Source organism: Pseudoneobacillus rhizosphaerae (assembly GCF_917563885.1).
In the GTDB taxonomy this organism is placed as follows: Bacteria; Bacillota; Bacilli; order Bacillales; family Cytobacillaceae; genus Pseudoneobacillus; species Pseudoneobacillus rhizosphaerae.
Genome location: NZ_CAKJTG010000031.1, coordinates 1 through 43,715 on the forward strand (window position 1 = coordinate 1; position 43,715 = coordinate 43,715).

At 36.8% G+C, this 43,715-nt stretch carries 45 protein-coding genes; 31 read left to right on the forward strand and 14 right to left on the reverse strand.

Annotated features, from left to right (window positions below; genetic code table 11):
• Positions 1 to 364: 364 nt before the first annotated feature.
• Positions 365 to 1,918 (reverse strand): ABC-F family ATP-binding cassette domain-containing protein, encoded by a 1,554-nt coding sequence (locus LRP83_RS19870; RefSeq protein WP_230498474.1) that lies wholly within the window; start codon positions 1,916 to 1,918, stop codon positions 365 to 367.
• Positions 1,919 to 2,402: 484 nt separating this feature from the next.
• Between LRP83_RS19870 and LRP83_RS19875 the strand changes: the two genes are divergently transcribed.
• From LRP83_RS19875 to LRP83_RS19915, 9 genes are all read left to right on the forward strand, one after another.
• Positions 2,403 to 3,365 (forward strand): tRNA dihydrouridine synthase, encoded by a 963-nt coding sequence (locus LRP83_RS19875; RefSeq protein ID WP_230498477.1) that lies wholly within the window; start codon positions 2,403 to 2,405, stop codon positions 3,363 to 3,365.
• A gap of 470 nt (positions 3,366 to 3,835) precedes the next feature.
• Positions 3,836 to 5,992: a M28 family peptidase gene (locus LRP83_RS19880; protein ID WP_230498478.1), complete on the forward strand. Its 2,157-nt coding sequence runs from the start codon at positions 3,836 to 3,838 to the stop codon at positions 5,990 to 5,992.
• A gap of 588 nt (positions 5,993 to 6,580) precedes the next feature.
• The gene (locus tag LRP83_RS19885) at positions 6,581 to 6,907 is read left to right on the forward strand and encodes a hypothetical protein (protein WP_230498479.1); all 327 of its coding nucleotides are present in this window, start codon (positions 6,581 to 6,583) and stop codon (positions 6,905 to 6,907) included.
• 252 nt (positions 6,908 to 7,159) lie between these two features.
• Complete coding sequence (locus LRP83_RS19890; protein ID WP_230498481.1) at positions 7,160 to 7,879, forward strand: response regulator transcription factor; 720 nt, start codon at positions 7,160 to 7,162, stop codon at positions 7,877 to 7,879.
• A gap of 10 nt (positions 7,880 to 7,889) precedes the next feature.
• The gene (locus LRP83_RS19895) at positions 7,890 to 9,119 is read left to right on the forward strand and encodes a sensor histidine kinase (protein WP_435531375.1); all 1,230 of its coding nucleotides are present in this window, start codon (positions 7,890 to 7,892) and stop codon (positions 9,117 to 9,119) included.
• A 203-nt stretch (positions 9,120 to 9,322) separates the two neighbouring features.
• A complete protein-coding gene (locus tag LRP83_RS19900) occupies positions 9,323 to 10,045 on the forward strand; it encodes an ABC transporter ATP-binding protein (RefSeq protein ID WP_230498484.1) in 723 nt (240 codons plus the stop codon).
• 15 nt (positions 10,046 to 10,060) lie between these two features.
• Positions 10,061 to 10,801 (forward strand): ABC transporter permease, encoded by a 741-nt coding sequence (locus LRP83_RS19905; RefSeq protein WP_230498485.1) that lies wholly within the window; start codon positions 10,061 to 10,063, stop codon positions 10,799 to 10,801.
• A gap of 58 nt (positions 10,802 to 10,859) precedes the next feature.
• The gene (locus tag LRP83_RS19910) at positions 10,860 to 11,024 is read left to right on the forward strand and encodes a hypothetical protein (protein ID WP_230498487.1); all 165 of its coding nucleotides are present in this window, start codon (positions 10,860 to 10,862) and stop codon (positions 11,022 to 11,024) included.
• 35 nt (positions 11,025 to 11,059) lie between these two features.
• Positions 11,060 to 12,115 carry a flavin-containing monooxygenase gene (locus LRP83_RS19915; RefSeq protein ID WP_230498488.1) on the forward strand — a complete coding sequence of 352 codons (1,056 nt, stop codon included), beginning with the start codon at positions 11,060 to 11,062 and terminating at the stop codon, positions 12,113 to 12,115.
• 127 nt (positions 12,116 to 12,242) lie between these two features.
• On the opposite strand, the gene LRP83_RS19920 is transcribed toward LRP83_RS19915, so the two are convergent.
• Complete coding sequence (locus tag LRP83_RS19920; RefSeq protein ID WP_230498490.1) at positions 12,243 to 12,983, reverse strand: SDR family NAD(P)-dependent oxidoreductase; 741 nt, start codon at positions 12,981 to 12,983, stop codon at positions 12,243 to 12,245.
• Positions 12,984 to 13,436: 453 nt separating this feature from the next.
• Here LRP83_RS19920 and LRP83_RS19925 point away from each other — a divergent pair, with 453 nt between their 5' ends.
• From LRP83_RS19925 to LRP83_RS19950, 6 genes are all read left to right on the forward strand, one after another.
• Complete coding sequence (locus LRP83_RS19925) at positions 13,437 to 13,961, forward strand: YehS family protein (protein WP_230498491.1); 525 nt, start codon at positions 13,437 to 13,439, stop codon at positions 13,959 to 13,961.
• A 35-nt stretch (positions 13,962 to 13,996) separates the two neighbouring features.
• Positions 13,997 to 14,266: an iron-sulfur cluster biosynthesis gene (locus tag LRP83_RS19930; RefSeq protein WP_230498492.1), complete on the forward strand. Its 270-nt coding sequence runs from the start codon at positions 13,997 to 13,999 to the stop codon at positions 14,264 to 14,266.
• Between the two features lie 256 nt (positions 14,267 to 14,522).
• Complete coding sequence (locus LRP83_RS19935) at positions 14,523 to 15,287, forward strand: IclR family transcriptional regulator (protein WP_230498494.1); 765 nt, start codon at positions 14,523 to 14,525, stop codon at positions 15,285 to 15,287.
• 55 nt (positions 15,288 to 15,342) lie between these two features.
• Positions 15,343 to 16,230 carry an acetaldehyde dehydrogenase (acetylating) gene (locus LRP83_RS19940; RefSeq protein ID WP_230498495.1) on the forward strand — a complete coding sequence of 296 codons (888 nt, stop codon included), beginning with the start codon at positions 15,343 to 15,345 and terminating at the stop codon, positions 16,228 to 16,230.
• A 24-nt stretch (positions 16,231 to 16,254) separates the two neighbouring features.
• Entirely contained in the window at positions 16,255 to 17,277 is a 1,023-nt protein-coding gene (gene dmpG / locus LRP83_RS19945; protein ID WP_230498496.1) for a 4-hydroxy-2-oxovalerate aldolase, read from the forward strand.
• Between the two features lie 162 nt (positions 17,278 to 17,439).
• Positions 17,440 to 18,846, forward strand: a complete 1,407-nt coding sequence (locus LRP83_RS19950; RefSeq protein WP_230498498.1) for a GntP family permease — start codon at positions 17,440 to 17,442, stop codon at positions 18,844 to 18,846.
• Between the two features lie 61 nt (positions 18,847 to 18,907).
• Here the strand turns inward: LRP83_RS19950 and LRP83_RS19955 are convergent, their stop codons facing one another.
• Positions 18,908 to 20,401: a peptide MFS transporter gene (locus tag LRP83_RS19955; RefSeq protein WP_230498499.1), complete on the reverse strand. Its 1,494-nt coding sequence runs from the start codon at positions 20,399 to 20,401 to the stop codon at positions 18,908 to 18,910.
• Between the two features lie 349 nt (positions 20,402 to 20,750).
• Between LRP83_RS19955 and LRP83_RS19960 the strand changes: the two genes are divergently transcribed.
• Complete coding sequence (locus LRP83_RS19960; RefSeq protein ID WP_230498501.1) at positions 20,751 to 21,767, forward strand: VanW family protein; 1,017 nt, start codon at positions 20,751 to 20,753, stop codon at positions 21,765 to 21,767.
• A 27-nt stretch (positions 21,768 to 21,794) separates the two neighbouring features.
• Here LRP83_RS19960 and LRP83_RS19965 read toward each other — a convergent pair whose 3' ends face one another.
• The 5 genes from LRP83_RS19965 to LRP83_RS19985 all read right to left on the reverse strand — a co-directional run bounded on the left by LRP83_RS19965 (position 21,795) and on the right by LRP83_RS19985 (position 26,373).
• Positions 21,795 to 22,136 carry a DoxX family protein gene (locus LRP83_RS19965; RefSeq protein WP_290369594.1) on the reverse strand — a complete coding sequence of 114 codons (342 nt, stop codon included), beginning with the start codon at positions 22,134 to 22,136 and terminating at the stop codon, positions 21,795 to 21,797.
• Positions 22,137 to 22,243: 107 nt separating this feature from the next.
• On the reverse strand, positions 22,244 to 22,654 hold the full coding sequence (locus tag LRP83_RS19970; protein ID WP_230498504.1) for a VWA-like domain-containing protein: 411 nt from the start codon (positions 22,652 to 22,654) through the stop codon (positions 22,244 to 22,246).
• A 99-nt stretch (positions 22,655 to 22,753) separates the two neighbouring features.
• The gene (locus LRP83_RS19975) at positions 22,754 to 23,839 is read right to left on the reverse strand and encodes a GIY-YIG nuclease family protein (protein ID WP_230498505.1); all 1,086 of its coding nucleotides are present in this window, start codon (positions 23,837 to 23,839) and stop codon (positions 22,754 to 22,756) included.
• Positions 23,839 to 25,035: an MFS transporter gene (locus LRP83_RS19980; RefSeq protein WP_230498509.1), complete on the reverse strand. Its 1,197-nt coding sequence runs from the start codon at positions 25,033 to 25,035 to the stop codon at positions 23,839 to 23,841. Before LRP83_RS19980 ends, LRP83_RS19975 begins: the two co-directional genes overlap by 1 nt.
• Before the next feature lie 138 nt (positions 25,036 to 25,173).
• Complete coding sequence (locus LRP83_RS19985) at positions 25,174 to 26,373, reverse strand: MFS transporter (RefSeq protein WP_230498510.1); 1,200 nt, start codon at positions 26,371 to 26,373, stop codon at positions 25,174 to 25,176.
• A gap of 164 nt (positions 26,374 to 26,537) precedes the next feature.
• On the opposite strand from LRP83_RS19985, the gene LRP83_RS19990 reads away from it, so the two are divergent.
• The 11 genes from LRP83_RS19990 to LRP83_RS20040 all read left to right on the forward strand — a co-directional run bounded on the left by LRP83_RS19990 (position 26,538) and on the right by LRP83_RS20040 (position 36,394).
• A complete protein-coding gene (locus LRP83_RS19990; RefSeq protein WP_230498511.1) occupies positions 26,538 to 27,161 on the forward strand; it encodes a GyrI-like domain-containing protein in 624 nt (207 codons plus the stop codon).
• 34 nt (positions 27,162 to 27,195) lie between these two features.
• Positions 27,196 to 27,426, forward strand: a complete 231-nt coding sequence (locus LRP83_RS19995) for an excisionase family DNA-binding protein (RefSeq protein WP_230498512.1) — start codon at positions 27,196 to 27,198, stop codon at positions 27,424 to 27,426.
• Between the two features lie 179 nt (positions 27,427 to 27,605).
• On the forward strand, positions 27,606 to 28,016 hold the full coding sequence (locus LRP83_RS20000) for a hypothetical protein (RefSeq protein WP_230498513.1): 411 nt from the start codon (positions 27,606 to 27,608) through the stop codon (positions 28,014 to 28,016).
• A 181-nt stretch (positions 28,017 to 28,197) separates the two neighbouring features.
• Positions 28,198 to 29,448 (forward strand): M20/M25/M40 family metallo-hydrolase, encoded by a 1,251-nt coding sequence (locus LRP83_RS20005; protein WP_230498514.1) that lies wholly within the window; start codon positions 28,198 to 28,200, stop codon positions 29,446 to 29,448.
• Between the two features lie 124 nt (positions 29,449 to 29,572).
• Positions 29,573 to 31,363: a S9 family peptidase gene (locus LRP83_RS20010; RefSeq protein ID WP_230498515.1), complete on the forward strand. Its 1,791-nt coding sequence runs from the start codon at positions 29,573 to 29,575 to the stop codon at positions 31,361 to 31,363.
• A 125-nt stretch (positions 31,364 to 31,488) separates the two neighbouring features.
• Positions 31,489 to 32,592, forward strand: coding sequence for an MFS transporter (locus LRP83_RS20015; protein ID WP_230498516.1), 1,104 nt, complete (start codon positions 31,489 to 31,491; stop codon positions 32,590 to 32,592).
• On the forward strand, positions 32,593 to 34,755 hold the full coding sequence (gene fdhF / locus LRP83_RS20020; protein ID WP_230498517.1) for a formate dehydrogenase subunit alpha: 2,163 nt from the start codon (positions 32,593 to 32,595) through the stop codon (positions 34,753 to 34,755).
• Positions 34,748 to 35,317 carry a 4Fe-4S dicluster domain-containing protein gene (locus LRP83_RS20025; protein WP_230498518.1) on the forward strand — a complete coding sequence of 190 codons (570 nt, stop codon included), beginning with the start codon at positions 34,748 to 34,750 and terminating at the stop codon, positions 35,315 to 35,317. The genes fdhF and LRP83_RS20025 overlap by 8 nt, the downstream gene beginning before the upstream one ends.
• Complete coding sequence (locus LRP83_RS20030; RefSeq protein ID WP_230498519.1) at positions 35,314 to 35,817, forward strand: QcrA and Rieske domain-containing protein; 504 nt, start codon at positions 35,314 to 35,316, stop codon at positions 35,815 to 35,817. The genes LRP83_RS20025 and LRP83_RS20030 overlap by 4 nt, the downstream gene beginning before the upstream one ends.
• A gap of 14 nt (positions 35,818 to 35,831) precedes the next feature.
• A complete protein-coding gene (locus LRP83_RS20035) occupies positions 35,832 to 36,026 on the forward strand; it encodes a hypothetical protein (protein WP_230498521.1) in 195 nt (64 codons plus the stop codon).
• 17 nt (positions 36,027 to 36,043) lie between these two features.
• On the forward strand, positions 36,044 to 36,394 hold the full coding sequence (locus tag LRP83_RS20040; RefSeq protein ID WP_230498522.1) for a group I truncated hemoglobin: 351 nt from the start codon (positions 36,044 to 36,046) through the stop codon (positions 36,392 to 36,394).
• A gap of 30 nt (positions 36,395 to 36,424) precedes the next feature.
• On the opposite strand, the gene LRP83_RS20045 is transcribed toward LRP83_RS20040, so the two are convergent.
• The 6 genes from LRP83_RS20045 to LRP83_RS20070 all read right to left on the reverse strand — a co-directional run bounded on the left by LRP83_RS20045 (position 36,425) and on the right by LRP83_RS20070 (position 39,339).
• Complete coding sequence (locus LRP83_RS20045) at positions 36,425 to 37,162, reverse strand: Mrp/NBP35 family ATP-binding protein (protein WP_230498523.1); 738 nt, start codon at positions 37,160 to 37,162, stop codon at positions 36,425 to 36,427.
• Positions 37,163 to 37,180: 18 nt separating this feature from the next.
• A complete protein-coding gene (locus tag LRP83_RS20050; RefSeq protein WP_230498524.1) occupies positions 37,181 to 37,501 on the reverse strand; it encodes a hypothetical protein in 321 nt (106 codons plus the stop codon).
• 147 nt (positions 37,502 to 37,648) lie between these two features.
• Positions 37,649 to 37,855 carry a hypothetical protein gene (locus LRP83_RS20055; RefSeq protein ID WP_230498526.1) on the reverse strand — a complete coding sequence of 69 codons (207 nt, stop codon included), beginning with the start codon at positions 37,853 to 37,855 and terminating at the stop codon, positions 37,649 to 37,651.
• Between the two features lie 17 nt (positions 37,856 to 37,872).
• Positions 37,873 to 38,739: a permease gene (locus tag LRP83_RS20060; RefSeq protein ID WP_230498527.1), complete on the reverse strand. Its 867-nt coding sequence runs from the start codon at positions 38,737 to 38,739 to the stop codon at positions 37,873 to 37,875.
• Positions 38,740 to 38,757: 18 nt separating this feature from the next.
• Positions 38,758 to 38,943, reverse strand: coding sequence for a hypothetical protein (locus tag LRP83_RS20065; protein ID WP_230498528.1), 186 nt, complete (start codon positions 38,941 to 38,943; stop codon positions 38,758 to 38,760).
• 69 nt (positions 38,944 to 39,012) lie between these two features.
• Positions 39,013 to 39,339 (reverse strand): ArsR/SmtB family transcription factor, encoded by a 327-nt coding sequence (locus LRP83_RS20070; protein WP_230498529.1) that lies wholly within the window; start codon positions 39,337 to 39,339, stop codon positions 39,013 to 39,015.
• 240 nt (positions 39,340 to 39,579) lie between these two features.
• Here LRP83_RS20070 and LRP83_RS20075 point away from each other — a divergent pair, with 240 nt between their 5' ends.
• The 4 genes from LRP83_RS20075 (at position 39,580) to LRP83_RS20090 (ending at position 43,551) form a co-directional block, all read left to right on the forward strand.
• Positions 39,580 to 41,703, forward strand: coding sequence for a heavy metal translocating P-type ATPase (locus LRP83_RS20075; protein ID WP_230498536.1), 2,124 nt, complete (start codon positions 39,580 to 39,582; stop codon positions 41,701 to 41,703).
• A gap of 149 nt (positions 41,704 to 41,852) precedes the next feature.
• Positions 41,853 to 42,203: a metal-sensitive transcriptional regulator gene (locus LRP83_RS20080; RefSeq protein ID WP_230498531.1), complete on the forward strand. Its 351-nt coding sequence runs from the start codon at positions 41,853 to 41,855 to the stop codon at positions 42,201 to 42,203.
• 13 nt (positions 42,204 to 42,216) lie between these two features.
• Positions 42,217 to 42,423 (forward strand): copper chaperone CopZ, encoded by a 207-nt coding sequence (gene copZ, locus LRP83_RS20085; protein WP_230498532.1) that lies wholly within the window; start codon positions 42,217 to 42,219, stop codon positions 42,421 to 42,423.
• 255 nt (positions 42,424 to 42,678) lie between these two features.
• Positions 42,679 to 43,551, forward strand: a complete 873-nt coding sequence (locus tag LRP83_RS20090; RefSeq protein WP_230498534.1) for a DUF8832 domain-containing protein — start codon at positions 42,679 to 42,681, stop codon at positions 43,549 to 43,551.
• Positions 43,552 to 43,715 lie beyond the last annotated feature (164 nt).

Below are 43,715 nucleotides of genomic sequence, written 5' to 3' on the forward strand. Positions count from 1 at the left end.
GATAAATAGACGGAAAAATTCCGCTTAATTAAAAGATAAAATCAAAAATAGCTAAAATAGACGGAGATATTCCGCCTATTGACTAGAAAAACGTTAAAAAAGGGGAATTTGCTTGACATAACCGGAAAATCTCCCCTTATTTAGCCCGAAAAGAGCTCTATTCGCAGTTTAACCGGAAAATCTCCGCTTATTGGAATCAATAGGGCCAGCTCCACTCGGTTATGGAGAGAATTATGGGTCATCTTGTCCGAATAAAAGGTGATTAGGTAAAACTCAAAAGAATTTATCTAAACATAACAACAATTATTGCAAAACAGCCATAATAAAGGGGTACCCAAGTATTGGATACCCCTTAAATCTTTATTTAAAACACTTTCGTAGTCCAATCCTCACAATTCCAAATATCGGTCGCAATTTCACGATAGAAATCAGGCTCGTGGGATACCATCAAGATACTTCCGCGATATGCCTTTAAAGCACGCTTCAATTCTTCTTTTGCATCCACATCCAAGTGATTGGTAGGCTCGTCTAGAATTAATAAATTCGTTTCTGTGTTTAAAATTTTACACAAACGAACTTTGGCTTTTTCTCCACCAGAAAGGACTTCGACCTTACTTTCAATATGCTTCGTCGTTAATCCACATTTTGCAAGAGCAGCACGGACCTCAGCCTGATTCATACCTGGGAACTCGCTCCAAATCTCTTCAATACAAGTGTTGTAGTTGGACTGTTTCACTTCCTGCTCGAAGTAACCAATGTATTGATATTCACCACGTTCCACTTTACCCTTCAGCGGATTAATCAACCCAAGAATACTTTTTAAAAGAGTAGACTTACCAATACCGTTTGCACCAACGAATGCAATTTTTTGTCCGCGTTCCATTTTTAAATTCAGAGGGCGAGAAAGTGGTTCATTGTAACCAATAACAAGATCTTCAGCCGTGAAAATCCAACGACTAGCTGTACGAGCTTCTTTGAAATTAAACTCTGGTTTCGGCTTTTCTTTCCCCAATTCAATAACTTCCATTTTATCGAGCTTCTTCTGACGAGACATCGCCATATTACGAGTCGCAACACTTGCCTTGTTACGAGCAACGAAATCTTTCAAACCAGCAATTTCTTGTTGTTGACGCTTGTAAGCCGATTCTAGCTGTTGCTTCTTCATTTCATAAATATTTAAGAAGTTATCATAGTCACCAACATAGCGATTCAACTCTTGGTTTTCCATGTGATAGATTAAGTTAACAACTTTGTTCAAGAATGGGATATCATGTGAAATCAAGATAAATGCGTTCTCATATTCCTGTAAATAGCGCTTCAACCATTCGATGTGCTGTTCATCTAAATAGTTCGTAGGCTCGTCCAGTAATAGGATTTCGGGCTTTTCTAGCAAAAGCTTAGCTAACAAAACTTTCGTACGTTGCCCGCCGCTAAGATCATCTACATCTCGATCGAGTCCAACGTCGTCTAACCCTAGACCACGAGCAACTTCCTCAACTTTTGAATTAATTTGATAGAAATCATTACTATCTAATGTTTCTTGTAGCTCTCCAACTTCAGCAAGCAGGGCATCAATATCAGCACCTTCATCACCCATTTTTGCATAAAGTTCATTGATCTCTGCTTCAGCATCAAATAGATATTGAAATGCAGTACTTAAAGCTTCACGCATCGTCGTACCTTTTTGAAGTACAGCATGCTGATCTAAATAACCAACACGAACCTTTCGTGACCATTCCACTTTCCCCTCGTCGGGTTGCAACTTCCCAGTCACAATATTCATGAATGTAGACTTACCCTCACCATTTGCCCCAACTAGTCCAACGTGTTCTCCTTTTAAAAGGCGAAAAGACACATTATTAAAAATCGCACGATCACCGAAACCGTGACTTAAATTTTGTACGTTTAATACGCTCATTTTTTTAACTCCTTCTCTAATGTCACATGTGGATATCTTACTAGATTTAGACTGCTTTTTCTATCTTGAAGTTATATTTATTAAAAAAAGTAATTCGATTTTTGGGCTAAATTAAAGTCTGCTGCTTTTTATTTAAATATTTTTGGAATAATATTTATTTGGACCTATTCCAATCGGTAAGAGTCTATTATACTACCGAATCAGGATGTAAGAAATGAGGTTTTCTTATGTGGGAATAGTTATACAAAAAATGAAAGAATTGGTTGTGTTCTAAACAAACTCCTTATTTTAAATTTAACAGTGAAATGCTGTTAATCAGGTGAATTTTAACAGGATAAATTTGGTTTTAAAGAGACAGTGATGTTAGTTTGATAAAATGTACTTAGACATGGTATAAGTGTAAAAGAAATAGGTGCATTTTTGCTTCTAGAATTTGGGATTACGGGTGGACATAGTAACCCTTATGAGAGGATTTGAATTTAAAATGATAGATAATTTTTGGCGTGATTTACCACGACCATTTTTTGTACTTGCTCCAATGGAAGATGTGACAGATTTAGTATTTCGTCACGTAGTAAGTGAAGCCGGACGGCCGGATGTATTTTTCACTGAGTTTACAAATTCGGATAGCTATTGTCATCCAGAGGGCATGAAAAGTGTGCGTGGCCGATTGACTTTTACAGAAGATGAGCAACCAATAGTGGCACATATTTGGGGGGATAATCCCGAATATTTTCGGCAAATGAGTATTGGCATGGCTGAGCTAGGATTTAAAGGTATCGATATTAATATGGGCTGCCCTGTTCCGAATGTAGCATCAAGAGGGAAAGGTAGTGGCCTTATTCTGCGTCCAGATGTTGCGGCCGAACTTATTCAAGCAGCAAAAGCCGGCGGACTGCCTGTTAGTGTGAAAACACGACTGGGCTTTAAGGAGGTTCAGGAGTGGGAGGAGTGGCTAACGCATATTTTAAAACAGGATATTGCGAACCTTTCTATCCATTTACGTACAAGAAAGGAAATGAGCGAAGTAGATGCACATTGGGAGTTAATTCCGGAAATCAAAAAATTACGTGACCGTATTGCACCCAATACGCTACTAACCATCAATGGTGACATTCCTGACCGTCAAACTGGGCTGCAGCTTGCTGAACAATATGGAATTGACGGCGTAATGATTGGAAGAGGTATTTTTAAAAATCCTTTTGCTTTTGAAAAAGAGCCTAAAGAGCATAGTAGTAAAGAATACCTTGATCTTTTAAGACTGCAGCTTGATCTTCAAGATCAATATGCGGAAGTACTGCCACGTTCAATCACAGGGCTTCATCGCTTTTTCAAAATTTATGTCAAAGGATTCCCTGGAGCTGCCGAATTAAGAAACCAATTGATGAACACGAAATCAACAAATGAAGTGCGTGCATTGCTTGATAACTTTGAAATAGAAAATTGATAGGACGGGACAGTAAAATGATGTAACTCTCAAAAAGTGAGAGAATTCCTTTACAGCCGGCAACTTTGATTTGATCAAGTCTGTTTTCTGAAAGAAAAAGGTCTTAAGAATATAATCAACCCACCACACTCAGTAAGAAGCTGTAAACTCACTTGAGCCTAGTCACTTAAATGGACTGGGCTCTTTTATTTGTGTGAATTTGTACTGGAAAAGACTTTTCGGGTCTTCACGGAAATCAAAGGGACAGTCTCCCAATGAATTAACGCTTTACTATATCGGAAGACAGACCCCAATTATATTAAATACCTCCGCAGTTTAGAAATTTGAAAGTGGATAAAATTTTTAATGTCTATTGTCGTAATCAGCTTTGGATTAGTTTAGTAGTATACTATAAAATTATATTGAAATAAAAAGGTAAACATTGTTTAATTAGACAAGTAATAACAATGGAGGGAAGGTTGACACGAAAAATGAAGATAAAATGGAGTTTTCTTTTATTAATGCTAGTTGTTTTAACAGTCTTGACAGCTTGTAAAGAAGAAGCAAGCGAGAAAGATCCGAAAAAAGCGCCTAGCGAAACAGCAACAAATGGCGTGTTTGATAAAGCAAGTAAAGACTATTTAGAAAAGGTAGATTTAGACTATTCATTCAACTTTGCAAAGAGTTTAGAAGAGTTCAAAACGAATAAAAAATTAGGCTATCGTACTGCTGGTTCGGAAGCAGAAATTAAAACAGGTAATAAAATTTACGAAGAAATGAAAAACATCGGGTTAACAGAAGTAACTCGAGATGAATTTACATTAGATACATGGGAATTTGAGAATGCCGACTTATCCTTTACAGATGTAAATGGTAAGAAATACGAAGCCGTGTTAGGTGGCTATCAAATCAATTTTGATTCACAAGGTGAAAAAGAATATGAGGTAGTCTATGCTGGAAGAGGTACAAAAAATGACCTTGCTGAATTAGATGTTAAAGACAAACTTGTTTTAATAGATATTAATCAACGCACAGAATGGTGGGTTACTTACCCGACGTACCAAGCCCACTTGAAAGGTGCAGCGGCTGTGATTGCTGTTCAAAACGGTGGCTATTCTGAAGTGAGTCCAGATGCCTTGAATGCACAAGATATTTGTGGTCCTGATGACGCGCCTGTATTTTCAATGTCACAAACAGACGCCAATGTATTAAAAGAAGCAATCAAAGCAAGTAAAACAGGTTCATATAAGGTGAACTTTGATGCGAAATCTGTTGTCAAGTTTGATGGCAAATCGTATAACTACTATGGGAAAATCATTGGAAAAGACCCAGAATCATATATTATTCTGTCAGCACACTATGATTCTTACTTTGCAGGATTCCAAGATGATAATGCCGCGATTGCACTAATGCTTGGAATTGCAAAAGGGTTAGTGGATAGTGGCTACCAACCAGAGAAAACAATTATTTTTAATGCACTTGCAGCGGAGGAGTGGGGAGTTTCCGATACTCGCTATGACTGGTCAACGGGTGCGTACAACCAAATCTTTAGAATCCATCCTGAATGGGTAGGAAAGGCAGTTGCGAATATCAACTTCGAACTTCCGGCGTATGAACATACAACAAGTGAAGAAATTCGCTCTATTTATGAGTTAAAACCATACTTAGAAACATTTGCAAAAACGGTTCCTGCAGTAGAAGGTGTTTATAAAGATGGAGTATCAGTCGTGTCACCATTACGCACTTGGTCAGACGATTTCTCTTACTCAATCGCAGGCGTTCCAGCATTACGTAATGATTTCCAAGATAGTGATTTTATGAGAACACATTATCATTCACAATTTGATACAGAAGAAACATATAATGAAAAAGCATTCTTATTCCACCATAATTTATACGGAATGCTGGCCATTTATTATGACCAAACAGCTGTCGTGCCATTAGATTTTACAGTACGGTTAAATGCTTTAAAAGATTCCATCAAGCAGGAAGTCTTTGAACAAGCTGGTGTAAAATCAGACGAGCTTGTGGTAAAAGTGGATGAAGCGATTGGTTTAGCAAACAAAGTAAATGAAGAAGTAAAGAGCGTAAATGATAGCTACCGAAAAGCTCTAGATGAAGACGACACAGAAGCAGCTCAAAAACTTTATGATGAAAGTAGAGCGCTTAATACAAAATTATTAGATGTTTACAAAGTAGCGCAAGATCAATTATTAAAATTAACATGGGAAGATGAGCTAATTTTCCCCCATCAACATGCCCAAAATAATATTGAAAACCTGTCTCTATCAATCGAAGCATTAAAGAATGGTGAAATTGGTACGGCACTTGATGAGTACTTATGGAAAATTGATAACAACTGGTACACTTATGATTGGGAACGAGAAGTATATGACTACTTCACGGACTATGTTTTAGATCAACCGGCAGACAGACTGATGTGGGGAGCTGGACGAGTTGTAGGACATGTGGATTTATTTGATCCAATTAATTCGCTAATAGCAAAACGTGACCAACCGAATGCTAACGTTGCAGAGGAAGTAAAAACGCTTGAACAAGCTTTAGAAAGCCAAAAACAACTTCTTGATACATTAGTCAAAGAAGAAGTAACCAGCATTCAAACGATTGGTGGAATGTTAAATAAATAAAGCAAACAAAAATGACCTCTATCTAAAAAAAGGATAGGGGTCATTTTTGTGTGATTGGCAGTACGCTTTGCTATAAGGTGGATTGGGCGTTTCATTTTTTGTTTTATCAAAATGTTCACAAAAATGTAGAAAACCGTTAGTGCAAAAAAAAAAATTATTAAATACGGTGTGCTATAATTTTACCGGAAGAGAGGTGAAAATTGTCAAAACAACGGTAAAAGTTAATTTTTGAAATTGAAGCCCCATTCTATTAAAACCGCAATCCTCCCCTTTTATTTTCATCATTTTAATCCTACTATTATTTCTTAACTTTCTGTTAAATGCTGAAGCGAGTAGATACATTTAATAACTAGTATAGCTGGGGATGTTGCCGATTCATTCGAAGTTATTAAAAGAGGAATGCTGTTATGCAAGCAGTTTTGAGTAAGATGGCATAAACGTAACGGTAGAGGATCAATAAAGTACCATTCTAAACCAATTAAATGCGCAATTCATGGTCATGAGGGAAATCGTAAAGGAAATTCTAGGTTACTGTTGGTCTCATGGTCTCTGATTTTCTTGGAATTTATTTTTAAAGGAGGTTTATCAATGGGTCATGATATATCAGGATTCAATAAAGAAGGGGAAGAAATTGCTTATGCTCGTTTTAGCATGGGGAATTATAATGCTACCATACTGTATCATTTACTTGATGCAAATAATTTCTATGCAGGAGTTAGTGGATCAGGCGACAGTTCTGCCTTCACCAAACAACAAATTGAAAAGGCTATAAATGCCTACAAAAAATTTTTTAATAGTGATTCACTATCAGAAAGTGTATCTTTAGATTGGGATCAAAAACAAATCCTGACTTTTATACTAAACTGTTTAGCAACCGCACAAAAAGAAGGTAGCGTAAGAGTGTGTTTTGCCTAATATTTTTAATTACTGATTTCTTCAATTTCGCTGCATTATTAATACTTCAATAATAGATTACCAGAAGCCGTTCGATTAAAAGCGATCGAAAAGGAAAAATTAAAAGTGTGAAACCAAGGAATAGATTTCCTTGGTTTTTTGATTTGGCGGGAAAAGGATTGTTCAGACTATTTACATTATTTTCTATTAAGTCCTATTATCACTTGTTATAATATAGGAAAAGTAATTTTTATAGATTAGGAGGGTTAGGTTGTGACTAGAACAATTTTAATCATAGATGACCAACCTGAAATTAGAGAACTAATCAGTCTTTATCTAGAAAAGGACGGTTATCATATTATAGAAGCGGAGAATGGTAATGAGGCGATTCGGGCTATTCACAATCATAAAATAGATTTAATTCTAGTTGATCTTATGATGCCTATTATTGATGGGTACCAATTGATTAAAAAGGTGCGAGAAACACATGCCATCCCTATTATTATCATATCTGCGAAAAATGAGGATCATGATAAAATTTTGGGTCTCGGGTTAGGAGCAGATGATTTTATCCAAAAACCATTTAATCCCTTAGAGGTTGTTGCAAGAGTTCAAGCTCTTTTAAGACGAAGTTATAATTATTCTAATGAAGATTCACAACAAACAAATATCCCAGATACTCGTAAAAAAACGGTCGGAAATCTTATTTTAGATGAAGATGCTTTTTCCATTATTCGAAATGGAGTGGTGATCCCATTAACGAAAATAGAATACAAAATTTTAGAACTATTAATGGATTCACCTGGGAGAGTTTTTACGAAACAACAGATTTTTGAGAGAGCTTGGAATGATTATTACATAGATGGAGATGGTGACAACACAATCAATGTCCACATTTCCAAAATTAGAGAAAAGATTGAAGAGAATCCTAAAAAACCAGCTTATCTAAAAACGGTGAGAGGATTAGGTTACAAATTAGAAAAAAAAATTTAAGGAATGGTTCATGTTGAGTTATCTTCTTAAGAAAATATTTCCACCTGAAGAAGGGTTTTTTCCATACATTTATCTAGGAAATATGATAATACCAATCTACTTTATGCTTCAGGAGCCACCCAATAAACTATACCCAGGGCTCTTGTTATTGATTGTTTTTGTTCTTGCATATAGGCATGCTTTTTGGAGCACTCGGATAACTAACTACTTAGTAGCTGCAGAAATGGTCATTACGGTTATGTTTGGCTATTTTTACAATCCGATGTACATCTATATCATTTTTGTCTTTGTGTTTCAGATTGCTCGTTTGCCATTGAAATGGATGTATTGGTTATGTGGGTTCTTTACTGTCATCAGTTTATATCTGATTTATAAAACGGTGTTTGTTCATCCATTTTATGTAGTATTAACAATGATACCGCCATTGTTTGGAGGAAGTATCCTCCCATTTATTATGAAGAGCTCCTTACGGTATAAGGAATTAAATGAAAATCTTACACGTGTGGCAAAAGAGTTAGAAAGGAAAAATGAAGAAAAGACGATTCTTGAGGAAAGTAAAAAAAGAATGCTGGCCGATCTCTCCCATGATCTCAAAACGCCCATGACTACGATACAAGGCTACTCGAAAGCCTTATACGAAGGAGTCATTGAAGATGAGGAACAGAAGAAAAAATACATGAAGTATATCTATGATAAGTCGATTAGAGTGACCACTTTGATCGATGAATTGTTTATGTTTTCAAAGTTAGATAGCCCTGATTTCCCCATTCAAAAGGCAGAAAGTGATATATGTGAGTTTTTTAGGGGAGTTATAGTGGAATACTATGAATTGTTTTTAGAAAAGGAAATGGAACTTGAAATTGATATCCCCAATACGAAGATGTTATATCTTTTTGATCAAAAACTTCTATATAGGGCTATATCAAACATTTTAGAAAATACGATAAAATATAACCCAAATAAAACGATGGTCTATATTCGTTTGAGAAAAACATTTAATTCAATAAAAATGGAGTTAGGTGATAATGGTGTAGGTATCAAAGAGGAAATTGCTGAAACACTATTTGACCCTTTTGTAAGAGGAGATAAAAGCAGGATGAATGATGGTGGTTCTGGTTTAGGGCTAGCCATTACAAAAAAAATACTGGAAAGACATGGTGGTAAGTTAACTTTAGATACAAGTCCAGAAAGAGGTAAGACGAACTTTATTATGGAACTACCAATAGAAATTGGAAACTAGAATGAGAAGTAAATCAGACTTAATAATTAGAAACCGCTGTTGATTTTCATATCAATAGCGGTTTTTTGCATTGGAAATCATTTTATTAGCCTAAAAGGAATGATTTTAATAGTAAAATATGGTTCAGTTAAGCTTAATTTAAGATTGCACTTGTAATATAAAGTTATGGAAATGAGGAACAAACATTGGAAAGGGTGTTATGAATGAAGGAAATCGTTATTGAACTTGAAAATATACGCAAAAGCTATGGAAATGTAAAGGCGGTTGATGGTATTTCGCTTAGAGTAAACAAAGGAGAAGTGCTTGGTATTATCGGTGCAAATGGAGCAGGGAAATCTACAACCCTAGAAATCATGATGGGATTACGTACACCTGAAAGTGGATCTGTAAAGGTTCTTGGATTAGATATAATGGATGGGTCTTATGAAATCAAGCAAAAAATTGGTATTCAACTTCAACAAACTGCTCTATACGATCGCATTAAAGTCAAAGAGGCACTTGAATTATTCAGTTCTTATTATGATAAAAAAAGAGATCTACAGGAGATCATTCAAGCTCTAGGACTTGAGCCTTATCTCAATAAATATGTGAAAAACCTTTCTGGTGGATGGCAGCAGCGTACTTCATTAGCTCTTGCACTAGTGAATGATCCTGAGATTATTTTTCTAGATGAACCAACTACAGGCTTGGATCCTCAAGCACGCCTAGAGTTGTGGAATTGTATTAACCGTTTTCGTGCAGAAGGTAAAACGATTATTCTTTCGACTCATTATATGGATGAAGCGCAGAGACATTGCGACCGTATCGCAATTATTAAAAAGGGCCATCTTGTTGCCTGTGATCAACCCAAAAATTTAATCAACTCTCTGCTAGATGGTGAAGGTTCGATGGAAGATGTTTATTTACAATATGCGGTAGGAGTATAAAAGGGAGGAATAACTATGCAAACAGTATTAGTTCATACCAAAATGGAAATGAAATTATTTTTTCGGGAGACATTAGCGTTATTATTTACATTTATTGTACCAGCCGTTAGCTTTGTTGTGTTCGGCATGATGTTTAAATCGGATTCCTACGATGGTCTGGATTATTTTCAAGCCTATATTCCAAGTATGATTGCGATTATTATTTTTACAACAGCTTTTTTCTCCATGGGACTCCAAGTGGTCATCGATAGAGAGAAAGGAGTTTATAAACGATTAAAAGGAACTCCCCTTAATCAAAAAGCTATCTTTACAGCAACTATAATAAAGGGATTTTTCGCGATTTATGTAGGTGCAATTGAAATATTATTGATTGCCAAATTTGGCTTTGGAGCAGGAATAACAGAGCATCCGTTACAGTTCTTTATTGCACTAACCTTCTGTTCCATCACGTTTTTTTCAATCGGATTTATTGTATCTAGCCTTGCCAAGCGTATGCAAACAGCTTTAGGGATTGCGATGATTGCCATGTATCCGATGATGTTTTTATCAGGAGCAACGATTCCTTTAGACGCCTTTCCGGAAATTTTGCAAAAATCTGCTGTGATCATACCTCTAACGTATGTAGTAAATGTATTAAGGGATGGTTGGAACGGCTCACTTTTTACTGCCGGTGCTTTAGTGGATTTAATTGTATTAGCAGGAATCCTTATTGTTTCGACGATTATTGGAACGAGATTTTTTCGATGGACTGATTAATTACCTGTACTATGAAAAGGTGAACAGCTTACAACAAAAAACTCAAGGAGTTTTTCTTTTGGAGAAGAATCATACGTTAAATCTATTATATTTGACTCCATCAACAGTACCTATGTTCCTATTAGGATATATCAATAAGAGTGTGACTTTAATGACTGCAGGAATAATTCTGTTGGCCATTTATATCATTATAGGATTAAAACAAATACGTAGTAAGATATAGTAAGGGATGATGTTTTCGAGGGGGAGCTAATTGAAATGGATAATTATGATGTAATCGTAGTTGGGGCCGGGCAAGCGGGCATTAGTATCGGATATTTCTTGAAAAATAAAGGACTATCGTTCGTCCTATTAGAATCAAATCATAGAATTGGAGAATCCTGGAGAAAAAGATATGAATCATTAGTATTATTTACTCCACGCCAATATAGCTCCTTACCTGGTATGCAAATGGAAGGTTCTGCAGATGAGTTTCCTTCAAAAGATGATATGGCTGACTATCTAGAAAAGTATGTGAACCACTTTAATTTACCAGTAAAATTAAATACATCGGTTTTAAAGATAAACAAAAACCAAGATGACTTTGAAGTTACAACCAATCAAGGCGTAATATATTCCAAGCAAATTGTAATTGCCTCAGGAGCTTTTCAAAAGCCATTTGTTCCTTCGTTCATGAGTAATCATACCGAGAAAAATTTATTTCAAATACATTCCTCCTCCTATCTTTCCCCCAATCAATTACGTAGCGGTTCAGTATTAGTTGTTGGTGGAGGAAATTCTGGTGCGCAAATTGCAGTAGAATTAGCAAAAGAGAGAAATGTAACGTTAGCCGTTAGTCATCCCTTTAAGTTTTTACCGCTTCGTTTGTTAGGGAGAAGCATCTTTAATTGGTTAGAAATGGTTGGATTATTGTACGCTGGGATTGATACTAGAAAAGGCAAATGGTTTCAAAGACAAAGTGACCCAATTTTCGGATCTGACCTAAAAAAATTAATTTCTGATAATCGGATTATGATTAAGCCAAGGGTAATAAAAGCTGATGGAAACGTAGTGATGTTTGAAGATAATGATACACAAGTTGTTGAGAATATTATTTGGTCAACAGGTTTTATTCCGTCTTATGAGTGGATTAACATAGATGGGGTCACGTCGCCTAATGGAAAACCAATCCATGAAAGAGGGGTAAGCCCAATTAAAGGATTATATTTTATCGGTCTTCCTTGGCAATATCAAAGAGGTTCCGCCTTAGTTTGTGGTGTGGGATTAGATGCAAAGTTTATTGTTACATCCATTCTAAAACTTAATGAATTATAAAATAGGGTAATTAGTCGATTACTAATAGACCTCAATATAGCAGTCTGTCTTGTCAGACTGCTATATCCTGTTTAGTTCTAGTGTTGTAAGAAGTTTCTTCAAATTATCATAGAATAGAAGTTAGAAATTATAGATCTGAAATCATACCGCCATCTACAACAAATTGGGAACCTGTTGAATAGCTTGAATCATCTGAAGCAAGGTAAATAACCAAGTTGGAAACTTCTTCTGTTTTTGCTCTTCTTCTTAACGGAATGTCTTGTTCTAATTTTTTAATAATTTCAGCTACATCACCTTGTTCAGCCATAGGAGACTCAATAACTCCAGGATGAACTGAATTCACTCTGATGTTGAATTGACCTAGTTCAGCGGCGGCACCCTTTGTCATACCAGTGACAGCATGTTTTGATGCACTATAAGCAATTGCTGTGGGCGCACTTACTAAACCGTCAACTGATGAGATGTTAACAATAGACCCACCATTTGCTTTTTTCATAGAAGGTACGACTGTCTTCATACCTAAAAATACGCCTAATTCATCGATTTCAAATGTTAATCTAAAGTCTTCTTCTGTTAGTTCTTCCAATGGTTTAAAAATGCCAATTCCTGCATTATTAACTAATACTGTGACTGGTCCAAATTTTTCCTCCGTTTTTTCTACAACTTCCTTCCAATTATCAGCCTTTGATACATTGAGTTTCAAAGCAATTGCATTTTGTCCTAATTCATCTGCTAACTTTTGAGCTGCTTCTAAATTAATATCGGTAATAACAACTTTTGCGCCTTCTTCAACAAATTTCCGAGCATGCATAGCACCCATTCCTTGTGCTGCCCCAGTGATGATCGCTACTTTATTTTGTAATTTCATGCTAAGTTCCTCCAATTTCTGAGTTTGGTATACTATATTATAGTTTCCGTATTAGAAAGTTTAATTCCGTTTCACTCCCCTGTAGAATCACCTTTCCGATATTAAATATTGATAATAATTTGATTCCTATTTCTCGAATTCGAGATATTAATGATAAAAGTGATAGTTGTTAACAACTAGTGAACATGGTTAATGTAAATACTATATAAATATATTGTCAATTAGAGAATCTCTAATTTGGGATAAATGTGTTTTTTTCATTCCTTATCAATAAAATATCATAATAAAGGTCAATTAAAATTATGATATGGTAAAGATAAGAAGTAAAATAAGAAAGTGGGAAGAGGTTCCTGAACTATTCCCTAATCAATATTTAAAACTCAAGTTCATGATTTTTGCATATAAGATGACAAAAAATATGAACTGTAAAAAAGGAGTTTAATGGAGGATAATATGGAAAATAATGATATTTTAATTCGCTTAAGGTATGCGCTAGATATAAAAAATAAAGATATGGTAGAAATCTTTAAGCTCGGTGGTATCGAAGTAACAAAAGACGAAGTGCTGAAGATACTAACAAAATCAAAAGATGATGACTATAATGAAACTGAATTTGGTGATGTTGAAGAAAATGAAGACCAAATAAAATGCAATGATAGCATGTTAGAATCCTTCTTAAATGGCTTTATAACCTTTAAAAGAGGGAAACAAGACCCAAAACCAGGACAAGCTCCAGAGACGGCACCTTCAATAAAGACTAAAGAAAGAGTTAATAATCTATTACTAAAAAAATTGAAGATAGCACTAGCATTAACTAGCGAGGATATGATTGATATTTTAGCAACTGCTGGAGTTAATATTACAAAAGGTGAATTAAGTGCTCTATTAAGAAAAGAAGGGCATAAAAATTACAAAGAGTGCGGTGATCGATACGCTAGAAATTTCTTAAAAGGACTGGCAATCAAATATCGAGGATAGGGATATAGATAGTAACAAAAAAGTGGGGGATTTTTGTGTTTATTGTAACTGAAGCAGCAAAAGCAGAACTACAAAACAGATTAAAGGATGCAAATAATAATCAATTAATCCGGTTACAAATGCGTAAAAGCTGTTTTATGAAACTGAAATTACGGCTAGAAGAGTCTATTCTGCCAAATGATGATGAAATGATAGTAGATGAGATGAGTTTTATCATCGACAAAGGTGAGTGCCACTATTTCAGAAATAAAACGTTAGATTTTATACCTGATAAAACGGGTTTTAAACAATTTGAGATAATATAAGCCAGATCCCTTAAGGGATTTGGCTCTTTTTTATAACAAAATCATCTTTAACAATCATTACTTATTATGGTATTAATTCCCACCATAACAAGAACGTGAGTAATAGCGAGTGTTCGAAGGATATTTCCCTATTTGTTAATACAGTTTGAATTCAAAGTATATTGACATAATAAAAAAAAAGAGTTAGCATAAACACATCGATTTGATTATATACGAACGCTATTCGATAATGTCGAACGACGAAAGAGGGATGATAATGTCTGAACGTTTAATTCAATCGATTGAAAGGGCAGCTGATATCCTCGAATTATTTATAAGTACAAGTCCAGAATTAAGTGTCAAAGAGATTAGTCAGCATTTAAATTTATCTAAAAGCACGGTTCACGGAATTATTAAGACCTTAGAACATAGAGGCTATCTTCAACAAAATCCAGATGATTTGAAGTACAAGTTAGGTATTAAACTTTTTGAACTTGGTAATTTTGTGGGCAAATATCTTGATATTAGAGGAATTGCAAGGCCAATTATTAGTAATTTGGTAGCAGAATTAAATGAAACCGTCCACTTAGTCACATTACAACGTGATGAACTGGTTTATGTTGAAAAAGTAGAAGGACCGAGTGCTCTTACAATTTATTCCCATATAGGAAAAAGAGCTCCATTTCATTGTACAGGCGTCGGGAAATCGATTCTTGCTTATTTAAGTGAAAAAGAGGTAGATAGAATTTTATCAACAGTCGTTTTGAAATCGTTTACAGAATTCACCATGACTGATATCCAAGAAATTAAAGAACATTTAATTTCTATACGGGAGCAAGGCTTCGCTACCGATGATGAAGAGATAGAGTTAGGCCTTAAATGTGTAGCAGCGCCTATATTTAATCATCAAGGGAATGTAATCGCTTCAATAAGCTGTGCTGCACCTAAAATGAGGCTGGATGAGGAACGACTCCCTAAGGTAATAGAAGGAATCAAAGCAGCAGCATTAGAAATTTCAAAAAACATAGGTTATAAAGGCTAATCATCTTTTAGGAAAAAGACATAAATAGATATCTATTTTTAGGAGGAGAAGAATCTTGTCAAAAGTAAAAGTTGCTATTCTTGGCTCAGGTAATATTGGTACGGATTTAATGATAAAGCTTGGACGTTCTAAAACTTTAGAGCTAACAGCTGTTATAGGAATTGACCCTCAATCAGACGGATTACGTCGTGCAAGAGAATTAGGGTATGCAGGAGTTCATACAGGGATTGATGGCTTTCTAGCAGATCCAGAATTAGAAGCTGATATTGTCTTTGATGCCACTTCAGCGAAAGCTCATCTTTATAATGCAAAAGTTTTAAAAGAGGCTGGAATTAAAGTAATTGATATGACTCCTGCAGCAGTAGGACCGCTAGTGTGTGCGGCTGTAAATATTGAAGATCATTTAGATAAAGATAATATCAATCTTATTACATGTGGTGGACAAGCAACTATTCCGATGGTACATGCAGTAAACCGTGTATCTTCAGTAGAATACGCAGAAATTGTTGCTACGATTGCTAGCCTAAGTGCTGGCCCTGGAACTCGTGCTAACATTGATGAATTTACCGAAACAACTTCTCGTGCGATTGCAGAAGTTGGAGGCGCGAAAAAAGGTAAGGCGATTATGATATTGAATCCTGCAGAGCCTCCTATTATGATGCGTGATACAGTTTATACACTAGTAGAAGATGGAACGATGAACGAAGAAGCAATAAGACAATCCATTGATGAAATGGTTAAAGTGGTTCAAACGTATGTGCCTGGCTATAGACTTCGTACAGAGCCTATTTTTGAAGGAAATAAAGTGACCATCTTCCTTGAAGTGGAAGGTGCAGGTGACTATTTACCTAAATACTCAGGAAATCTTGATATTATGACTTCAGCTGGTGTCAAAATTGCTGAAGCATTTGCTCAAAAATTAATAATGAAAGAAACAGTTTAAACTGTAGAAAGGGGAATTTTTCAAATGACAAATACAAGAGATATTCAAATCACAGAAGTTGCGTTGCGTGATGGAAGTCATGCTGTTGCGCATCAATATACCGTTGAACAAGTACTTAAAGTAGCAAAAGCATTAAATGATGCCAATGTCCCTTATATAGAAGTATCTCATGGAGATGGGTTAGCAGGTTCTTCCTTGCAATATGGCCTTTCACGTACAAATGAAATGGAATTAATTGAAGCAGCAGTTTCTGTTGCAGATAAGTCCAAGGTGGCTGTTTTGCTTTTACCAGGAATAGGTACTTTGCATGATTTAAAAGAGGCGGCAAATCTTGGAGCAAAAATGGCTCGTATAGCTACGCACGTAACGGAAGCCGATGTGGCTCCACAGCATATTGCTTATGCAAAGGAACTAGGAATGGAAACGGTAGGATTTTTAATGATGAATCATATGGCTCCCGTGGACAAACTAGTGGAACAAGCGAAGTTAATGGAGAGTTATGGTGCGGATACTGTTTATGTTGTGGATTCAGCGGGTTATTTATTACCTAACCAAGTTCGTGAACGTATTCATGCCCTTAAACAGTCAGTAGGAGTAAATATTGGTTTCCATGGCCATAACAATTTATCTTTAGCGATGGCTAATACACTAGTGGCAATCGAAGAAGGTGCTACTTATATCGATGGAAGTGTTCGTTGTTTAGGTGCGGGCGCTGGTAATACACAAACAGAAGTATTAGTAGCCGTTCTTGAACGTATGGGTGTAAAAACTGGGGTCGATTTATATAAAATGATGGACTTAGCAGAGGATATCATTGCACCGTTATTACCAGTCCCACAAGAGATCACAAAGGATAGCTTAACACTTGGTTATGCTGGTGTATACTCAAGCTTTGCTCTTCATGCTAAGCGTGCTGCTGAAAAATTCGGCGTTGATTCACGTGATATTTTAGTAGAATTAGGAAAACGTAAAGTTGTTGGCGGTCAAGAGGATATGATCGTTGAAGTAGCTGCAGAAATTGCAAAAAGTAAAATTGTATTAAGCTAATTTTAAAAGTAAGGAATTGTTAAAAAAGATAGATTAATAGAGAGTATATAAGGTTGATAGAGGTGAGATAATTGATTTCGCTTCTATCGGCTTACTAAAAGTGTTTCTTGAAAGCGTTCTTAGATTAGAAATCGATGGATTACGAATAGAGGGAGAAATAAAATGGAATTAGTAATTATTCTATTAGCACTCGGTATGCTAATGTTTATCGCCTATCGGGGATTTTCAGTTATTATATTTGCACCTATTTGTGCATTGTTTGCAGTACTATTAACAAATCCGGACTGGGTTTTTCCGTTCTTCACAAACGTATTTATGGGGAAAATGGTCGAATATATTAAATTGTATTTCCCAATTTTCTTATTAGGAGCAATTTTTGGGAAAGTAGTAGAAATGTCAGGATTAGCTCGTTCTATTGCTACAACTCTGATTCAATTAGTTGGCCGTAAACGTGCTATGTTAGTTATTGTGTTATTGGCTGCCATCCTAACTTATAGCGGTGTAAGCTTAGTTGTAGTAGCATTTGCTGTCTATCCATTTGCTGCAAACCTTTTTAGACAATCCAATATTCCTAAACGTTTAATTCCAGGAACGATTGCTTTAGGTTCCTTTACTTTTACAATGGATGCTCTACCAGGGTCTCCTCAAGTTCAAAACGTCATTCCTACAACATTCTTTAAAACCGATCTTTATGCTGCACCAACACTTGGGATCATCGGTGCTATCTTTATCTTTGCCCTTGGTATGTGGTACTTAGATTCACGTCGTAAAAAGGCTGAAAAGGCTGGAGAAGGCTATGATTCTTTCGGAACGATAAAAGAAGAGTTGGTTGAAATTGATCTAGACCAAAAGGAAAGCGTCAGCCGTCGAATTTTTGCCTTTGTTCCTGTTGTACTAGTTGGGGTGTTAAATAAAGTATTTACGACTTGGATTCCAAAATGGTATCCAAACGGCTTTGACTTTTCAACGATTGGCTTAGATTTTCCAAGCATTGAAACAGCAAAAGTGGTTGGTATTTGGTCAGTAGAAATTGCACTTATAGTCGGTATCCTTACGACCATTTTATATAACCGTAAACCTGTTATCCTTAATTTTAAAACAGGTATGAATATTGGGATTGCTGGAGCGTTATTAGCAATCATGAACTCTGCAACAGAATATGGTTTTGGTGCTGTTATTTCTAATTTACCTGGTTTTACGATTGCGAGAGATGGAATTGCTAAAGTTTTTACTAATCCATTATTAAATGGAGCAGTAACGACCAACGTCCTTTCAGCTATCTCAGGTTCAGCCTCAGCCGGTATTGCGATTTCATTAGGAATTATGGCGGAGAAATATATTGAGCTTGCGAACCAATTTGGTATTCCATTAGAAGTTATGCACCGTGTTATTTCCATGGCATCTGGTGGTATGGATACACTTCCACATAACGGTGCTGTTATTACGTTGCTAGCGATTACTGGTTTAACACATAAACAGTCCTATCGAGATATTTTCGCTATTACAATCATTAAAACGATTGCAGCTTTCTTTATCATTGCAGTTTACTTGTTAACTGGAATCGTATAATAAAAACTAAATAAAAAAAGGGTCCTTCATGTTTAATGAAGGACCCTTTTTTTGATAGTTCTTATCTTACACCCTTCATATAGCCCTGGATTTTAGGAGCAAATACGAATAGGAGAATACCTAGTGCAATTGATGCTCCACCAATGATACCAAAGTATGCTGTTTCAGTTTCAGGTGAGTAAAATTTAACAACCTGTGCATTAATTGCCTGTGCAGCAGCGCTTGCTAGAAACCATAAACTCATTGTTTGTGCTGAGAAGGCCGCAGGTGCCAATTTAGTAGTCGCTGATAAACCAACTGGTGATAATAATAACTCCCCAAATACACAAACTAAATAACTTAAAACAAGCCATAATGGATTAACTAATGAATCAGTCCCACCAAGGTAACCTGGTAATAGAATGATAAGGAATGATAATCCAGAGAAAAGAAGTGCTAATGAAAATTTTTGTGGGATGGATGGCTGACGATTGCCTAATTTTACCCACATCCATGCAAATATTGGTGCGAATGTAATAATAAATAATGGATTTAATGATTGGAACCATGCAGGAGAAATATGAATTCCTGCAAAATCTAATTGTGTGCGCTTATCTGCATAACTTGCAAGGATCGTTGAGCCTTGTTCTTGAATCGCCCAAAACATAACAGCTGCAATAAATAATGGGATATAAGCGATTATTCGTGATCGTTCTACAGCCGTAGTTTTAGGGCTGCGGTACATGACGATAAAATAAATAGTTGGAATTAAGATACCAAGAACAGTAACGACATTGATAAAGTTAGCGAAAGTAAGAAGTCCCATTGGAATTAAAATGGCACATATGATTCCAAGAATGACTATACCTAAACCTACAGTTGTGAAGACCTTTTTCTTTTCAGAAGAAGGTAATGGGTTTGGCACAATAGTTCCAGCAAGCCCAAGATTTTTTTTCTTTGTTAATACGAACATTAATAGTCCAAGGAACATACCAACTGCTGCAATAGCGAATCCTGCGTGGAAATTAAACTTATCTGATACTGTACCTACGATTAATGGGGCTAAGAATCCTCCCATGTTAATACCCATATAGAAAATGGTGAACCCTGAGTCGCGGCGTTCATCGGTTTCACTGTACATTTCACCAACGTTTGTTGAAACATTTGGTTTTAACATACCTGTTCCGAGTACGATAAGAACCATTGAAATGATGAACATCGTGAAGCTTCCAGGAATTGCTAGGACGATATGACCAAACATAATCAATATTCCACCGTAAAAAACGGCTTTCGAAGTACCGAATATTCGGTCTGCTAACCATCCTCCTATAATTCCGGACATGTAAACAAGTGATCCGTAAATGGACATTATGGAAAGAGCTAGTGTTTCATCTATCCCTAATCCACCTTTAGAGACTTCATAATACATATAGTATACAAGGATAGCTCTCATCCCGTAATAAGAGAAACGCTCCCAAAACTCTGTGAAGAAAAGAGTGAATAATCCTTTCGGATGTCCAAAGAATCCCTTTTGAGGAACACTATCCACAATTTTCTGTCGATTAAAGCTTGACATGGTGTAACCTCCTTTTATTATTCTATAATACTTTTGATAGTTTTAAATTGTCAAAAACTATTTTTGGTAATCTAAGGTTAAAACGGTTGTAAAGTCTGATTTGACAACGTTCTTCTGATTTTGGAATGAGAAAAGAAAGTTTTTTTAGAATAGTAATTTAATTCAGAGTAACTAAATATTAATTTCATTTGTAAAAAATGTATACACGAAATAGGAAATTGTCTATTAGGTTCCTGAGCTTTTTGCAGTCAAAATATCCATCGGAAGTATGTCCAAGGTGAATATAGGTACAGAGGGGCGAATAGAATGAGGGAGTGAGAGGAATGTGAAAAAATAAAGAAAAGTTGGGATGAAAGTGAAGAAGTGGACTGTTTCAATAATAATAGTTGTTAGTTTAATAGGTCTTATTGGATGTTCGGAAAAAACCTCAAAAGAAGAGGAATTGGAAAAGAAAATTGCCGAGCTTGAGAAGAAAGTGGAAGAAGAACAGAAAGAGAAGGAAGAAGCCCTAAAAAGGCAAATAGAAATAGAGGAAGAAGAACAGGTAATTATGGTCGATGTAGTTGACCCTCATACCAAAAAAGTAATAAAAACCATTAATCCTGTTGAAATGGGCTATGGAACGGATAACGAGAAATATAAAGCTGAGATCGAAAGCTGGGTAACCGAGTTAGCAAGGGGATCTGAAAACCGTGTAGGGTACGACCAGAGAATGATTCCTGATAAAATAGGCATGAATGGTGAAATTGTTAAAGGAAAACCTAGAATAATCCTAGAGGAATCAGAATTAGTGGAGAAAGTGATGAACGCTTCTGAAAAGGGGGAAGCAGTCGAATTACCACTTTATGTGTTTGAAAGTGGTTACAGGCCCGAAGAAGCGGCTTATCTAAGCGAAGTAGTCATTGCCTCGTATACGACCCATTTTAATAGTGGTGTAGCGGGGAGATCGAAAAATATAGAGTTATCAGCAGCTGCCATAAATAATATCATTCTCGGAACAAATGATATTTTTTCTTTCAATACAACCGTTGGACCGAGTGATGCTGCACACGGTTATCAGCCGGCACCAGAAATACTAAACGGGAAGCTCGTAGATGGAATTGGAGGGGGCATTTGTCAAACATCCTCCACTTTGTTTAATGCGGTTGATAAACTAGGAGTCTCTTATATAGAGTGGCATCATCATTCGCTGAATGTCGGATACGTACCAAAAGGAAGGGACGCAACGGTTTCCTACGGTGGCTTAGATTTTAGATTTGAAAACACAACAGGTATACCGTTATTAATTAAAGCTATCGTACACGAAGGCTCACTAACCGTAGAAATAAGAACCTCAAAAGAAAATCAAACTCTTTTAGCACACTAAAGCACTGGGGGACAGTCCCCCAGTGCTTTAACGTGTTGAAGGGTTGCGTGAATATAAAATGAATAGTAATACAAGCATAATGATGTCTAGTCTAGCATTGAAGGCGAAGGGCATGAAGCCGGAGTGCAGGACTGGAACTTTTGTTACTAGGAAGGCTCCAATCATAATAATGATTAATGGAATAGTTGCTTTCTTTACACTTTTATTAATGAGTATTAAAACCCCGCATATAAGTTCGACGAAAGCAACGATATACATGAGTTGATGTGAGTAAGGTAATCCTAAGCTCAAAAAGTAGTTCTGTAAATCAGCACTGATTAATTTCATCAATCCAGATATGATATAAACATAGGCAACAGAATATCTCAACAGCTTATTGGTTGAAATTGAAGTATAAATAGCTCATTCCCCCTTTATTAAAACTCTATGCAAAAAGGGGGACAAACTATGCCAAAATTAATTAATACGGCAGCTAACTAAGCAACTTTAATAGCCTTACCAAATGGCACTTTAGGTAGGAACTCATCTGGAACTAGCCAAAAGAGTTCATAATCAACATCGGTAATTTCCTCATAAATAAATCCCGTTACATCGGTTATATAAAATAACGTATCAATCTTTTCGTTCGTAGCCCATTCTAAAACCTCGGTATAAGACGATTTACCATGTGTGTAATATTTAATCGTGTCCGCTTTAGCAGGCGTTACACTTCGGATTTTAAAATCTGCTTGGACTAATGTTGTATCGGGTTTAACGGTTTCGAATAACTTTACTATATTGTTAATCAATATCGTACTTACCTCTGAACTTGAGGTATCAACTGCAAGGGCAACTTTTTTATCTTGTCGTTGTTGGATCATGGATAAAATCCTCTTTTGCCATTTCAAACAAACCAGCTCCCTTTAAGTAAATAGCAACAGGTTTTTAGTTTGGATTTTACCCCAAAAAATATGTGCTGAAGATTTCCTTCAACACATGAATAAATATTATTTAAATAATTCAAGAATGGCTATACTTAGCTTGCCGGATTTTTTTTCAATAAGCCATTTGTCTGGAACAATGGTATAGCGACATTTATTGCTTTTCAAATAGCTATAAACAATTTGAGCTTCGTCTAGTTCATCGCGGCTAACCTCAATGGTTGATGGAGATACATTTGATGTAAAATGAGTTAAGAATTGATCCCTAATCTCCGTGGTTACCTGGTCAATAGCTAACTTATCTAACTCATATTTTTCGCCAAAAAGCACTACTGTCCTCTTAATCAAAAACAGTTTAATTGTCTGATCATTTAAGTATTCAATGATAGCAATGTTATTATTTTCTTCTGTAAATTCAATTACTCTTTCCTTATTAATGAGTGAATGAACTGCATCAATATAGTCTCTATATTTTGCAGCCAGTTCAAAATCAAAGGTCTCTGAAGCCTTTAGCATCAATAAAGTCATTTCATCTAAAATGCCTTTGTCAGTCCCATTAAGTAAAGCGATAATTTGATTGACAATATGACGATACTGCTCAAGTGCAGAACCCCCAAGACACATACCGTTACATAATCCTAAGCTAGAGTTTAAGCAGGCGCTCCCTCTATGGGGAGGATTGCTGCAGAGGACCTTAAAGCTAGAAAGGATTCCATGAATGCTCTTTTCTATAGTGTTTAAGTTGGTAAAAGGTCCAAAGCATAAATTGCCGGCTTGTTCTTTTGGATTATTCGTCATTTCAATCCTTCGCAAGTCATCATTCATATGTATAACAATATAAGCAAAGGATAATGGATTTTTCATTATTCTATTATAAGGAGGCTTCAATTCCTTAATTAATTTACATTCCAGCATAAATGCCTCAAATTCTGTATCAACAAGAATGTAATCAAAATCATTTAAGTGCTGGACAAGCTTTTTTATTTTAGGAGAATGGTTTGCTGAGCTTCGAAAATAAGACTGAACTCGTTTTTTTATATTTTTTGCCTTCCCCACATAAAGAATGCCACCTTGAGAATCTTTCATCAAATAAACACCAGGTGAAAAGGGAAGGCTTTGGATTTTTTCTTTTAAAAGAATAGCTTCCTTCATTAAGCTGTATTCTCCTTTGTTTTTCCAATCACGGTATAATATAAGAGAATCGCCATAGCTACAAAAATGGCAGCGCAAATATAAATACTACTGTAATTAAACCAGTATGCAATCTGTCCAAATATAATAGCTCCGATACCAATTCCTAAATCAAAAAACGAAAAGAATGTGGCTGTTGCCATCCCTTTACGGTTTATGGGCGCATTCTGTACGGACCATGCTTGAAGGGCTGGTTGAACAGAGCCAAAGCCAAATCCATATATAATTGCCGCGATATAAAGGACTAAACTATTTGGTAACCATGCTAATAGAATCATGGCAATCACAATGAGAAGTGCCCCGATTGGGAAAACAGCTCTGTGTCCTCTTTTATCATAGACTTTACCAGAAAAAGTTCTCGTTAGCATTAACGCTAAAGCATATAAGAGGAAATACCATGGTAGGCCGTGAATACCTTTTTCTGTTGTATATAATGGTAGAAAAGATGCGATACCCCCAAAGGTTGCTGTAATAAAAAACATGAGAAACGATGGTGGTAAAGCTGTTTTTTCATAAAGGTCCCATTTCTTTTTCGTATCAATTGCAGGGGGAGGAGTTTTTCGGAACTGAATTCTAGATGATAACATAATAGCTATTAAGCCAAGTACGGCGCAAATCATAAAGAGTTGCGAAAAAGGTAATAATCCCGCTAAACCTAATCCAAGTGTAGGACCAAGAGCTAAAGCAATATTTCCAAATAGACCATAATACCCCATTCCTTCGCCACGTCTTTTAGCGGGAATAAGGTCAGTGGCAATAGTTCCGGATGCCGTTGTTGAAAAGCCCCAGCCGACTCCTTGAATGATTCGAATGAAAAATAGGAAGTAAAGGCTTGCTGCCATACCAAAGGAGCCAACGGATAACACAAATATAGCCAGCCCAATTAAGTAAACAAAACGTCTTCCCTTTGTCTCTAAGATGTGACCAGCATACGGTCTAGTTAATAAGGCTGAAAAAGTAAACAGCCCAATTACTACCCCAATCAATTGATCATTACCGCCTAACTGTTCCACAAAAAGCGGAATTGTCGGTAATGTCATTTGGAAGCCTAGGAAGATAAAGAAGTTAGAAAAGCATATTAATGTAAAATCTCTCGTCCAGATTTTTTCCTTTTGTTCACTTGGCCTTGGTGCTTCTTTAGCTAATGGTGCACTCATAGGATATCCTCTCCATTAAACGTCTATTGTTAATATATATTTCGGAATTCTAAATAATATTTTACAAAAAATAATCTGAAATGAATACTAAAATTAAAAAAGACTGAGCATGAAATTCACGCATCAGTCTAATACTACCTAGTTTTCCATAACAGTCTTAACCTTTAAGGAACGCTTTTGCCAAATGATTGTAATGAGTAATGTAACCATTAACAGAACTAATCCTAAAACGAATGGATAGATGATGTTTACATCGTAAAGTAATCCAGCAAAGGTGGGACCTGCCACGTTGCCTATACTCATATACGCATTATTCATTCCCATCGCAAATCCTTGCTCATTCCCAGCCAACTTCGAAATTAACGTATTTAATACTGGTCTTAGAATAGAAGAGGAGAGAAAGATAATTAGTGAAATGCCAAAGAATACGGCATAGCTAGAAGCAAACATTGATAGGAAAAACCCAACGGCTGCTACGGCAATAAAAATATTCAACACTGTCTTCTCGCCGTAACGATTTACTATTCGGTCAACAACAAATAATTGGACAATAACACTGACGATTCCAGTACCTGTTACCATAATGGCAATATCCTTTGCGGTCGCATCAAATTGATTGTCAAGGTAAAGTCCAATAACCGCTTCATAAGCGATTAATCCGAAGCTCATGACTAGAGTAATAATCAATGGAATAAAATATGGCATTTTTACTGATCTAGCAATTTTTTGAACCATTGATTCATCATCTTGGAGGTGAGCTTGCTGACCTTGTTGTAAAGTAACGTCGCTCTCTTTTAATAGAATAACCGAAAACAGTACTGAAACAAGCGAGACAATTGCCGAGATTAAGAATGGAAACTTTAAACCATATTCCGCTAAAAAACCACCAATTCCAGGTCCAACCACAATCCCAAGGGACATAGCTGCAGATACATAGCTATTTCCTTTAGCGCGTTGTTCCATTGTTGTAATATCAGCAACATAGGCGAAAATCGCAGGAACAAGCATCGCACATCCTATTCCACCAACAACACGTGATGCATAAAGCAGCCAGATAGAATCCACTGCATAAAAAATAAACATGGATAAGGTAAGCCCTGCTAGTCCATAGATAATCATTTTTCTACGACCATACTGATCCGTCCATTTACCAGCTATTGGTGAAAAGAGGAATTGAGCCCCTGCAAACATCGCAATAAACAATCCTGCCGCAGTTCCGCCTTGACCAATGGATTCTAAATAGGCAGGTAATATCGGAATAATGATCCCGAAGCTTCCAATAGCAATAAACATATTTATCATTAAGATAATAATTTTCTTCTTTTGATCAGCTGACATGATTAGATACCCTCATTTCCTAAATCGTATAACCTCTCACGTCGTTAGTGTGCCTGGTTAACATTATTAACACGATAACAAGGGTAATATGGGACATGACTGTTTGTCAATTAGTTTATGTTAAGATGGAATTAATACATACATTAATAATGGAGCTGAAGTAAATGAAATATGAGTGGCGTAAAAAGGATAAAGAACTTTACCTTCCTAAAAATAAACCATCCTTAATAGAAGTTCCGCCGATGAAATATTTCACCTTAAAGGGAAAAGGGAACCCCAATAGTGAAGCATTTAAAGAAAGAGTTGAGGCATTATACGCACTATCCTATGCTATTCGGATGATGCCAAGGAAAGGGGTAATTCCAGAAGGTTACTTTGAATATACCGTTTTTCCATTAGAGGGGATATGGGATTTAGATGAAGAAGGAAGGAAATTGGAAGTGCTGGACAAAGACAGGTTAGTATATAAACTGATGATTCGACAACCTGATTTCGTTACCGAGGAGCTTTTTTTAAAAGCAAAAAGCTTGGTAGGTAGGAAAGTACCAGAAAAATGTCTTAATGAAGTTCTTTTTGAGGAAATAGAGGAAGGGCTATGCGTCCAATGTATGCACATAGGAAGCTATGATTCGGAGAATGAAACGTTCTCGAAAATGGAAGCGTTTTGTGGTGCAAACGATATCGTTCGTAAAGATAAAAGACATCGTGAAATTTACATAACTGACCCAAGGAAGACGGAAAGTGAAAGGTTAAAAACGGTCTTACGATTTAAAGCAGCAAAATGTTAAATAACTATAGAAATAAATTAAACGGGGTGTATTGATGTATTTAACCGTAAAAGAAGCAGCGGAATATTTATCAATAGGTGAAACAGCAGTTGAGAAACTCATTCAACAAAAGCGTATCCGGACGATATTTGATGGAGAGCAATATTTAATCTATAAAGAACAATTCAATACCCACTTAAAGCAAATCGAAAAGTACAAGCTACTTGTTGAGGAGGTTTTAAGTGAGCCGATACCTGAGGATATTGATGTAAAGGACGAGGATTAAAGCGTTGGAGGAATGAATATCTCCCTAATTTGTTTTAATTGGAATAAATATCCTCCCTTTTGGGAGAATAATTATTATCTAAACAGAATTAGGAGGGGATTTTGTTGTCTCCACGGTTTCTATCAGGTTTCCTTTTTGTAGTTTCCTGGCTAAGTGCCTTTATTGTAGGTGGGAAAAATATGAAGAGGTTCGCACCTGTGGCGATATTCTCTATACTTTTAGTTACAATTATCCAGACGATAGCCTACCATCTAGATTGGTGGAGATTCAAAAAGCCTTTTCTACCTTGGTTAAAGTCCCTCGAAGTTGCCTTTAATTTTGGTCCATTTTTAATTGGGACAATTGGCATCTTTTCATTAACCTATAGATTTGGTTTTCGTGTTTATTTACTAGTGACCGTTGTATTGGATAGCTTAATTTCCTATGTGTTAATCCCTTTCCTTGAAAAAATTGGCCTTATCCATTTAACGAAGCTTAGTCGATCGGGATTAAATGTTGTCATGATAGCCATTGCAATCATCATCTATCCTTTTCAAAAATGGCAGGATGGAAATATTAAAAAGAAGAGAAAGTTATTAAAATGGTTATAGGTACATAAAAAAATCCATGGAATCCCTATAGGGCTCCATGGATTTTTTGTTATTAAAGTAAGCCTTCATCTGAGCTAATTATTGCTGAAAATTTAAAATAATAAATTTATTAGTTCAATTCTACTTCAATATCAATTAATATAATAGTTAGAGTCACTAAATAACTGGGAGGTATAAGAGAATGAATGAAACGGTAAAAGCAAATGGAGTACAAGAAGCTTATGAAACACTTATTAACAATATGAGTGTAAAAGAAGCATTAGAGTTTCTTAAGCAAGATAACGAAAATACAGTAGCGGAGCAAATTGAATTTACAGCTATCCCTGCACCTACCTTTGATGAACAGGTACGTGGGCAATTTTTTCAAAAAAGGTTTAATGAACTAGGCTTACAAAATGTCAGTGTTGATAAGCATGGGAATATTTTCGGTTACCGCCCTGGAAGTGGGAAGGGCCCAAAACTGATCGTTTCTGCTCATCTAGATACGGTTTTTCCTCATGGAACAGATGTAGAAGCAAAGGTTATTGATGGTAAAATCTATGCACCTGGAATAGCCGATGATGGTAGAGGACTTGCTGCATTGTTGACTATGATTCGTGCAGTTAAACACACAAACTTTCAAACTGTTGGAGATATTGTATTTGTTGCAACCGTTGGTGAGGAAGGATTAGGAGATTTGCGTGGGGTTAAGGGATTGTTCGCAGACAATGTAGACATTGATGGTTTTATCTCTATTGAACCAGGAACTCCTAATGAAATTACATACTTAGCAACAGGAAGCCGTCGTTACCGAATCACTTATACTGGCCCTGGTGGACATAGTTTTGGAAACTTTGGGATTCCGAGTGCGATTCATGCTTTAGGTAGAGCGATAGCGATGATTTCAGAAATACAAGTTTCAGAGAATCCAAAGACAACCTTTAATGTTGGGACGATTAATGGTGGAACTTCTGTTAATACAATCGCAGCAAGTGCTAGTATGGTCCTTGATATGCGTTCAACCTCCCAGGAAGAACTGAAAAAGTTAGAAGAGCAGGTTATAACTCTGCTGCATCAAGCAGCAACCGATGAAAATCTTCGTTGGAATAAAGAAGATTCAATAAAAGTACAGCTTGAACTTGTTGGTGATCGCCCTGCAGGTAGTCAGTCTGCAGAAGCTATCATCGTCCAGTCTGCGATGGCGGCTGCAAGTGTCTTAGGGTTTGAACCAGAATTAAATAATCCAAGTAGTACAGACTCAAATGTACCTATTGGTTTGGGCATACCTGCCGTTACATTAGGTGGAGGTGGGAACTATGGCGGTTGCCATACGCTACAAGAATTTTTCGATCCAAAAGATGCTCACTACGGGGTGCAGAAAATCCTCTTGACCATACTTGGGCTTGTGGGGCTATATAATGTGACGGAGCCGTTATTAGAAAAGAAAAGATAGTTTCATAGAGCTGCCAATTTTCGTAGTTGGTGGCTTTTTTTTTGATAATTCAAACAAAAAGAAGGATATTCCTTTCGTATGCCGAAATATTAGATGAAAACGAATTCTGAAAGGTTGTGTTGAGATGGAAGCGGTCGGAATTGAACCGTATTTACATGTTAGAAAAGCTAGTAACCCGATTTATGATCCAACTGGAAAAAAGCTTACCTTTATTACTGATTACACAGGTTTACCTCAAGTGTGGGAACTGCAAAATGAAACTGGATGGCCTTCACAAGCATCGTTTACAGAAGAAAGAATTATTTTTATCAAATACATCAGTGGAACCAATCAGCGTATTTTCGGAATGGATGAAGGGGTTAACGAGAAACAACAGCTCTTTTTACTAAAAGAAAATGGTGACATAGTTCCATTAACCAATTCACCAGAGCATATCCATCATTATGGCGGAAATTCACCAGATGGAAAGTGGATTGCTTGGTCTAGTAATCGACGCCATGCAACATACTTTGATATTTATATTCAAAACATAGAAACGCTTGAAATTCGCCAAGTATTTGTAGACGATGGTAGCTATTATCCAGTGAAATGGTCTCCAAATGGGGAATCATTATTAATTAAAAAAGCCAACACCAATCTTGATAACGATTTAGGGATGCTTCAGGTAAATACCGGGGAAGTTATGTGGTTAACCACTCACGAGGGGGAAGCCAGCTTCGATAACCCACAATTTAGTGGTGACGGCAAGCAACTATATTTTTTAACAAATAAAGACCGTGAATTTACAGGACTAGCCTCGATGGTACTTGCTACTAAAGAATTTTCTTGGTTAGATGAATCGAACTGGGACCTAGAAGAATTAACGATGAGCCCTGATAAAAAACGTTTAGCCTACACGATCAATGAGGGTGGAGGTTCAAAAGGCGTGATTTATCATCTTGAAGATAATACTAAACAATCTTGGGATACGCCAATGGGTGTCATCACAGAGCTGACATTTTCACCAGATCACTCAAAGCTTGCCTATGTGTTTAATGGACCAACAAATCCTTCAGATATTTGGGAGGTAAATCTGGAATCTAATCAGACAAGAAGATTAACTTATGTATCAGAGTCTCCAGTTGTGCAAGCTCAGTTGATTGAACCAGAATTAATCAAGTTTAATTCATTCGACGGCCTTGAAGTTCCAGCCTTCTTATATAAGCCTAAAAATGCAGAAGGAAAGCTTCCTGTAGTTGTCTTTGTTCATGGCGGTCCTGAGAGTCAAATCCGTGCTGTTTATAATCCGTTTCTTCAATACTTCCTTAACCACGGCTACGCGGTGTGCACTCCAAATGTAAGGGGTAGTACTGGATATGGAAAGACGTATTCCCATTTAGATGATGTCCGAAAGCGAATGGATTCGATTAAAGATTTAACAAGCTTAGTAGAATGGTTGAAGGCAGAAGGTAATGCAGATCCGAATAAAATAGCGATTATGGGTCGAAGCTATGGTGGCTTTGCAGTGCTAGCAGCCATTACCCATTATCCTACTATATGGTCGGCCGCGATTGATATTGTTGGTATTTCTAGCTTCAGAACTTTCTTAGAAAAAACAAGCCCGTGGCGTCGTAAAGTAAGAGAAGCTGAATATGGAAGCATAGAGAATGATGGAGAGTTTTTCGATGAAATTGATCCCATCCATCATGTGGATAAAATAACTTGCCCATTAATGGTTTTACATGGTGCAAACGATCCGCGGGTACCAATTGAAGAAACCGAGCAAATTGTAGATGAATTAAAGGCTAGAAACCACCCTGTTACGTATATTCGATTTGAAGATGAAGGTCATTTTTTCGTCAAATTAAAGAACAATATCACGGCTTACACTGGTGTTGCGGAGTTTTTGGATCAATATATTGGGAAAAAACATTAGTTTAAGAATAATCAATAACCTCAGGGTGAAAATCCTGGGGTTATTTTTTGTGCTCCAATTGTTGGGAATTATAATCTAATTTATTGACATACTAAAAGTTGACTATTATTAAGGAGTTGCTAACCATGAACTTTTATCCGTATGAAGAGGATTCTTTCCTATTTTCGAAAAAGTCAGCTAGAAATGTCTTTATTGTTTTAGTGCTTTTGTTTTTTTCCATATATATAGGGTCAGAGCGATTTGGATATTTTGATATGGCTTTATATGGGTATTTATGGGCAACCGTTTTATGTTTTGTATTACTAACGATACGGATTACATCATGGACACTAAGACCTCCGACAAGGAGATTGTGGAAACAAGGGATTAAAATGATGTTAAGTCCAAAAGGGTTTGTGTTTGCTTTAAAAACTCTTTATGCCAGTATCGGAGAGCAAAAGTTTATTAGAAATCGTTCGTTTTATCGTTGGTTTCAGCATATGTTCATTTCTTGGGGAGTTTTGTTTTCATTTGGTATTACTTTTGCCCTTGTGCTTAATTGGCTTCACTTTGAATTGGTTGACTCTAAGACATATGCAGCAGTAGCGTTTGGAATCCCGTTATTTCGAATGGGTGTAGATTCCATACTAGCTATTGCGATTTACCATGGATTAAATTGGACGGGAATTGCGGTTATTATTGGCTGCTCCATGGCCTTGTATCGAAGAGTGACGGATGAAAAAAAGATTGTTGAGCAATCGAAGGAGTATGATTTCTTTCCACTTTTATTATTAATTGCCATTAGTATTACAGGCTCGTTACTAACTGTTTCTGCTCTATGGATGGAGGGTGCCTTTTACTTTGGAATTGGACTAGCGCACCAAGTAACGGTGATTGTTTTCCTTTTATATTTTCCATTCAGTAAGTTTTGGCATTTACCACTTCGATTTTTGGCGGTAGTTGTTCCAATGTATCATGCATTACAGGCTCAAAAGCCGTGTGCAAGATGCGGTAGAGAGTATGCAACGGGAACGCAAATTAAAGATGTTCAACTAGCCCTTCAAAAAAGACATCTTTCCGTTCCGATTGACAAGACGGGTCTCCACTTTTCAGATATGTGTTCGGAGTGTCGAAGAGTGAGTCATCGTCTTGGAGGGTACGGGGCAAAAATTCATTTAGGTCAAGCGGGACTTGTGTTAGAGACGAATGGGAAAAATGGTCTTCAATTGGAGAAAGGGGAAAAAGGTTAGATGGGTCATATTCAAAATAAGGACTACTCTCAAAGAGATTTCGATCCCATTGTACGGGATGGCGAAGAGCTTATCTCAACTCATTGTTGCTTCTGCGGAATGCAATGTGGGATGAATATTCGCGTGAAAATAGCTGATCAAACAGTAGTTGGAGTCGAGCCTCGATATGACTTCCCGATGAATGGCGGAAGACTTTGTCCGAAGGGTGTAGCCGCTTATCGTCAAGCGGAGCTAGGAGATCGACTAAAAACTCCACTTATTCGGAAAAATGGAAAGCTTGAACCAGCAACATGGGATGAAGCGATGGATTTAATTGTTTCAAAGATACAGGACATTCAAGGTAAGTACGGAAAAGATGCCTTTGGAATATATAGTGGTTCCTCGATGACCAATGAAAAGTGTTACTTAATGGGAAAATTCGCTCGAATTGGTCTCGGAACGAAGAATATTGATTATAACGGACGCTATTGTATGTCGTCAGCGTCAGTTGGGTTTAACCAAAGTATAGGAATTGATAGAGGATCTACTAATCCTTGGTCAGACATAAAGTTTGCGGATGTGCTATTAATTGCTGGCTCCAATACAGCTGAATGTCATCCACTTTCTATGCCGTATATATGGGGTGCTCGCGACAGAGGGGCTAAATTAATTGTTGTCGATCCTAGACAAACGAAAACAGCGTTAGTGGCGGATGTCCATCTGGATATTCGACCAGGTACAGATGTGGCCATCGCAAACGGTCTTCTCCATGTCATGATTGAAGAGAACTTAGTTGATCAAGAATTTATTGATAATCATACGACAGGATACGAAGAATTAAAGGAATTAGTGAAAAAATATACTCCTTCACATGTTTCAGAGATTACAGGCGTATCGGTAGATAAAATTGTGACAGCGGCGAGAATTTTCGGACAAGCGAAAAATGGGATGACGATGTTTGCTCGTGGTGTAGAACAGCACGCAACTGGTACGGATTCAGTATCTAACTATGTCAATCTTTGTTTAGTAACTGGAAAAATGGGACGAAAGGGCTCAGGAGTAGCCACATTTACTGGCCAGGGAAATGGACAAGGTGGAAGAGAGCATGGTCAAAAAACAGACCAGTTGCCAGGCTTCCGAAAGATAACCGACCCTAAGGCAAGAGAATACATTGCCGGTGTTTGGGGAGTGGAGGAGTCAGAAATTCCTGGACCAGGACTATCTGCCTTTGAAATGCTTCAAGCTCTTGGGAAAGAAATTAAAGGACTTTTATTAGTATGCAGCAATCCAATCGTCTCTTCTCCAACGGTTAAGGATGTTGGTGGATATTTGAAAGACCTAGACTTTTTCGTATGTATGGATATGTTTTTATCAGAATCAGCAGAATTAGCTGATGTTGTCTTACCATCAACGGTATGGGTTGAAGATAATGGGACCATGACAAATGTAGAGGGGCGAGTTCTAAGAGTGAAAGGAGTCGACCGTACTCCTGGTGAAACGAAACGCGATTGGAAAATCATTTGTGAGCTGGCCGAACGCCTTGGCAGAGGTAAGTATTTTCAATTTAATTCCCCAGAGGATATTTTTAACGAGCTTCGTGTCGCAAGTAAAGGCGGAATTGCTGACTATTATGGAATTACCTATGAAAAGCTCGAAAAAATGCAGGGAGTATTTTGGCCCTGTCCGACAGAGGAGTCGGAAGGGATGCCAAGACTGTTTGAGGATTTGAGATTTAATTTCCCAGATGGAAAGGCAAGAATTTTAGCATTTGAACATAAGGGACCGAATGAAAAAACAAGTAAAGAGTATCCAGTCATTCTGTCCACTGGACGAGTCGTGTTTCACTATTTAAGTGGTAATCAAACACGTCGTATCGAGACATTACGTAATTTTTGTCCTGATCCATATGTTGAAATACATCCTAGCTTAGCTAAGAAATATAACATCTCTAATGGAGAAACAGTGAAAGTATCAAGTCCAAGAGGCAGTATAGAGCTTGTAGCGAAAATAACGAAAATAACGCGAGAAGACATGGTCTTCGTTCCTTATCATTGGGGTAAAGAATTAGCAATTAATCATTTGACAAACCCAGCATTAGAACCAAAGTCGAAAATACCAGAATTTAAGGTATGTGCGGTCAAATTAGAAAAAACGTCAGCAGTTGTAGGTGAAAACCATGGCTAAGGTTTTATATATTGATTACGAAAGGTGTATTGGTTGTAAAGCCTGTGTTATTGGTTGTGAAGAGTGTAGTGGGCATGATCATTTATCAAGAATGTTCGTTGACGAGCTCAACCCTGGTGAGACTGTCGCAACTTCCCCTACACCGTGCATGCACTGTGTTACACCAGCATGTGCTGAATCATGTCCGGTACAGGCTATCGCTATTGCAGATGATGGAACAGTCTTATCCGCATCATTAGAAAAATGTATTGGCTGTAAAAACTGTACATATGCATGTCCATTTGGGATTCCTAGAGTGGATGATGTGAAAAAAATGATGTACAAATGCGATATGTGCTATGACCGTACATCGAAAGGCAGACCACCAATGTGTGCCAGCGTGTGTCCGACCGATACGATCCGCTTTGTTGATGAAGAAGAAATTAAATATGATCCACCAAAGCCAGTTCAATTTAAATGGGATTTTGGTGGAACGGTTATCGAAACACGAACTGTTATCGGGTTACCTGATACAGAAACCCACCGATTTGGATATAGAGAGGGCGAAGGTGTTCAAGAATGAAGAAAATTGAGGAATTTCTTCGGCGAATCTCTTTTAACATTAGAAGAGATAAAGAATTAGAATTGAATCGAAGAGGGTTTATTGCCTCTACGTTATCATTAATGGGGGTCATGTTTTTAAGCTCTACTCCGTTATTGGCCTTATCGAAAAAGAAAGATAAGGAAGCTCATAAGAAGGAGCTTTTTATCGTTAATGAAACAGATATTCCAGTAGGAGAAAGCATAGGGTTTAACTATCCAGATGAAAATGATCCAGCCCTGTTAATACGTATTTCCGAACAGGAATACCGAGCCTACAACATCAAATGTACGCATTTAATGTGTCCTGTCTATTGGGAAAGAAATACGGGGAAACTAACTTGTCCTTGTCATAATGGCTTCTTTAATGTCGAGGATGGTTCGGTTATTGCGGGACCACCTCCTCGACCGTTACCTTCCATACAACTGAAATTTAAAAACAAAGAGATATATGCTGTTGGAATTACTCAGGCTCAGCACTAGGAGGTTAATAACTTATGAAAATGGCTTGGTGGGTTTTTATGAGTTTACTGACCGTTCAAATTATTCTCATCCAATATATGGTGGAAGAATATTTAGCGGGACATTATGATAATCTTTTTTACTATGTACTTGCTTTAGGATTCATGTTTATCATTACAGTTATCACCTATCTCTTCTTTAGAAGAGTAGACAAAATAATGGATCACTAATAAAGGGGGCAGATAGTTTGCAGCAGAACAATGCATTTGATAATGAAAAACTAAACTCATTAGTAAAAGGGTTTTTCCATAAAATCCATGCCGATGACCTTTTGCAAAACCTGTTTAAGGATCATGATCAGGAACGAATCCAACATCACCCACAGACGTTTCTTTCGCATGGTTTTGGTGAAAATCAATATAGTCAAACTGAAATTGCAGATGCTCATAATCAATTATCGATTAGCGATGAGCATTTTGAATCGATGGTAAACCATTTCATTACCACTCTTGATGAAAATGGGTATAGTGAAGAGGAGAGAAATAAGGTTCGAGAAGTATTAAGAGGATATAAAAACGATGTTACCGGAAAGGCATAGAAAATGGTGTCCAGTTTTGGACACCATTTTCTATGCAATAGAATCTTGCACTTTATCTGCTAATTCATTGTATTTATCAAAAAGATAGGATCCTTTTTTATAAATAGATGGTTCAAAATCATCTTCTTTTGGAGCAAATATTGGAAATTGAGCAATTAGCTCGGTGCCAAGCTTTGAGGCTAATTGCTCTGATCCGCCTTTACCAAAGATGTAATATTTCGCATCTTGATCAGGTGGCTGAAAGAAAGCCATATTTTCAACGATACCTAATATTTTATGATTATTACTTGATGCCATTTTTCCAGCTCGTTCGGCAACATGCGATGCCGTTGGATGCGGTGTTGTGACTAGTAATTGATGAGAGCTGGGAATTAATCGATTGACATCCATCGCGACATCCCCAGTTCCAGGTGGCATGTCAATGACAACATAATCTAGTGGTCCCCAGATGACTTCATTAATAAATTGATTAATCACTTTGCCAAGCATTGGTCCGCGCCAAACGACAGGATCATTATTTTTGACGATAAAGCCCATAGACATAATCTTCACCCCGTGCGAATCAACAGGGATGATTTTATTATTCATCGATTTTGGCCCAAAGCTAATATTCATCATGCTAGGGATACTACTTCCATAAATATCAAAATCAATTAATGCCACAGATTTACCTTGTCGACTTAAAGATACCGCAAGATTTGCAGCTACCGTTGATTTACCGACCCCGCCTTTACCAGAAATGACGGATATGATTTTTCCAGATAACATTTATTTCACCTCTAAAGTTTATTGACAATATTTCATTGATGTTTGGATGTAGTCTAACCATGGCTTCCAGTTCCGAATAATATAGGCTGAATCACCATTAGGTAAATAGCCTAAAAAGCTTTTGGAGTCATCGATGATTGACCCCTTTCTTAAATGTGAAATCACATCATGTATGATTATAAATTCATCTAATAGTAGCTCACTAGAATACTGAATTGTAACCACGTTCTGAGAAACGGCAATATCACCGATCACTTTATCAGTAGTAGAAAGATGGATTTGGTAATGTACCGCACTTACCTTTCTAATAAAAGGTGATGTCATAATAGAGGAGTTCACGTTTTCCTCATATGTAATGGTAGTAGATAACAGGATTAAGCCCCCCTTATTTCTTCACTATCTTAAGTATGGGCAACATTCCTTATACTTCAAACATAGTTAGGCTTTTTAATAGAAGAAAACGAGTTGAAATTAAGAAAGAGGCTTTTACACCTCTTTTTGTTCTAATTCTCTATAGGCTTCCATAAACCGCTCATAGGTTTCTTTGCCATATTGATCAATATTATTTTTGAAAAATAGCTCCATCGTTAAATCTCTAGCCTGTTTCAAGGAACAATTTCGCGAAACCAGAATTAGGTTAATGTAAGACAAAAAGTAATTCATTCCTAACGAGCCCCCATGATTAACTGTCATATGAATGGCCCCCTTTGCTAAATAAGATAAAAGATAAATCCTGATACGGTTGACATGGTAATAACAGATAGGATAAACATTACGACTAATTCCTTTTTAAAGATAGATTTTAATAGGATAATTTCGGGTAAACTTGCACCTGCAGAACTAATGATCATCGCCATGACTGGTCCTAAGGCCATTCCTTTTGCAATAAGGATTTTTGAGATGGGAATCATGCTGGATAGTCGAATATATAAAGGTACACCGATAATAGCCGCAATAGGAATGAGCCACCAGTTATCTTTACCAAAAACAGTAGATATCCACTCAGTAGGAACCAATCCATGAATAACAGAACCGATCAAAGCACCAATTAACAAGTATGGATACACACTTTTCATCAAATCAAAGGTTTCTTTAAGGGCAAGCTTTACATTGAATTGTTGATTTTTTTCTTCATAGCCAGTCATCACAACATTTCTTACATATTTCTCAAAACCAAACGCTTCAAGAGTGAAACCAATTATTATGGAGAAAACAGTAGTTAAAACCGTATAGATAATGGTTACCTTCCAGCCTAATACTACACCCATAAGGGTTAAGATCGTTGGGTCAAGTACTGGAGAAGCAAATAGAAAAATCATGACAATTCCAAAGGGCATTTTCTTTTTCAACATATTCACTACTACTGGAATCGTGGAACAGGAGCAAAAGGGAGTGATGAACGCAAAGACAATGGCTGCAAATGCGGCAATTCCTTTGTTTTTCCCAGATAATTTCTTTTCAATTTTTTCATAAGGGATATAACCTTGCAGCAAACTGATAACGAATGAAATGACGATGAACAGAACCGTTAATTCCGCTGCGATATACAGGAAACTTTTTAATGTATCCAACCACATAATGTAATCCCCCTTAAATTAGCAAATGACGCAGTTGCTATTGTCCATTTTGGATTTTTTATTATTTAAGCTTCCTAAAAATTTTTGAAAGACATTTTGAAAATGACTTTCCTTTTTTAGCGAATTGAATTTCCAGGCTTCACGGGATGTGGCTTCGATTTCCTGTACCTTAGAATTGGCTAACATTTCATTTTGATAATACATACTAATCTCTCCTTTAATCAAATAATATTGATATAATAATCAAAAAAAATTGATATAATACATAAAAAATTAACAGTTAGGCGGTCGAAACAAGCAACAAAGTTCTTCTGATAATAAGTGATTAATTTCAATTTGATTGAGCTGGTAATAACTCCAGGTTCCTTTTGTTTCTTTTGTAATTATCTTGGCATCCAATAAAACCTTTAAATGATAGGATAACTTTGATTGAGTCATATTCACTAAATGGGCTAGATCACCAACACTTATTTCTCCCCTTTCGGTAAGAAGATTCATGATTTGTAATCTTTTTTGGTCGGCAATCGCTTTAAATTTCAATTCAAATTTTTCCAAGACCCTTCTTTTTGAAACATCCTGTAAATTTAGCTGCAGATTCATTTTTAACACCTTCTTTTTAAATCAAATTTATTTGATGTAATTATCATATATCCAAAAATTTCTAATGTCAATCTATTTATCAAAAAAAATTGATTAAATATTTTAGAAGTTAAAAAGGCATAATTAAATACATTAAAAGATTGACAATCAAATACCCGTTTGAATAAGATATAATCAAATGAATGTTTGAATATTAAGAACAATTTTCGGAGGTGATGGACCGTGGCGGAAGCAAAAGAACTGAAAGTCGACAGACAGGTTTTTAGGTTGGAGAATCTTTCTTGAGCGAGCTGTGCGAATAAGTTCGAACAGAACGTAAAACACCTGGATGGTGTTTCTGATGCAAAAGTAAATTTTGGAGCTTCTAAAATTACAATATATGGTCAAACGACGATTGAAGAAATAGAAAAAGCAGGAGCTTTTGATAATATTAAAGCTAATCCTGAAAAAGGTCCTCAAATTGAACAAAAGCAGGAGCCTTTCTGGAAAGTGCACTCGAAAATTATGGTTTCCCTACTATTTATAGTGTTAGGGTATTTTTCTCAGTTAACTATTGGTGAAGATGGCTCCCAAACCATTCTTGCGTTTTTAGCAGCTATCTTAATCGGAGGATACTCATTATTTAAGGTCGGTTTAAAAAATCTAGTCAAACTACAATTTGATATGAAGACCCTTATGACCATTGCAATAATCGGAGCAGCAATTATTGGAGAATGGAGCGAGGGGGCAGTAGTAGTCATCCTTTTTGCGATTAGTGAGGCGTTAGAGAAGTATTCGATGGATAAGGCTAGAGCGTCGATTCGTTCCCTGATGGATATCGCCCCTAAAGAGGCTTTAATAAAGAGAAATGATAAAGAAATGTTGATCCACGTCGAGGATATTATTGTAGGCGACATTATGCTCGTAAAGCCGGGGCAAAAAATTGCTATGGATGGACTGGTCATAAATGGAAATTCCTCAGTCAATCAAGCAGCCATTACTGGTGAATCTGTTCCTGTCGAAAAACAAGTAAATGATGAAGTATTTGCTGGTACCTTAAATGAAGAAGGAATGTTAGAAGTAAAAGTAACAAAACGAGTTGATGACACGACTATTGCTAAAATCATTCACCTGGTAGAGGAAGCTCAAGCAGAGCGCGCTCCTTCTCAGGCATTCGTTGATAGGTTTGCTAAATATTATACTCCAACGATTATGCTCGTTGCGGCTTTAGTGGCGGTTATTCCTCCATTATTAGTTAGCGCCGACTGGTCGGTCTGGGTATATCAAGGCTTGGCTGTATTAGTAGTGGGATGTCCATGTGCTTTAGTTGTTTCTACTCCTGTATCGATTGTGACGGCAATTGGCAATGCAGCTCGTAACGGAGTTTTAATCAAAGGCGGTATTTATCTGGAGGAAACAGGTGCATTAAAGGCAATCGCTTTTGATAAAACAGGTACTCTGACAAAAGGTGTTCCTGTTGTGACGGATTTTGAAATCACTTCAGATATCACAGACCATAATCAGATTCTCTCAATAATAGCCACTTTGGAATATCGTTCCCAACATCCGTTAGCAGCTGCGATTATTAAAAGGGCAGAACAAGAAGGGCTACCGTTTAAAGGGTTAGAAGTAAGGGAATTTAGTTCGATAACGGGAAAAGGGATTAAAGGAACTGTTGAAGGCTTGACTTATTATATTGGCAGCCCTAAATGGTTAGAGGAATTACTGGATAAAGGGTTAAATCAAGAAGTTCAAGGGCACATTCTTACGATGCAGAACCAAGGAAAAACGGTAATGGTTATAGGAACTGACAAAGAAGTAAAGGCTCTTGTTGCTGTAGCGGATGAAGTAAGAGAAACTAGTCGTACTGTTATTCAAAAGCTACATGCGTTAGGAATCAAAAAAACAATTATGTTAACCGGTGATAATCAAGGTACTGCGAAGGCTATTGGAAGCCAAGTGGGTGTCTCAGAAGTTCAATCAGAACTTCTACCACAAGATAAATTAGAATTTATTAAACAGCTTCGACAAGAATATGGTAAGGTCGCCATGGTTGGAGATGGAATTAACGATGCGCCTGCTCTTGCAGCGGCAACGGTGGGAGTTGCGATGGGGGGAGCGGGTACAGATACTGCTTTAGAAACGGCTGATATTGCCTTAATGGGTGATGATTTAAGAAAACTACCTTTTACAATCAAGCTAAGCAGAAAAGCCTTACAGATAATTAAGCAAAACATTACCTTCTCCATTGTCATTAAACTAATTGCTCTATTGCTAGTCATACCTGGTTGGTTAACGCTTTGGATTGCGATATTTGCTGATATGGGTGCGACTCTTTTAGTAACGTTAAATAGTTTACGATTATTAAAGGTGAAAGATAAATAGATAGAAAGCTTCTCTAATTTGGGAAGCTCTTTTTTTATGCTTTTGTCCAAATAGAGAATCGTTAACTAAAAGTTCACAAAATAAATAGCACATTGCTTTACATACTATAGGGGGGTATAATATAATTAAATTCAAGGGAGGGTAACAAAATGGAAAATGAACTTGATAAGGATGATTTTTTATCAGAAGAAGATGAAGGCTGTTGCACGTTAACGAGTGACAGGAAAAGCCATCATTCTGATAAGGTTAAGAAAAATCTAGTTACCCGATTAAACCGAATTGAAGGTCAGATTCGTGGAATAAAAGGATTAATAGAAAAAGACACCTATTGTGATGATGTTATTACTCAAATTTCCGCAACTCAATCCGCTTTAAACAGTGTGGCCAAGCTTTTATTAGAAGGGCATCTAAAAAGCTGTGTGGTTGAAAGAATCCAAGAAGGCGACATGGAAGTATTAGATGAAGTCCTAATTACGGTACAAAGATTAATGAAAAAATAAAGGAGTGTTAACCATGGAAAAAGTAACATTAAATGTTTCAGGTATGTCTTGTGGGCATTGTGTAAAAGCAGTGGAAGGAAGCGTTGGTGAACTAAAAGGTGTTTCCGCTGTTAAAGTAAACCTTGAAAGTGCTACTGTTGACGTAGAATTCAATTCTTCAGAGGTTACTATTGATGCGATTAAAGAAACAATTGATGATCAAGGCTATGATGTAAACTAAGATAGTCTTAAAGCGGCCGTGCTAGAAAATAGCACGTTCTCTTTTTTTAAAAAATATACCCTATACAGGTATAAAAGAGGAGTTAAACAAAACTTATTCTGGGCATTTGCTTACAATATCATTGGAATTCCAATTGCTGCCATTAATTTACTTGCTCTGTGTCTGGCAATAGCTACTATGGCGCATTCAGTTCTGTTTCCTTTGTTTTAAATGCCCTTCGTTTGCAAAGAGTAAAACTATAGAGGTGAAATCGTTATGAAAAAATGGGCAATCTCGGCTGTTGTATACCTTCTTGTTGTCGTTGGAGCATATTATGCTTATGTATCCTTTACTGGTAATGAGGTTAACCATTCAGGTGAAGATGAAAATCATAGCGCCGAAACGGAAAACAGTGAAGAGGCAGGACATGAAGAGGGACACGAAGAAAACAGTGAAACCTTAGGGCACGAAGAAAATAATGGGGATAGTCATGCTGAACACGGCGGAGATCATAATAGCGAAGTTTTACCAATGCTACATGAGGAACGTGGAAATATCTTTATCACTTTGAAAGACATGAACGGGAATCTCGTTTCTAATTTAGAAGTGAACCATGAAAAGCTCATGCATTTAATTGTTGTCGGGACAGATTTACAGGTGTATAAGCATTTACATCCTGAATCTACCGAGCCCGGAGTTTATAAAGTGGGGCATGGATTAGAGGATGGGGAATATAAATTTTTCGTCGATATCAAACCGAAAGATCTTGCCTATGAAGTTCAACCTATTAACTTTATTATTGGAAATCCTGATGAGGGACATGAACATGGTTTACAGGTAGATGAACAGTTAGTTAAGGAAGTGGAGGGTCATTCTGTTACTTTACAGCCCACTTCTCTGAATGTAGATGAAGATATTCAACTTAAATTTGACTTGAATGGGGAGACACCTGAACAACATCTTGGAGCATTGGGGCATGTTGTCATCCTTGACGAAAAAGCAAAAGAATATATTCACGTTCATCCGTTTGATGGGAATGAGCCCATATTTGAAACAAAGTTTACGGATTCAGGTATTTATAAAATTTGGGCAGAGTTTAAGTTTGATGGAGAAGTATTTGTTTTTCCGTATGTGGTAGAAATTAAATAGAGAAATTAATAGGTGAGACGAAAAAACCGCACTCCAATTAATAATAAACCGTTCCGTTTTGAGGTGCAAATCCTGTAAATGACAATGAAAAAGGCGTGCAATCTGACAACAGATTTGACACGCCTTTTTCATTTATGTTGGAGTCTTTGACATCAATAAATTTA

Excerpts from the sequence above, each read along its gene's own strand:
- LRP83_RS19870 (WP_230498474.1), bottom strand. The coding sequence starts at position 1,918 with ATGAGCGTATTAAACGTACAAAATTTAAGTCACGGTTTCGGTGATCGT.
- LRP83_RS19875 (WP_230498477.1), top strand. The coding sequence starts at position 2,403 with ATGATAGATAATTTTTGGCGTGATTTACCACGACCATTTTTTGTACTT.
- LRP83_RS19880 (WP_230498478.1), top strand. The coding sequence starts at position 3,836 with ATGAAGATAAAATGGAGTTTTCTTTTATTAATGCTAGTTGTTTTAACA.
- LRP83_RS19885 (WP_230498479.1), top strand. The coding sequence starts at position 6,581 with ATGGGTCATGATATATCAGGATTCAATAAAGAAGGGGAAGAAATTGCT.
- LRP83_RS19895 (WP_435531375.1), top strand. The coding sequence starts at position 7,890 with ATGTTGAGTTATCTTCTTAAGAAAATATTTCCACCTGAAGAAGGGTTT.
- LRP83_RS19900 (WP_230498484.1), top strand. The coding sequence starts at position 9,323 with ATGAAGGAAATCGTTATTGAACTTGAAAATATACGCAAAAGCTATGGA.
- LRP83_RS19905 (WP_230498485.1), top strand. The coding sequence starts at position 10,061 with ATGCAAACAGTATTAGTTCATACCAAAATGGAAATGAAATTATTTTTT.
- LRP83_RS19915 (WP_230498488.1), top strand. The coding sequence starts at position 11,060 with ATGGATAATTATGATGTAATCGTAGTTGGGGCCGGGCAAGCGGGCATT.
- LRP83_RS19920 (WP_230498490.1), bottom strand. The coding sequence starts at position 12,983 with ATGAAATTACAAAATAAAGTAGCGATCATCACTGGGGCAGCACAAGGA.
- LRP83_RS19925 (WP_230498491.1), top strand. The coding sequence starts at position 13,437 with ATGGAAAATAATGATATTTTAATTCGCTTAAGGTATGCGCTAGATATA.
- LRP83_RS19935 (WP_230498494.1), top strand. The coding sequence starts at position 14,523 with ATGTCTGAACGTTTAATTCAATCGATTGAAAGGGCAGCTGATATCCTC.
- dmpG (WP_230498496.1), top strand. The coding sequence starts at position 16,255 with ATGACAAATACAAGAGATATTCAAATCACAGAAGTTGCGTTGCGTGAT.
- LRP83_RS19950 (WP_230498498.1), top strand. The coding sequence starts at position 17,440 with ATGGAATTAGTAATTATTCTATTAGCACTCGGTATGCTAATGTTTATC.
- LRP83_RS19955 (WP_230498499.1), bottom strand. The coding sequence starts at position 20,401 with ATGTCAAGCTTTAATCGACAGAAAATTGTGGATAGTGTTCCTCAAAAG.
- LRP83_RS19960 (WP_230498501.1), top strand. The coding sequence starts at position 20,751 with ATGAAAGTGAAGAAGTGGACTGTTTCAATAATAATAGTTGTTAGTTTA.
- LRP83_RS19975 (WP_230498505.1), bottom strand. The coding sequence starts at position 23,839 with ATGAAGGAAGCTATTCTTTTAAAAGAAAAAATCCAAAGCCTTCCCTTT.
- LRP83_RS19980 (WP_230498509.1), bottom strand. The coding sequence starts at position 25,035 with ATGAGTGCACCATTAGCTAAAGAAGCACCAAGGCCAAGTGAACAAAAG.
- LRP83_RS19985 (WP_230498510.1), bottom strand. The coding sequence starts at position 26,373 with ATGTCAGCTGATCAAAAGAAGAAAATTATTATCTTAATGATAAATATG.
- LRP83_RS19990 (WP_230498511.1), top strand. The coding sequence starts at position 26,538 with ATGAAATATGAGTGGCGTAAAAAGGATAAAGAACTTTACCTTCCTAAA.
- LRP83_RS19995 (WP_230498512.1), top strand. The coding sequence starts at position 27,196 with ATGTATTTAACCGTAAAAGAAGCAGCGGAATATTTATCAATAGGTGAA.
- LRP83_RS20000 (WP_230498513.1), top strand. The coding sequence starts at position 27,606 with ATGAAGAGGTTCGCACCTGTGGCGATATTCTCTATACTTTTAGTTACA.
- LRP83_RS20005 (WP_230498514.1), top strand. The coding sequence starts at position 28,198 with ATGAATGAAACGGTAAAAGCAAATGGAGTACAAGAAGCTTATGAAACA.
- LRP83_RS20010 (WP_230498515.1), top strand. The coding sequence starts at position 29,573 with ATGGAAGCGGTCGGAATTGAACCGTATTTACATGTTAGAAAAGCTAGT.
- LRP83_RS20015 (WP_230498516.1), top strand. The coding sequence starts at position 31,489 with ATGAACTTTTATCCGTATGAAGAGGATTCTTTCCTATTTTCGAAAAAG.
- fdhF (WP_230498517.1), top strand. The coding sequence starts at position 32,593 with ATGGGTCATATTCAAAATAAGGACTACTCTCAAAGAGATTTCGATCCC.
- LRP83_RS20025 (WP_230498518.1), top strand. The coding sequence starts at position 34,748 with ATGGCTAAGGTTTTATATATTGATTACGAAAGGTGTATTGGTTGTAAA.
- LRP83_RS20030 (WP_230498519.1), top strand. The coding sequence starts at position 35,314 with ATGAAGAAAATTGAGGAATTTCTTCGGCGAATCTCTTTTAACATTAGA.
- LRP83_RS20035 (WP_230498521.1), top strand. The coding sequence starts at position 35,832 with ATGAAAATGGCTTGGTGGGTTTTTATGAGTTTACTGACCGTTCAAATT.
- LRP83_RS20045 (WP_230498523.1), bottom strand. The coding sequence starts at position 37,162 with ATGTTATCTGGAAAAATCATATCCGTCATTTCTGGTAAAGGCGGGGTC.
- LRP83_RS20055 (WP_230498526.1), bottom strand. The coding sequence starts at position 37,855 with ATGACAGTTAATCATGGGGGCTCGTTAGGAATGAATTACTTTTTGTCT.
- LRP83_RS20060 (WP_230498527.1), bottom strand. The coding sequence starts at position 38,739 with ATGTGGTTGGATACATTAAAAAGTTTCCTGTATATCGCAGCGGAATTA.
- LRP83_RS20065 (WP_230498528.1), bottom strand. The coding sequence starts at position 38,943 with ATGTATTATCAAAATGAAATGTTAGCCAATTCTAAGGTACAGGAAATC.
- LRP83_RS20070 (WP_230498529.1), bottom strand. The coding sequence starts at position 39,339 with ATGAATCTGCAGCTAAATTTACAGGATGTTTCAAAAAGAAGGGTCTTG.
- LRP83_RS20080 (WP_230498531.1), top strand. The coding sequence starts at position 41,853 with ATGGAAAATGAACTTGATAAGGATGATTTTTTATCAGAAGAAGATGAA.
- copZ (WP_230498532.1), top strand. The coding sequence starts at position 42,217 with ATGGAAAAAGTAACATTAAATGTTTCAGGTATGTCTTGTGGGCATTGT.
- LRP83_RS20090 (WP_230498534.1), top strand. The coding sequence starts at position 42,679 with ATGAAAAAATGGGCAATCTCGGCTGTTGTATACCTTCTTGTTGTCGTT.